The organism is Polaromonas sp. (genome assembly GCF_029945685.1).
GTDB lineage: Bacteria > Pseudomonadota > Gammaproteobacteria > Burkholderiales > Burkholderiaceae_C > Polaromonas.
Window position 1 is genome coordinate 1 of record NZ_JAQSDA010000005.1, and the last position, 52,457, is coordinate 52,457.

Annotated in this window: 52 protein-coding genes, 1 pseudogene and 1 riboswitch; of the genes and pseudogenes, 24 read left to right on the forward strand and 29 right to left on the reverse strand. The window is 65.8% G+C overall.

Going from position 1 to position 52,457, the window contains the following annotated elements; genetic code table 11:
• The first annotated feature begins 158 nt into the window (after window positions 1–158).
• Window positions 159–1,358: a benzoate/H(+) symporter BenE family transporter gene (locus PSV26_RS02200; protein ID WP_300567145.1), complete on the forward strand. Its 1,200-nt coding sequence runs from the start codon at window positions 159–161 to the stop codon at window positions 1,356–1,358.
• A gap of 34 nt (window positions 1,359–1,392) precedes the next feature.
• The gene (gshB, locus tag PSV26_RS02205; RefSeq protein WP_300567148.1) at window positions 1,393–2,334 is read left to right on the forward strand and encodes a glutathione synthase; all 942 of its coding nucleotides are present in this window, start codon (window positions 1,393–1,395) and stop codon (window positions 2,332–2,334) included.
• 62 nt (window positions 2,335–2,396) lie between these two features.
• Here the strand turns inward: gshB and PSV26_RS02210 are convergent, their stop codons facing one another.
• Genes PSV26_RS02210 through PSV26_RS02220 form a run of 3 tightly spaced genes read right to left on the reverse strand, consistent with a single transcriptional unit; the run spans window position 2,397 to window position 4,890 of the window.
• Window positions 2,397–3,191, reverse strand: a complete 795-nt coding sequence (locus tag PSV26_RS02210; protein ID WP_300567151.1) for a class II glutamine amidotransferase — start codon at window positions 3,189–3,191, stop codon at window positions 2,397–2,399.
• Between the two features lie 3 nt (window positions 3,192–3,194).
• Complete coding sequence (locus tag PSV26_RS02215; RefSeq protein ID WP_300567251.1) at window positions 3,195–4,688, reverse strand: MFS transporter; 1,494 nt, start codon at window positions 4,686–4,688, stop codon at window positions 3,195–3,197.
• 10 nt (window positions 4,689–4,698) lie between these two features.
• On the reverse strand, window positions 4,699–4,890 hold the full coding sequence (locus PSV26_RS02220; protein ID WP_366145814.1) for a 4-oxalocrotonate tautomerase: 192 nt from the start codon (window positions 4,888–4,890) through the stop codon (window positions 4,699–4,701).
• Window positions 4,891–5,108: 218 nt separating this feature from the next.
• On the opposite strand from PSV26_RS02220, the gene PSV26_RS02225 reads away from it, so the two are divergent.
• A complete protein-coding gene (locus PSV26_RS02225; RefSeq protein WP_300567154.1) occupies window positions 5,109–6,320 on the forward strand; it encodes a putative zinc-binding metallopeptidase in 1,212 nt (403 codons plus the stop codon).
• A gap of 77 nt (window positions 6,321–6,397) precedes the next feature.
• On the opposite strand, the gene PSV26_RS02230 is transcribed toward PSV26_RS02225, so the two are convergent.
• The 5 genes from PSV26_RS02230 to PSV26_RS02250 all read right to left on the reverse strand — a co-directional run bounded on the left by PSV26_RS02230 (window position 6,398) and on the right by PSV26_RS02250 (window position 12,117).
• Entirely contained in the window at window positions 6,398–6,676 is a 279-nt protein-coding gene (locus PSV26_RS02230; protein WP_300520014.1) for a hypothetical protein, read from the reverse strand.
• A gap of 111 nt (window positions 6,677–6,787) precedes the next feature.
• Window positions 6,788–7,558: a fused MFS/spermidine synthase gene (locus PSV26_RS02235; RefSeq protein WP_300567157.1), complete on the reverse strand. Its 771-nt coding sequence runs from the start codon at window positions 7,556–7,558 to the stop codon at window positions 6,788–6,790.
• Window positions 7,555–8,307, reverse strand: coding sequence for a YoaK family protein (locus PSV26_RS02240; protein WP_300520008.1), 753 nt, complete (start codon window positions 8,305–8,307; stop codon window positions 7,555–7,557). The genes PSV26_RS02235 and PSV26_RS02240 overlap by 4 nt, the downstream gene beginning before the upstream one ends.
• Before the next feature lie 126 nt (window positions 8,308–8,433).
• Window positions 8,434–11,034: a DUF1631 family protein gene (locus tag PSV26_RS02245; protein WP_300567160.1), complete on the reverse strand. Its 2,601-nt coding sequence runs from the start codon at window positions 11,032–11,034 to the stop codon at window positions 8,434–8,436.
• A gap of 513 nt (window positions 11,035–11,547) precedes the next feature.
• Window positions 11,548–12,117, reverse strand: coding sequence for a fasciclin domain-containing protein (locus tag PSV26_RS02250; RefSeq protein WP_300520004.1), 570 nt, complete (start codon window positions 12,115–12,117; stop codon window positions 11,548–11,550).
• 218 nt (window positions 12,118–12,335) lie between these two features.
• Here PSV26_RS02250 and PSV26_RS02255 point away from each other — a divergent pair, with 218 nt between their 5' ends.
• On the forward strand, window positions 12,336–12,701 hold the full coding sequence (locus PSV26_RS02255) for an SPW repeat protein (RefSeq protein ID WP_300567163.1): 366 nt from the start codon (window positions 12,336–12,338) through the stop codon (window positions 12,699–12,701).
• 689 nt (window positions 12,702–13,390) lie between these two features.
• Window positions 13,391–14,296 carry a c-type cytochrome gene (locus tag PSV26_RS02260; protein WP_300567166.1) on the forward strand — a complete coding sequence of 302 codons (906 nt, stop codon included), beginning with the start codon at window positions 13,391–13,393 and terminating at the stop codon, window positions 14,294–14,296.
• 11 nt (window positions 14,297–14,307) lie between these two features.
• Here PSV26_RS02260 and PSV26_RS02265 read toward each other — a convergent pair whose 3' ends face one another.
• The 4 genes from PSV26_RS02265 to PSV26_RS02280 all read right to left on the reverse strand — a co-directional run bounded on the left by PSV26_RS02265 (window position 14,308) and on the right by PSV26_RS02280 (window position 19,471).
• The gene (locus tag PSV26_RS02265; protein WP_300567169.1) at window positions 14,308–15,189 is read right to left on the reverse strand and encodes a helix-turn-helix transcriptional regulator; all 882 of its coding nucleotides are present in this window, start codon (window positions 15,187–15,189) and stop codon (window positions 14,308–14,310) included.
• Window positions 15,190–15,252: 63 nt separating this feature from the next.
• Window positions 15,253–16,161 carry an ester cyclase gene (locus PSV26_RS02270; protein WP_300567172.1) on the reverse strand — a complete coding sequence of 303 codons (909 nt, stop codon included), beginning with the start codon at window positions 16,159–16,161 and terminating at the stop codon, window positions 15,253–15,255.
• 312 nt (window positions 16,162–16,473) lie between these two features.
• Window positions 16,474–18,696 (reverse strand): malate synthase G, encoded by a 2,223-nt coding sequence (locus PSV26_RS02275; protein ID WP_300567175.1) that lies wholly within the window; start codon window positions 18,694–18,696, stop codon window positions 16,474–16,476.
• Window positions 18,697–18,763: 67 nt separating this feature from the next.
• Window positions 18,764–19,471: a haloacid dehalogenase type II gene (locus PSV26_RS02280; protein ID WP_300567178.1), complete on the reverse strand. Its 708-nt coding sequence runs from the start codon at window positions 19,469–19,471 to the stop codon at window positions 18,764–18,766.
• A 224-nt stretch (window positions 19,472–19,695) separates the two neighbouring features.
• Here PSV26_RS02280 and PSV26_RS02285 point away from each other — a divergent pair, with 224 nt between their 5' ends.
• The 3 genes from PSV26_RS02285 to PSV26_RS02295 all read left to right on the forward strand — a co-directional run bounded on the left by PSV26_RS02285 (window position 19,696) and on the right by PSV26_RS02295 (window position 22,388).
• On the forward strand, window positions 19,696–20,859 hold the full coding sequence (locus tag PSV26_RS02285) for a CaiB/BaiF CoA-transferase family protein (RefSeq protein WP_366945955.1): 1,164 nt from the start codon (window positions 19,696–19,698) through the stop codon (window positions 20,857–20,859).
• A 78-nt stretch (window positions 20,860–20,937) separates the two neighbouring features.
• Window positions 20,938–21,921, forward strand: a complete 984-nt coding sequence (locus PSV26_RS02290) for a LysR family transcriptional regulator (protein ID WP_300567184.1) — start codon at window positions 20,938–20,940, stop codon at window positions 21,919–21,921.
• Between the two features lie 17 nt (window positions 21,922–21,938).
• Window positions 21,939–22,388, forward strand: coding sequence for a DUF2214 family protein (locus PSV26_RS02295; RefSeq protein WP_300567187.1), 450 nt, complete (start codon window positions 21,939–21,941; stop codon window positions 22,386–22,388).
• A gap of 8 nt (window positions 22,389–22,396) precedes the next feature.
• Here PSV26_RS02295 and PSV26_RS02300 read toward each other — a convergent pair whose 3' ends face one another.
• A complete protein-coding gene (locus PSV26_RS02300) occupies window positions 22,397–23,704 on the reverse strand; it encodes a D-amino acid dehydrogenase (protein ID WP_300567190.1) in 1,308 nt (435 codons plus the stop codon).
• Window positions 23,705–23,920: 216 nt separating this feature from the next.
• Window positions 23,921–24,013, reverse strand: a riboswitch (glycine riboswitch).
• A 60-nt stretch (window positions 24,014–24,073) separates the two neighbouring features.
• Here PSV26_RS02300 and argS point away from each other — a divergent pair.
• The 8 genes from argS (at window position 24,074) to PSV26_RS02340 (ending at window position 32,330) form a co-directional block, all read left to right on the forward strand.
• Window positions 24,074–25,750, forward strand: coding sequence for an arginine--tRNA ligase (gene argS / locus PSV26_RS02305; RefSeq protein ID WP_300567192.1), 1,677 nt, complete (start codon window positions 24,074–24,076; stop codon window positions 25,748–25,750).
• A 16-nt stretch (window positions 25,751–25,766) separates the two neighbouring features.
• Window positions 25,767–26,429, forward strand: a complete 663-nt coding sequence (locus PSV26_RS02310; RefSeq protein WP_300567195.1) for an SPOR domain-containing protein — start codon at window positions 25,767–25,769, stop codon at window positions 26,427–26,429.
• Between the two features lie 63 nt (window positions 26,430–26,492).
• Complete coding sequence (locus tag PSV26_RS02315) at window positions 26,493–27,146, forward strand: thiol:disulfide interchange protein DsbA/DsbL (protein ID WP_300519982.1); 654 nt, start codon at window positions 26,493–26,495, stop codon at window positions 27,144–27,146.
• Between the two features lie 157 nt (window positions 27,147–27,303).
• Window positions 27,304–27,930 carry a lipopolysaccharide transport periplasmic protein LptA gene (gene lptA / locus PSV26_RS02320; RefSeq protein WP_300567197.1) on the forward strand — a complete coding sequence of 209 codons (627 nt, stop codon included), beginning with the start codon at window positions 27,304–27,306 and terminating at the stop codon, window positions 27,928–27,930.
• A 10-nt stretch (window positions 27,931–27,940) separates the two neighbouring features.
• Complete coding sequence (gene lptB / locus PSV26_RS02325) at window positions 27,941–28,708, forward strand: LPS export ABC transporter ATP-binding protein (RefSeq protein ID WP_300519976.1); 768 nt, start codon at window positions 27,941–27,943, stop codon at window positions 28,706–28,708.
• Between the two features lie 142 nt (window positions 28,709–28,850).
• Window positions 28,851–30,389 carry an RNA polymerase factor sigma-54 gene (locus tag PSV26_RS02330; protein WP_300567200.1) on the forward strand — a complete coding sequence of 513 codons (1,539 nt, stop codon included), beginning with the start codon at window positions 28,851–28,853 and terminating at the stop codon, window positions 30,387–30,389.
• Window positions 30,390–30,465: 76 nt separating this feature from the next.
• Window positions 30,466–31,878, forward strand: a complete 1,413-nt coding sequence (locus PSV26_RS02335) for a THUMP domain-containing protein (RefSeq protein WP_300567202.1) — start codon at window positions 30,466–30,468, stop codon at window positions 31,876–31,878.
• Between the two features lie 11 nt (window positions 31,879–31,889).
• Entirely contained in the window at window positions 31,890–32,330 is a 441-nt protein-coding gene (locus PSV26_RS02340; RefSeq protein ID WP_300519968.1) for a putative toxin-antitoxin system toxin component, PIN family, read from the forward strand.
• 37 nt (window positions 32,331–32,367) lie between these two features.
• Here the strand turns inward: PSV26_RS02340 and PSV26_RS02345 are convergent, their stop codons facing one another.
• A complete protein-coding gene (locus tag PSV26_RS02345) occupies window positions 32,368–33,597 on the reverse strand; it encodes a serine hydrolase (protein ID WP_300519965.1) in 1,230 nt (409 codons plus the stop codon).
• A gap of 175 nt (window positions 33,598–33,772) precedes the next feature.
• Here PSV26_RS02345 and PSV26_RS02350 point away from each other — a divergent pair, with 175 nt between their 5' ends.
• Window positions 33,773–34,600, forward strand: coding sequence for a UPF0149 family protein (locus PSV26_RS02350; protein WP_300567205.1), 828 nt, complete (start codon window positions 33,773–33,775; stop codon window positions 34,598–34,600).
• Window positions 34,601–34,738: 138 nt separating this feature from the next.
• Here PSV26_RS02350 and PSV26_RS02355 read toward each other — a convergent pair whose 3' ends face one another.
• The 7 genes and pseudogenes from PSV26_RS02355 to PSV26_RS02385 form a co-directional block, all read right to left on the reverse strand.
• On the reverse strand, window positions 34,739–35,314 hold the full coding sequence (locus PSV26_RS02355; protein WP_300567208.1) for a hypothetical protein: 576 nt from the start codon (window positions 35,312–35,314) through the stop codon (window positions 34,739–34,741).
• Window positions 35,315–35,401: 87 nt separating this feature from the next.
• Window positions 35,402–35,836: a hypothetical protein gene (locus PSV26_RS02360; protein WP_300567210.1), complete on the reverse strand. Its 435-nt coding sequence runs from the start codon at window positions 35,834–35,836 to the stop codon at window positions 35,402–35,404.
• 314 nt (window positions 35,837–36,150) lie between these two features.
• Window positions 36,151–36,636, reverse strand: a pseudogene (locus tag PSV26_RS02365) (GNAT family N-acetyltransferase).
• Complete coding sequence (locus PSV26_RS02370; protein ID WP_300567213.1) at window positions 36,633–37,607, reverse strand: alpha/beta fold hydrolase; 975 nt, start codon at window positions 37,605–37,607, stop codon at window positions 36,633–36,635. The pseudogene PSV26_RS02365 and the gene PSV26_RS02370 overlap by 4 nt, the downstream one beginning before the upstream one ends.
• 26 nt (window positions 37,608–37,633) lie before the next feature.
• The gene (locus PSV26_RS02375; protein WP_300519938.1) at window positions 37,634–38,110 is read right to left on the reverse strand and encodes an OsmC family protein; all 477 of its coding nucleotides are present in this window, start codon (window positions 38,108–38,110) and stop codon (window positions 37,634–37,636) included.
• Window positions 38,111–38,115: 5 nt separating this feature from the next.
• Window positions 38,116–39,027 (reverse strand): alpha/beta hydrolase, encoded by a 912-nt coding sequence (locus PSV26_RS02380; protein WP_300567215.1) that lies wholly within the window; start codon window positions 39,025–39,027, stop codon window positions 38,116–38,118.
• Between the two features lie 2 nt (window positions 39,028–39,029).
• Window positions 39,030–39,530 carry a nuclear transport factor 2 family protein gene (locus PSV26_RS02385; protein ID WP_300567217.1) on the reverse strand — a complete coding sequence of 167 codons (501 nt, stop codon included), beginning with the start codon at window positions 39,528–39,530 and terminating at the stop codon, window positions 39,030–39,032.
• 154 nt (window positions 39,531–39,684) lie between these two features.
• On the opposite strand from PSV26_RS02385, the gene PSV26_RS02390 reads away from it, so the two are divergent.
• Entirely contained in the window at window positions 39,685–40,668 is a 984-nt protein-coding gene (locus tag PSV26_RS02390; protein ID WP_300519930.1) for an LLM class flavin-dependent oxidoreductase, read from the forward strand.
• 201 nt (window positions 40,669–40,869) lie between these two features.
• Here PSV26_RS02390 and PSV26_RS02395 read toward each other — a convergent pair whose 3' ends face one another.
• Together PSV26_RS02395 and PSV26_RS02400 are read right to left on the reverse strand one after the other, a co-directional pair.
• Window positions 40,870–41,307, reverse strand: a complete 438-nt coding sequence (locus tag PSV26_RS02395; RefSeq protein ID WP_300567220.1) for an FKBP-type peptidyl-prolyl cis-trans isomerase — start codon at window positions 41,305–41,307, stop codon at window positions 40,870–40,872.
• Window positions 41,308–41,586: 279 nt separating this feature from the next.
• Window positions 41,587–42,315, reverse strand: coding sequence for a hypothetical protein (locus PSV26_RS02400; RefSeq protein WP_300567223.1), 729 nt, complete (start codon window positions 42,313–42,315; stop codon window positions 41,587–41,589).
• An 82-nt stretch (window positions 42,316–42,397) separates the two neighbouring features.
• Here PSV26_RS02400 and PSV26_RS02405 point away from each other — a divergent pair, with 82 nt between their 5' ends.
• A complete protein-coding gene (locus PSV26_RS02405) occupies window positions 42,398–42,601 on the forward strand; it encodes a hypothetical protein (protein ID WP_300519923.1) in 204 nt (67 codons plus the stop codon).
• The gene (arsA, locus tag PSV26_RS02410) at window positions 42,598–44,391 is read left to right on the forward strand and encodes an arsenical pump-driving ATPase (RefSeq protein ID WP_300567226.1); all 1,794 of its coding nucleotides are present in this window, start codon (window positions 42,598–42,600) and stop codon (window positions 44,389–44,391) included. The genes PSV26_RS02405 and arsA overlap by 4 nt, the downstream gene beginning before the upstream one ends.
• Here the strand turns inward: arsA and PSV26_RS02415 are convergent.
• Window positions 44,388–45,272: a LysR family transcriptional regulator gene (locus PSV26_RS02415; RefSeq protein ID WP_300567229.1), complete on the reverse strand. Its 885-nt coding sequence runs from the start codon at window positions 45,270–45,272 to the stop codon at window positions 44,388–44,390. The genes arsA and PSV26_RS02415 overlap by 4 nt on opposite strands.
• 96 nt (window positions 45,273–45,368) lie before the next feature.
• On the opposite strand from PSV26_RS02415, the gene PSV26_RS02420 reads away from it, so the two are divergent.
• The gene (locus PSV26_RS02420) at window positions 45,369–46,409 is read left to right on the forward strand and encodes an epimerase (RefSeq protein WP_300567232.1); all 1,041 of its coding nucleotides are present in this window, start codon (window positions 45,369–45,371) and stop codon (window positions 46,407–46,409) included.
• Entirely contained in the window at window positions 46,406–47,572 is a 1,167-nt protein-coding gene (locus PSV26_RS02425; protein ID WP_300567235.1) for a twin-arginine translocation pathway signal protein, read from the forward strand. Before PSV26_RS02420 ends, PSV26_RS02425 begins: the two co-directional genes overlap by 4 nt.
• Window positions 47,573–47,580: 8 nt before the next feature.
• Here the strand turns inward: PSV26_RS02425 and PSV26_RS02430 are convergent, their stop codons facing one another.
• The 4 genes from PSV26_RS02430 to PSV26_RS02445 all read right to left on the reverse strand — a co-directional run bounded on the left by PSV26_RS02430 (window position 47,581) and on the right by PSV26_RS02445 (window position 50,579).
• On the reverse strand, window positions 47,581–48,096 hold the full coding sequence (locus PSV26_RS02430; RefSeq protein ID WP_300567237.1) for a CinA family protein: 516 nt from the start codon (window positions 48,094–48,096) through the stop codon (window positions 47,581–47,583).
• Window positions 48,097–48,101: 5 nt separating this feature from the next.
• Window positions 48,102–48,650 (reverse strand): phosphatidylglycerophosphatase A, encoded by a 549-nt coding sequence (locus PSV26_RS02435; RefSeq protein WP_300567240.1) that lies wholly within the window; start codon window positions 48,648–48,650, stop codon window positions 48,102–48,104.
• Between the two features lie 110 nt (window positions 48,651–48,760).
• Window positions 48,761–49,648 carry an alpha/beta fold hydrolase gene (locus tag PSV26_RS02440; RefSeq protein ID WP_300567242.1) on the reverse strand — a complete coding sequence of 296 codons (888 nt, stop codon included), beginning with the start codon at window positions 49,646–49,648 and terminating at the stop codon, window positions 48,761–48,763.
• A gap of 7 nt (window positions 49,649–49,655) precedes the next feature.
• Window positions 49,656–50,579 carry a LysR family transcriptional regulator gene (locus tag PSV26_RS02445; RefSeq protein ID WP_300519908.1) on the reverse strand — a complete coding sequence of 308 codons (924 nt, stop codon included), beginning with the start codon at window positions 50,577–50,579 and terminating at the stop codon, window positions 49,656–49,658.
• A 143-nt stretch (window positions 50,580–50,722) separates the two neighbouring features.
• Between PSV26_RS02445 and PSV26_RS02450 the strand changes: the two genes are divergently transcribed.
• Window positions 50,723–50,902 carry a hypothetical protein gene (locus PSV26_RS02450; protein ID WP_300519905.1) on the forward strand — a complete coding sequence of 60 codons (180 nt, stop codon included), beginning with the start codon at window positions 50,723–50,725 and terminating at the stop codon, window positions 50,900–50,902.
• A 10-nt stretch (window positions 50,903–50,912) separates the two neighbouring features.
• Window positions 50,913–51,308 (forward strand): tautomerase family protein, encoded by a 396-nt coding sequence (locus PSV26_RS02455; protein ID WP_300567245.1) that lies wholly within the window; start codon window positions 50,913–50,915, stop codon window positions 51,306–51,308.
• Here PSV26_RS02455 and thiL read toward each other — a convergent pair.
• Entirely contained in the window at window positions 51,296–52,282 is a 987-nt protein-coding gene (gene thiL, locus PSV26_RS02460) for a thiamine-phosphate kinase (protein ID WP_300567248.1), read from the reverse strand. The genes PSV26_RS02455 and thiL overlap by 13 nt on opposite strands.
• Between the last annotated feature and the right edge of the window lie 175 nt (window positions 52,283–52,457).

The window sequence follows — 52,457 nt, forward strand, 5'->3', positions numbered from 1 at the left end:
TCCCCCTCCATCGCCCAGCGGGGCGAGGGAGGGGCTAGGGGTGGGAGTGGGGAGTTAGACCTACTGCCCAAGGCAGACCGCAGGCGCAGCGTGACGCCGGTGTCGCGGGCGGCTTGAGGGCCCGACGTCCCAGGCACAACCCTGCCAGAATCCCCCAGATGCAATTTTTCAGAGACCTCAACCTCTCCGCCTTCACCGCAGGCTTCGTCGCCGTCCTGGTCGGCTTCACGAGTTCTGTCGCCATCGTTTTCCAGGCGGCGCAGGCCTTCAACGCCACGCCGGAGCAGATCAGTTCCTGGATGTGGGCGCTGGGCCTGGGCATGGGCCTGTGTTCGGCGATTCCTTCGCTGTGGCTGAAAAAACCGGTCATGGTGGCGTGGTCCACACCGGGCGCGGCGGTGCTGGCGACGGCGGGGCTGGCCGGCGGGTTTTCGATGGGTGAGGCGGTGGCGGCTTTCATGGCGAGTGCAGCGCTGATCACGCTGTTCGGCGTGACCGGCTGGTTCGAGAAGCTCATGAACCGGATTCCCATGGCGATTGCCTCGGCCTTGCTGGCCGGCGTGCTCGCGCGGTTCGGCCTGCAGGCTTTTGCTGCGGCCCAGACCGCCTTGCCGCTGGTGCTGCTGATGCTCGCGGTCTATCTGCTGGGTAAACGTTTCATGCCGCGCTACGCGGTGGTGCTGACCTTGTTCGGCGCCATTGTGTTTGTCGCCGCGCGTGGCGAGATGCGCTGGGCCGCCATGAACTTCTCTTTGGCCCTGCCCGTGTTTGTCGCGCCGCAGTTCACGCTGGCGGCGATTGTCAGCCTGGCGCTGCCATTGTTCGTGGTGACCATGGCCTCGCAAAACCTGCCCGGCGTCGCGGCCATTCGCGCCGCGGGCTATGGGCCGGATGCACCGGACGGCGGCATTCCGGTGTCCAAGGTCATCACGCTCACCGGCCTGGCGACGCTGCTGCTCGCGCCTTTTGGCGCCTTTGCGCTGAACCTCAGCGCCATCACGGCCGCCATCTGCATGGGCCCCGAAGCGCACGAGGACCCGCGCAAGCGCTACACCGCGGCGGTGGCCTGCGGCGCGATTTATGTCGTGATCGGCATTTTCGGCGCTGCCGTGACCGGGTTGCTGACGGCTTTCCCCAAGGAGCTGGTGGTCGCGATTGCCGGGCTGGCCTTGCTGGGCACGATAGGAAGCGGCCTGGCGCTGGCTGTGCGTGAGGAATCGCACCGCGAGGCCGCGCTCATCACTTTTCTGGTCACGCTGTCGGGCGTGGCCATTGCCGGCATCGGCTCGGCCTTCTGGGGCGTGGTGGCCGGCGCGATCGCGCTATTTGTACAACAATACCGGCAGCGCGCTGCCTGAGCAGTCACCACCCCCTTTACAGATTGACCCGTTCATGAACATTCTTTTCATTGCCGACCCGCTGGCCTCTTTCAAGATCTACAAGGACACCACCTTCGCGATGATGCGCGAGGCGCAGCGGCGCGGCCACCAGATCAGCGCCTGCGAACAGCAGGACCTGATGTGGCAGCGCGGTGCCCCGGTGATGGCCCATGTGCGCGACATCACGCTGACCGGCGACGCCACGGACTGGTTCGCCGAGCGCGGCACGCGCCAGGTCGCACTGAAAGAGTTCGACGCCATCCTGATGCGCAAGGACCCGCCGTTTGACAGCGAGTACTTCTATGCCACCCACCTGCTCGAGCAGGCCGAGCGCGACGGTGCCCGGGTTTTCAACAAGCCGCGCGCGCTGCGCGACCATCCCGAGAAACTCGCGATCATGGAGTTCCCGCAGTTCATCGGCCCGACGCTGGTGACGCGCGACCCGGAGGACATCAAGCGTTTCCATGCCGAACATCAGGACATCATCCTCAAGCCGCTCGACGGCATGGGCGGCATGGGCATCTTCCGCGTCGGGCCCGACGGCCTGAACCTGGGCTCCATCACCGAAACGCTGAACCGCCATGGCGCGCAAAGCCTGATGGTGCAGAAGTTCCTGCCCGAGATCGTCAAGGGCGACAAGCGCGTGCTCATCATCGGCGGTCGCTATGTGCCTTTCAGTCTGGCGCGTATCCCGCAGGGCAGCGAGGTGCGCGGCAACCTGGCGGCCGGCGGCCTGGGTGTGGCGCTGCCCTTGTCGGCACGTGATTGCGAGATCGCCGAGGCGCTGGGCCCTGTCCTGCACAGCCGCGGCCTGCTGCTGGCCGGTGTGGACGTGATCGGTGACTGCGTGACCGAGATCAACGTCACCAGCCCAACCTGCTTCCAGGAAATTTTCGACCAGACCGGCTTCGACGTGGCGGCGATGTTTATCGATGCCCTTGAAGCCGCCGTCTGAACATAAAAACAGGCCCTGGCCCTTTTCTGTCATGCGCTGACAGCTCCTGTTTTTGTAGCGAATCAGGGGTACAGCGCACCGCCGACAAACACCTTGAGCTCGCCCGGCGCAAAGGCGACCCAGTGTTCGTTGGTGGTCAGCGGCGCCGTCACCACCACCGCAACGCGGTCGGTCGGCTGCGTGTGTTCGGCGAAGTTCACGCTCAGGTCTTCGTCGCTGAGCGTGGCGTGCGCAAACGGGTGTTGGCGCTCGACGTAATACAGGCTGGTCGAGGCATGGGCCCACAAGGCCTGGCCGTTGCCGAGTAAGAAGTTGAAGGTGCCGTGCGGGGCGATCTGCGCCGCCAGTTCGCGCAGGGTCAGGGTCAGCTCGCCCACGCTGGGCACACCGGCGTGCGATTTGGCCAGCTCCTGCATGATCCAGCAAAACGCGCGTTCGCTGTCGGTTGTGCCCACCGGCCGGAAGCTGCCGTGCAGGCGCGGCGAAAAATCCTTGAGATCGCCGTTGTGCGCGAAGACCCAGTAGCGCCCCCACAACTCGCGCACAAAGGGGTGGCAGTTTTCCAGCGCCACCCGGCCCTGCGTGGCCTTGCGGATGTGCGCAATGACGTTACGGCTCTTGATCGGGTAGCGCCGTATCAGCTCGGCCACCGGCGACGCGCACGCCGACTGGTGATCGACAAAATGGCGCAGTCCCTTGTCGCAGCCGTCCACGCCCGGGTCACCATGGCCTTCAAAAAAGGCGATGCCCCAGCCGTCGGTGTGTTCGCCGGTGTTGCCGCCGCGTTGCGCAAAACCGCTGAAGCTGAAAGTCACGTCGGTCGGCGTGTTGCAGTTCATTCCAAGAAGTTGGCACATGGTTCAGGCAGGGTGTTGAGGGGTGGGAACTTCACGCAGCCGCCATGCGGCCACCAGCGCCAGCGCGCACAGTGCCGCCAGCATCATGAAGGCCTCGTTGAAGGCGGCCAGCCGCGCGGGGCTGGTCGTGGCCTGCGCCAGCGAATCGCCATGCACCGCGAGCCGCCATTCCAGCACGATGCCGCACAGGCTCACCCCGATGGCGCCGCCCAGCATGCGCACGAAGTTGATGGCGCTCGAGCCTTGCGAAATCAGGCTGTGGTCCAGCGCCCGCAATGAGCCGAGGTTGAGCGAAGGAAGGATGAAGCCGAGCCCGATGCGGCCCAGGATGGCCCAGAGCACCAGCACCCAGATGGCGCTGGTCAGCGTCACCGTCAGCATCAGTGCAAACGACAGCGCCAGCAGTGCCAGCCCGATGCTCACCAGCAGATAGGTGGGATGGCGGTCGGCCAGCCGGCCCACCAGCGCAATCGTGACGGCCAGCACAAAACCGGCGGGCAGCAGGATGGTGCCGACATAAGAGGCCGACAGGCCCAGCCCGAGCTGCATGTAAACCGGCAGCAGGTAGGTGGAGCCGAACAGCGCGGTGCCGTAAATGAAGGCCACGATGCTGCCCATCGCGAAAGTCCGGTACCCGAACAGCGCCAGGTTCATCAGCGGCTCGCGCCCGGTGGCGGCCATGCGTCGCTGCCAGGCCAGAAAGACCACCAGCGCCAGCACCGCGCCGCCCAGCAGCAAGGCAGCTTCCAGCACCGAACCGCCATGCAGGGCCACCATGCCGTTGAGCAGGCACAGGGTACCGGCGCCGCCCAGCAGCAGGCCGCGCCAGTCCAGGGTGGCGCCCTTGCGGTTCGGCGCCACGCCGCCCGGCGAGGTGACTGGCACATAGCGGTAAGCCATCCACAGCGAGGCCAGGCAAAAAGGGATCACCATGAAAAAAATCGAGCGCCAGCCGAACAGGTCGACCAGCACGCCGCCCAGGCTGGGGCCGATGGCCGGCGCCAGCACCACACCCATGCCGAAGATGCCGCTGGCGCGTCCCTGTTCGTGCGGCGCAAACGCCCGCATGATGATGATGGCCGGAATCGGCTGCACCACCCCGGCCGCCAGGCCCTCGGCCACACGCGCGCCCAGCACCAGCGCAAAGCTGTTGGCAAGGCCGCCGACGATGCCGCCGGCCAGCAGCAACAGCATGGTGCCCACATAGGTGCGGCGGTAGCCGTAACGTGCCAGCAGCCAGGGCGTGGTCAGCATGGAGACCGTCATCGCCACCATGAACCCCGAGGTAACCCACTGCGCCCGTTCCTGGCCCAGGGTGAAATGCTGGCTCATGTCGGGAATCGCCACGTTGACGATGGTCGAGGACATGATGGAGGCCATCGTGCCCGTCATCACCGAGAGCAGCAGCAGCCAGCGGTAACGCGCGCCGTAACGCGCCTGCATCTCGTCCAGCGTGGAAGGGCTGCTCAAGGCCGGCTTTGTTCTGTTGCGGCGCAGCGAAAGGGCATCAGTCGCGCGGTTCGGACCAGAGCTTGCCGCCGGTGGACCAGTTCTCGCGCTTGATGTCGGTGATGATCACGTCCACCGAATCGGGTACGCCGCCCAGGATCTCGACACTGACACGGGTGATCTCGGCGACCAGCTTTTTCTTCTGCTCGAGGGTGCGGCCTTCCATCATTTCGACGTGGTAGGTGGGCATGGTTTTCCTTTGAATTGATTTGAACCGGTCCCCTGATGATAAAAGGCCGGCGCGCGCATGCGGTTTTTGTCGGTAAAGACTGACAGCAGGACAAGGCGGGCGGGCGCCCGGCCATCCGGCGAACGTGGGAAACTCCAGGGGAGATGGCCCCCGGCGTCCCAACCGGCCCGCCCGGCCTGTTGCCCTTGTCCACCGCGCCAGGCGCTTTGAGAAACCCCTTGTTGAACGACAGCCCTTCTTCTGCCCCCGCCCATTTGCCGCGTCTGGCCGGCCGAGCCTACCACTGCCAGTGCGGCAGCCCGGTTTTTTTCAGGAACAGCACCTGCCTGGCCTGCGGCACGGCGCTGGGTTACGACCCGGCCCAGGCCAGCCTGCTGCCCCTGATGCCGGGCGAGCAGCCCGACACCTGGGTCGCCTGGCAGGCTGAAGGCAGCGCCGGACAGCCAGACACGCCGGCGGCGGTTTACCTGCGCTGCGCCAACCTGCAAACCCCGGCGGCCTGCAACTGGCTGGTGCCGGTCAGCCCGAACGATACGCAGCTGCTGCTGTGCCAGGCCTGCCGCCTCAACCGCACGATTCCCGACCTGAACGACCCCGCGCATCCGGACAACGGCGAGTTGTGGGGCAACATCGAGCTGGCCAAGCGGCGCCTGGTGTCGGCCCTGCTGGTGCTGGGCCTGCCAGTGGCCTCGCGAACGAGTGAAGACCCCGAACACGGCCTGATGTTCGACTTTCTGCGTTCACCCGATTTCGGCCCGCACATCATGACCGGGCACGACACCGGCCTGATCACCCTCAACCTCAACGAAGCCGACGACGCCACGCGCGAGGCCGCACGCAAGGCCATGCACGAGCCTTACCGCACCTTGCTGGGCCACTTCCGCCACGAGGTCGGCCACTACTACTGGGACCGTCTGGTCGCCGGCACGCCCTGGCAGCCCGGTTTCCGGGCGTTGTTTGGCGATGAAAGCCAGGACTATCTGGCCAGCCTGCAGGTCAACTACGAGCAGGGGCCACGGCCGGACTGGCCGCTGCATTTTGTGAGCGCCTATGCCAGCGTGCACCCCTGGGAGGACTGGGCCGAGTGCTGGGCCCACTACCTGCACATGCGCGATACCGTAGACACGGCCATGAGTTTTGGCCTGTCGGCCGAAAGTGCCCAGCTCGAATTCACGCCATTCACGCTGGATGCGCTGGACCAGCCGGACCACCCGGAGGCACAGGTGTTCCTGGATTTCCTGAACCAGTGGACACGGCTGACCACGCTGCTCAACGAAATGTCGCGCGCCATGGGTCAGCCCGATTTTTACCCCTTTGTGCTGCCGCGCGAAGTGGTGGCCAAGCTGCATTTCATCCACCTGGTGGTGACTGCCGTCCGTGACGGGGCGGGTCAGGGGCCGGAGCAGCATCAGCCCCCAAGCCCGTCCTGATCAAAAAGCGGCCCCCGCCCAACAGGGACGGGCGCCAGCAGCTCCTGATTCAGTAGCGCTTCGCGAATCGCAGCCGCCTATTCGAGCGCCTGCACGGACAGGCCGTGTTGTTCGGAAAACGTCTTCAGGATGCCGGCAATCTCCATGTCCGGCAAGGTGGTCACCAGCTCGACGATCTTGTGGCCGCTGCCCTTGTGGCTGTCGCTGACGACCACCGTGGCCGCGCTGTCGCCAGCGGCAAACAGCGCCTGCAAGGCCGGGCCCAGCGAGGCCATCAGCTGCGTGCGTTGGGCCTGCGGCGCGCCGGCAAGCGCCGGGTACTGCAGCTCAAAGGAAAAATTGGTTTTCGGGCTCATGCTTGTCTCCCATGTTCGTCGGAAAGCGTCCAGTGTGGCCGGGCGGCCGGCGCGCTGGCGTCGGACAGGGACGCGCGATGCCGTGGGCGGCCTGGCAGCCCAAGACAAGTTCTAAGCGTCCCCGGCGAGGTCCTTCATTTCCCAGACAATGCGCGCGAGCTCGGCCTTGAGCTGCAGGCGCGCAGTGTCTTCCAGCCCGGCCAGGCTTCTGGCCAGCTTCAGCTTGCGCGGTGAAATCGCCGGGCCGCGGCAGGCAAACACAATCGCGTTGCTTTTTTCTGCGGCCATGACTTCGACCGCGTTGCCGCTGAAACTGCGGTGGATACGGCCGGCCAGCAGCGGGTAGTCGGGGTGGTCGTGGTGCAGGTTGACCACCAGCACGCCGTGCTCGCTCAGGGCGGCGAAGCAGTTGTCATAAAAACGCTGCGAACACAGCGCCGCAGGCTGGCCGTCCTGGTCAAAGCCGTCGACCAGCAACACATCGAAGACCGGCGTTGCGGCCTGCAGGTAGGCTGCGCCGTCGGCGGCGATCACCGCAAACCGCGCGTCGTCGTCGGGAATCCGGAACTCGCGCCGCAGGGCGATCACATGCGGGTTGATCTCGAGCACCGTCATGCGCGAGGCGGGCAACTGCCGGTAGCAGAACTTGGCCAGCGAGCCGCCGCCCAGGCCAATCATGCCGATGTGGGCCGGCGCGGGCTGGAACAGCAGAAAACCCATCATGGTCCGGGTGTAGTCCACGTCCAGCCGCCAGGGCTGGTGCAAAAGCATGCGGCTTTGCAGCTCGCCCAGCGTGAAATGCAGCGACCTGGATGCGCCGTCTTCCCGCACAAAGGGCACGGTGTACTGCAGCGACTGAAAATCGCCGGGTGCCGATGTCACGGCGACCTCGCGAGCTTGCGCAGGTCCAGCACCACGGCGGGCAAGGCCATGGCCACCAGCAGCAGGGCGATCGGCAGCGTGGCGCTGAAGCCCAGGGCCTTGAAGGCGACGGCGCCAAAAATACCGCCGGAAAAAAACAGCCCGAGCAGGGTGGCATGGATGAACAGCTTGTCGGTGTTGGCCTCGACAAACTGGATGCTGTTGGCCTTCTTCGACTGGTTCCAGTAGATCAACCGGCCCAGCTCGATGCCCAGGTCGGTGATGACCCCGGTCATGTGGGTGGTGCGGATCTCGGCGTGGGAGATCTTGGTGATGATGGCGTTTTGCAGGCCCATGATGAAACACAGCAGCAGCACCGCCGTCGGCACCAGCAGGGTGGCAAAAGACTTCAAGTTGGCGCCCACCAGACCGAACATCAGCAGCAGCAGGGCCTCCAGCAGCAGGGCCAGCGCGTACTTGCTGCGCAGCTCCTGGCGCCGGGCCCAGCTGATGAGCAAGGTGGTGGTGATGGCCCCGCCGATAAACGCGGCCAGGCTCACCAGGCCGGCCAGCGCCAGGCCGATGCTGCCCACCACCAGGTCATCGGCGATGGCCGAGACGATGCCCGTCATGTGCGAGGTGTAGCGCTGCACCGCCAGAAAGCCGCCGGCATTGATGGCGCCGGCCACAAAAGCCAGGATGCCGCCAAACTGCCGGTTGCTGCGGCGCGTGCGTTCCCTGGCGGTGAGTCGAAGCAGAAATTTGAACAAGCGGGTCCTCTGCCAGGCAAGAAGCATGACACAGGACATTATGGTGCCGGGAAACGGGCCTGCCGTTGCCGCTGCCAAAATTCGTGATGAAATCGGCTGCAGCCCGCCAGTGGTGGGCGCAAGGCGCTATTGAAGTTGTAGCGAACCGGTGGGGTGTCCGGATGGACCCTGCCGCCCGGGCTCGGTGGCGGCGTTGCCCTGCGGGTCCTGCGGCGCGGCCCGATTGACGAGGTGGTCCAGTGCGTGGGCCACCACGTCGTGCGTCTCGACCGGACGCAGCAGACCCTGTGTGATCAGGCGCACGCAGCTGCGTTTGGTCATGGAGTGCGGCTGGCCGCCGTGGCTGACGAACATGAAGAGTGTGCCGCGGGTGCTGGCCCAGATCAGCTGCGCGCGCAACCAGTGGCGCCGTGAATGGAGATCCACCCAGCTGCCTTCGCGCAGGCCCATCAGGATGTCTTCGGGTTGACGGACACCTTCCCCGGCGGCGTCTGGCGGCGTGTCATCGGCGACGCGGTCGGGCGCTTCGCCCACCGGTGTGGCCTCGTGCGGCGTGGCGTCCAGCGCCGCAGGTCCCGACGGCAGGGTGTCTTCAAAGCCGGCCCTGTCAAGCTCCTGCGGCGCCAGCCAGGGCTGGCCGGCGGCTTTGGCCTTGCGCTGTTCGGGGGTGGCAGGCAGGAGGTCGCTCAGGTCGGAGAGGTCGGTTTCGACCGTGGCCACTTCCAGCGGGGCGTTGTCTGATTCGACAGCGTCGCGCCGGCTGCGCACGCGGCGCAGTTTGAGCACCGGTCGGTGCAGCCTTTCCATGGCGTTGAAAAAAGCCTCGGTCTCGCCTGGCTCCAGCCCCAGCGATGTCAGGCCGGCCTGCAGCTTGGCCAGCAGGCCGGGAATCATGGTGATGAGTTTGCCCGGCCGCTTGAGCGTGGCCTGGCGCTTGACGCTCCACAGCAGGTCGGTGACCAGTGAACCGTAACCCTGGGGGTCGATCTGGTGCGCGGTGTCGGTGAGCCGGGCGTGCGCCATCACCAGCGCCCAGGGGCCGAACAGGAAGTCCAGCACCACGCCGGGCACATGGTCCAGGTCGGCACGCAGGCTCATGTCCAGGGCAATCTGGTCGGCCTGTGCCTGCCGCTCTTCGGCAAACTGCATGGTCTGGCGCATGTTGCCGCGCACATTTTTCTCGTGCCGGTCCTGCTCGTCCCACAGCGCCTGCAACTCGCCCAGGGCAGCGTCGAAAGGCCGGGCGTCCTCGATCTCCAGGGCGTTGAGCCCGTTGAAGGCCTCGGTCAGTGAATGGAAAAAAACATCGAACGCCGGGCTGCGCTCGTCGTTGTAATTGAAGCTGCGCTGCGCTACACGCTCCATCAGGCGGCGTGCGGGGTGGTTTTCCTCGCTGAAAAAGCGCGAGTCCACCATGGCCAGGCGCAGCAGCGAAGGCTCCAGCGCCACAATCGCCTCGCGCACCGGCACCAGCAGGCGCGGGTCCTGCGCGACCTGGTTGACCAGTTTCTTCACCACCTCCATGCCCAGCACCTGGCCGACGCGGGTGGCGTCTTTTTTCAGCTGCGTGCGCACCAGCGCCCGTTCGCGGGCGCGGCCGTAGACGCCCCAGACCTGCGAGCTGAGCTGGCTGAGCACGTCCACGATGCGCGACGGGTGGCCCGGCCCCTCTTCGGCGTCCTGCGCCGGCAGGGTCGGCCGCCGCGGGTCGCTGCGCGTGCCGTGGTAGCTGTGATCGTCAACGTCAACGTCAACGTCAGCGTCAGCGCCAGCGGGCGGCTCGGCGTGCAGTGCCGCCTGCGCCGAGTCGGGCGTGCCCTTGAGCGCGATCAGTTCTTCTTCAATGGTGGCGTAGTAAGCCGGCGCCAGGCCGTGGTCGGCGTTGCCGCTGCCGCGAAGCAGGAAGTCCTGAAACAGCGCGTCCTTGACTTCATGGTTGGACAGGTCGGCGTAGTGCGACGGCACCGGTGTGAAGGGTTCGTCCGAGGCGTAACCGATGCCGACCGGGCCGCCCTGGGCGCCCGGCTCGCCGCCTGCTGCGCCGCTGCCCGGCTTTTTGCCGGCGCTGGCGGGGCTCTGCAGCACCCGGTAGCTGGCGGCACGCACCTGGGCCAGTTCCATCACATTGATCAACCGCTCATAGATACGTTTGAGTTCGCGCCCCAGGGGCTCGCCGAGGTGTTTGATCCACAGCGCGCTGGTCGTGGGCGCGACCGGCGCGCCCAGCAGCAGGGTGCGCAAGGTCTGTGTGTAAACGTCCGGCCGCACCGGGTTGGCCTCGGCGCGCACGTTGACCAGGCCCTGCGCCGCACTCATCAGGCCGTCGAGCTCGGCCAGCGACTGCTCGACCATGGGCGCGACCTGCTGAAGCAGCCGTGAGGACTCGATGCCTTCCTCGACCTGGGTGTCGTCGACCAGCGAGAACATGTCGGCGCCCGCCAGCGCAGGCAGGGCTTTGCGCGCCGCGACCGGCTGCACGGCAGGTTTTGCGGGCTGGCTGAAGGCAGCCAGCAGCAGCCCCGGGTATTGCGCACTCCAGCCGTCGCGGTGGCGCTGCAGTTCGCGCCAGGCTCGTGCGAGGTCATCGCGCTCGGAGACTTTCAGGCTTTGCGTCTCTGCCACCTGCAGCGCCGCCACCGCGTGGTCGATGCAACGCTCAAGCGCAGGCCTGGCGGCCTGGGCGGCCTCCTGCAGACAGCGGGATAAAACGTCGGCTTGCGATGCCATGGTGAAGGGCGATGGGGCTAACAGCGAAATGCAGAGGAGTGGGCGGAGTGCGTGTCAAGTCAATCGTTTGGGAAAAAATACCAGTTCGACCCGACCCCGCAGTGTGGGCTGAACTGGCGGGCTGCTGACGGAAATGGCGAAGTATCTTGTAACGATTTCTAACCCGTTGCGCAGCAAAGAGACACTGCTTACATTCCACCCAGGCGGCCACCGCCGAAGGCAGTGCCCGGTGACTGCTTTCTGCGCGTCTGGCTTCCGCGACGGAACTGTTTGGCTAGCAGGGTGTAAACCCAACAGCAACCAGCGCCTGCAGCTATTGTTTGCATAGCAAGTGCGGAGAACTGCGGCGGGTGCTGCCGCGTGGCTGGAGGCGCGAGCGGTGTGCCCTTGGCGGTGCCCGAAGGGACAAAGCCACAACAAACCGTTGCAGTTTGTTGTGGCTTTGTTGTCGCTTTGCCGGGGGCGGCGCTGTCAGTCAGGCAGCGGCACCCCACGGGTCGGCTCAAGCGGAGATCAGTTGGGCACCAGCACCTTGTTGACCACGTGGATCACGCCGTTGGACTGGTAGACGTTGGCAACGCTGACCATTGCCGTGCCGCCTTTTTCGTCGGTGACCATCACATTGGAGCCGCTGGTGGTGACCACCAGGCTGTCGCCGCTGGCGGTGGTCAGGGTGGCGCGGCCATTGCCGGCCATCACGCGCTGGCTCAGGGCGGCAGCGTCGAGTTTGCCGGGCACCACGTGGGCCGTCAGGATTTTTGTCAGCAGGGCCTTGTTCTCGGGCTTGAGCAGCGTGGCCACGGTGCCGGCCGGCAGGGCGTCAAATGCGGCATTGGTCGGTGCAAACACGGTGAACGGGCCGGGGCTCTTGAGCGTGTCAACCAGACCCGCAGCCTTGACCGCGGCCACCAGGGTGGTGTGGTCCTTCGAGTTGACGGCGTTGTCAATGATGTCCTTGGTCGGGAACATGGCGGCGCCGCCGACCATGACCGACGGGCTGCCGGACATCGGGCTGCCGGACATGCCACCGGCACAAGCGCTGAGCAAAACGGCAACGCCGGCTGCAATGAGTAGTTTTTTCATAGTGAGACTCCTGGTAAGGGTTGTAGGTCTGTGCAATTCGCCACAGCGCGCCGGCGTGTTTGTCCGCCTGGAAGGAATACGCCCGGAATGCCCCACTGGATTCAAGGGTCAATCCTCAAAGGGCCCTGCGCCTGACCGCAGGGCACAAAGCCGGACCAGGCCGGGTCAAATTTCCTGCAGCGGGCCCCGTTTTTCCCCCGCTGTCAGGAGGTGTCACCATGGAGCAACTGAAACATTGGCAAGACCCGGTCAATGCCTTGTTGGGTCTCTGGGTCCTTCTTTCGCCCTGGGCGCTGGGCTTCCAGGATGACCGGGCGATCATGCTGAACGCGGTCATCGTGGGCGCGCCCCTGGTCGCCGCGGCGCTCTGGGCGATTTTTGTCCCGCGTGCCTGGGAGGAGTGGACCGAGGGGGCCCTGGGCCTCTGGCTGATCGCCTCGCCCTGGGGGTTGGGGTTCAGCACGCATGAGCAGGCCATGCTCAATGCGGTGGCGGCCGGTCTGGCGATTGCTGTCCTGGCCCTGTGGACGCTGCTGACCGACAAGGACTACAGCGGCTGGACGCGCGACTCGACGGTGCGCTGAGCGGTCGGCTGTGGCTGGCTGAAGCCCCCGACTGGGGAAAACAAAAATGGCACCCGAAGGTGCCGTGGAGGGCGGTCTTTTGCATCACATCCGCTACCGGACCTTATCTGGTGAGCACAAGTAGCTATCCAATTAATAGCGCAAGAGATGCAATCGTATGTAGATGTCTCCAACAGACAGAAGTAGGGGGTTCAGAGCTCCAGGTTTGCTCCGCGCATCGACCGACTTGGCGTCACTGGCTTGAACGCGCGCGAGCAATATGGCGAGTGGCAACGTCGAGGGATGGGACGTCTGCTCAACAAACGGATGATCAGGCAATTTCGACCCCTATGCATAGCTCTCGACTAGGCGTAGTTCCGCCCCGCTCAGCACGGTTTGCCATAAGCGCAGCGGTTGTGCTCGAGCCGTGCGATCGCCTTCTCCTTCATCTCCGGGTTGGCTTCGACATAGCGGTGCGTCGTGTGCGTGCGCTCATGGCCGGCCCACACCGGCCGCTGCTGGTCCGCCTCCCCAGGCCGCCTACATCTTCAACCGTCAGGCAGGTTGTCGGAAATTTCCAATACGGCGCGGCCTTGCATCCCTAGTATTCAGCCCTTGCCCAAGCCAGCCCATGGGGACTGGCCCGGGCCCAACTTCAAGGGAATGAACATGGCATCTCTGCACCCGCCGCATTGCAAAGGCGAATCAATATGAACAAATGGATCAAGCGCACCGGCACAGGGGTACTGGCATTGGCGGGCTGCGGTGCCGTGGCACTGCTGCTGGCGGCCCAGTATGGCGAACGCAAAATGGACCGCCGGATCACTGTCGGCGTGCCGGAAATCCCGTATCGCACCGACACCGCAAGTGTGGAGCGTGGACGCTACCTGTTCCTTTCGCGCGGCTGCACCGAGTGCCATGGCGTCAACGGGGCCGGCAAGGACGTGGCCAACGATGGCAAGGGCATGCTGATCCACGCGCCCAATATCACGCCTTCGCCGGGCAGCGTGGTGGCCGGCTACACCGCCAATGACTGGACCCGCACCATCCGCCACGGCATCAAGCCCAACGGCAGGCCGGCGATCGTGATGCCCAGCGAGGACTATGCGCGGTTCACCGATGTGGACCTGGCATCGCTGGTCGCGTTCCTGCGCCAGATGCCCCCGGCAGCCGGCGGCGGCGCTCAGATCGAGTTTCCGCTGGTGGTGCGTGCCCTGTACGGGGCAGGCCTGGTGAAGGACGCGGCCGAACGGATTGACCATGCGCTGCCCGCTGCGGCTCCCATCCCCGCTGCCGTAACGCCTGAACACGGTGCCTATGTGGCCAATAGCTGCCTGGGTTGCCATGGCGCCGTGCTGTCGGGCGGTGCCATACCCGGTGCCCCGCCCGACTGGCCAGCGGCGGCCAACCTGACCCCCGGCGCGGGCTCGGCGCTGGTGCGCTACCCGACGGCGGCCTCTTTCACGGCGATGTTTCGCAGCGGCAAGCGCCCGGACGGCACGGCTATCAGCCGAGTGATGCCCTTTGCTTCGCTGAAGGAGATGAGTGACACTGATGTGCAGGCGCTGTACGCGCATCTGAAGACCTTGCCGGCGCGTTCAACCGGGCAACCCTGAGCGGAGCGGCGCTAGCGGAAGATGGACGACGGCATGGCTATTTCGCGGGCCAGGTCTTGAAACCCGCGGGCGACCGGATTGGTCAGCGGAGCCAGCAAGGTCGAAGGCGTGATGCCAAACAGTTCACGGGTTTCACGGATCAGATGCGCCTGGTCGTAGAAGCCCGCGTCCAGCGCCAGCTCGGACCAACGCACGGGCTGCGCTTGCGCCTGAACGGCAAGAACAGACTGGAGCCGCATCACCCGGGAAAACATCTTGGGTGCAACACCGATGGCGCGCCTGAAACGCCGCTCCAGCGTGCGCTCGCTGGCGCCCAGATCGCGTGCGACCTGCTCAACGCGTGCGGTGTAGCCGCCCTCGCACAGCTGGTGCACGGCCTTTTCAATCAGCGGATCGGCACCTTGCGCGCGCAGCAGCGTCAGCAGGAAACGCTCCACGCGGCGCACCCGTGCGACCGAAGTGGGTAACTCGTAGAGTTCGGATTCCAAATCTTCAATGGCGCTGCGGGCAAACAGGTCGCGGCAATCAACGCGCCGCTCGGCGGCTTCTTGCAGCGAGGGCCGCACGAACAGCGGCAGGCTCCAGGGCCGAAACCGAACGGTGATGCCGGCGGCGCGGCCACAGCAGGTGACTTGCACCGGCCGCGCCTGAAAGCCGCACACGGCGCTGCGGGTGGTGAACGCCTGCCGGCCATCCGACGCGGTCAGCGGTGCGCCATAAATAAAACACATCGTGGGGTGGCCATCCGGCAGCAGCGTGAGTGACGCGGCATCGCCCTGCTGCGCCGCGGAGTCAATCTCCCACACCCAGATATCGGTAATGCAGTCCGCGAGCGCAGGCGTGGGCCGAAAGGCCTCCATCAGCGGGGTGGGTGGCAACGGGGAGGCAGGCATGGTGCCGGGGGTTGATTGATTCTGATTAATTCTATACGTCGCCTATTCGTCGGTCTATGTTGTTCATGCGTCGGTTGCGGCTAGCAGCGACGCCACACCCAGTTGGCGCTGCAAGCCCAGCATGTCTTCCTCGCGCCAGTACTCGGCCACCCTGCCATCTTCGAGACGGAAAATGGCAATACCTTCCATGCGGAAGTGCCGATCGGTAGCGGGTATACCGAACAGGTCACCCACATGGCGACCGGCGTAGGCATAGCGCAGCGCCACACGGTCACCATCGACCAGCCGGTCCAGTACCGTGGCACTCACTTCGCCAAATCCGGTCCTGAAAAATGGCACGATGGCGTGAACGCCCGCTGGACCCGCCGGCGCGCCAAGCGCGGCCCACGGGTGCGACACGAAATCCGGCGTGATCAGCCGCGCGGCGGCGTCCGCATCGAAACGGACGAAGACGGCGTCAATGAAGCGCTCGACGACGCTGGTGTCCGCACGCAGAGACGCCTCGGGCTGTGGGCCGAAGCGGGTGACCATGGTCACATGGATCCCGGCCAACTCGGCGTCGCTGTAGGCCGCCCACAGGCCAGCAGTGTCCTGCGACTCTTGGTTCTCCATGGTCTGAAAATGATCGGCAACGAACAGCGCCAATTGCCGGTACAGATGCGCGGCCGCCGGTTCACGCGCCGCGCCGCGGGTACAGGCCAGGCGCTCGGCACAGGCACGTAGGCGAGCGGTGGCGGGGGCGGGGGCGTCTTGCGCATGGCCGCCGCAGACGTCCAGCAGTTGGTCCAGTTGGTCGAGTGCGTACTTCAGCGCCTGGTCGTCATGGCAATCCATGCGACCGAGGCCCGTCAAAGTGGCACCCATGAAGGCACGCAGCTCTTTGTGGATGTGTGCGCACAGTTGCATGCGTGCGGATGAGGCCTTCGGTGGAGCGATGGCCGGGTGTGGATCGGCGAAAGTTGAGAGGATCATGGCTTGTCCTGGTGAGCGGGTTAGAAAGCCGCCCCCTCCGGGCTGGAGGGGTTTGTGCGGCTGTGTGAAGTCTAGAAACCGAACCGTGAATGGTCTTGGACATTTCCGACACCTCCCGGGAAGCCGCCCTGCACTGGGGTTGGCCGCCTAAACGGCAACGCGCCCGAACCGGTGAGGGTTCGGGCGCGTTGCGAGGGGGTTTCCTTGTGGAGAATGTTGTGTGCAAAAAAAACGTCACCGTCCCCCGTGGAATATACGCAAGAAGCTCCTAAATCAGGAGCAAACTGTGCATCTGCTTGGCCAAGCGATTGCTCAGCCAGCCGCCTTCACCTTCAGTCTCCACGCATGCAGCAGCGGCTCGGTGTAGCCGCTCGGCTGCTCCAGGCCCTTGAAGACCAGATCACACGCCGCCTTGTAGGCGGCCGACGTGTCGAAGTGACCGGCCATGGGCTGGTACAGCGGGTCGCCGGCGTTCTGTTTGTCCACCACGGCGGCCATGCGTTCAAAGGTTTCCTTGACCTGCGCTTTTGTCACCACGCCGTGCAGCAGCCAGTTGGCCATGTGCTGGCTGGAGATGCGCAGGGTGGCGCGGTCTTCCATCAGGCCGACGTTGTGGATGTCGGGCACCTTGGAGCAACCCACGCCCTGGTCGATCCAGCGCACCACATAACCGAGGATGCCCTGGGCGTTGTTGTCGAGCTCCTGCTGTTTCGCTTCGGCGCTCCAGTCGGGTGTGGCGGTGACGGGCACCTGCAGCAGGCCGTTCAGCAGGGTATTGCGCTCCTTGCTGGCGTCGATTTTCTCGAGGTCTTTCTGCACCTTGCTGACCTTGACCTGGTGGTAGTGCAGCGCATGCAGCGTCGCGCCGGTCGGGCTGGGCACCCAGGCGGTGTTGGCGCCGGCCTGGGGGTGGGCAATCTTCTGCGCCATCATGGCTTTCATGAGGTCCGGCATGGCCCACATGCCCTTGCCGATCTGCGCCTTGCCGCGCAGGCCGCAGGACAGGCCGACCAGCACGTTGTTCTTCTCGTAGGCTGCGATCCAGGCGCTGCTTTTCATGTCGCCCTTGCGGATCATGGGGCCGGCGTGCATGGCGGTGTGCATCTCGTCGCCGGTGCGGTCCAGGAAACCGGTGTTGATGAAGGCGACGCGGCTTTTGGCCGCGGCAATGCAGGCTTTCAGGTTGACGCTGGTGCGGCGCTCTTCGTCCATGATGCCGAGCTTGACGGTGCTGTCGGGCAGGCCCAGCATTTTTTCGACGCGGCTGAACAGCTCGGCGGCAAAGGCGACTTCGGCCGGGCCGTGCATCTTGGGCTTGACGATGTAGACCGAGCCCTTGCGCGAGTTCCTGATGCCTTGTTTGCCCTTGCGCTTCAAGTCGTGAATCGCGATCGTGGTGGTAATCACCGCGTCCAGAATGCCCTCGGGGATTTCTTTCGTCGAGCCATCGGCGGCGGTGTAGAGAATGGCCGGGTTGGTCATCAGGTGGCCGACATTGCGCACAAACATCAGCGAGCGGCCGTGCAGGGTGACAGGCTTGCCCTTGCTGCCTTTCGGTGAGGTGTACTCGCGGTCCGGGTTCAGGCCGCGGGTGAAGGTCTTGCCGTCCTTGGTGACGCTTTCGGTCAGCGTGCCCTGCAAAATGCCCAGCCAGTTGCTGTAGGCCAGCACCTTGTCGTCGGCATCGACCACGGCCACCGAATCTTCCAGGTCGAGGATGGTGGACAGCGCCGCTTCCACCACCAGGTCGCTGACGCCGGCCGCATCGCTTTTGCCGATGGGCGTGCTGCGGTCGATGCGGATGTCGATGTGCAGGCCGTTGTGCTGCAGCAGCACGGAGGACGGCGCCGAGGCCTTGCCCTGGTAACCGATGAGCTGGCTCGCATCGGCCAGCGTGGTGTTTTTGCCGCCCTGCAGGGACACGACCAGCTTGCCGCCCTTGACCGCATAGCCGGTCGAATCGATGTGCGAGCCCTTGACCAGCGGCGCGGTGCGGTCCAGCACAAAACGCGCGTACTCGATGACTTTGGCGCCACGCACCGGGTTGTAGCTCTTGCCTTTTTCAGCGCCATTTTCTTCGGAGAGCACGTCGGTGCCGTACAACGCGTCGTACAGCGAGCCCCAGCGCGCATTGGCCGCGTTCAGCGCATAACGCGCGTTCAGGATGGGCACCACCAGCTGCGGGCCGGCCTGCTTGGCGAGTTCGGCATCGACATTGCCCGTAGTGATGGTGACTTTTTTCGGCGAGGGCACGAGGTAGCCGGTTTTCTCGAGGAAGGCGCGGTAGGCCTTCATGTCGGCAATCGGGCCGGGGTGGGCTTTGTGCCAGCTGTCCATCTCGGTCTGCAGACGGTCGCGCTCGGCCAGCAGGGCGATGTTTTTCGGGGCCAGGTCCGCCACGATGGCATCAAAACCTTTCCAGAAGGCGGCGCGGTCCACGCCGGTGCCGGGCAGGACCTGGTCATCGACAAAGCGTTGCAGAACCGTGGCCACCTGCAGGCCGTGGAGTGTGGTGCGTGGGGTGGTTGTCGTCATGGGGGAACCTCAAAAAAGGGCAAAAGGAAGGAAAGTAAAAAAAGGAAGCTCGAAACCGTGAAACGGATTATCCCGCCGGGAAGAAGCCCAGCACGTCGCGCAGACTGCTGCCGGTGCGTGTCGGCTGGGTGCCCAGCGCCTCGAAGGGCAGGGCGTAACGGTTGACCCAGAGTGTCTGGTAACCGTACCAGGTCGCGGCCAGTGCGTCCCAGGCGTTGCTGCTGACAAAGGCGATCTGCGCCACCGGCAGTCCCGTGGCCTGCGGGCCGAGCGCATAGGCATCGGGGTGGGTCTTGTATTTGCGGATGCTGTCGACACTGAGCACATGGTCGAGCAGGTCGCCGAGCCCGGCGGACTTGACGGCCACGTCCAGCATCGAAGGGTCGCCGTTGGACAGAATGCCGGTGACGATGCCGCGGGCTTTCAGCGCCTGCAGCACCTCGCGGTTTTCCGGAAAGGCCGACAGGTGCCGGTACTGGTTCATCAGACGCTCCTCGCATTCGGCCGTCAGCTCCAGGCCCAGGCGTTCGCAGGCGTAACGCAGGCCGGCGCGTGTCAGTTCCCAGAACGGCCGGTAGAACGCACCGTCATTGCTGGTGGTGACCAGCCGGGTGTATTCAATCTGCTTGTCGCGCCAGAGCACGCCCAGCGCCTGACCCTGGCCGGGAAACAACTGCTCCGCCAGCAGGCCCACGCTGTACACGTCGAACAGCGTGCCGTAGGCATCAAAGAGAACAGCCCGAGGCGACACAGCCCCGGTTTTGGGTTTTTCCATGGCTAGACTGTATTTGATACTTTGACAAAGATTAATCGATTGAAAAGTGATTTATCCATGACATATTTGCATGTAATGCTCGCATCCAGCCCGCGCCGCATAATTTGCAGGTCATGAGCCGAGTGGTCGGCCAACCACCGTTTTCCAAGGATTCCACCGTGTCCGAGCCCTCCCCGCCGCCGCCAACGGTTTCCAGCCCCGCCGCGCCCGCCACGCCCCTTCCGTTGGCAGGCCTGCGCGTGATCGAGTTCACCCACATGGTGATGGGGCCCACCTGCGGCATGGTGCTGGCCGATCTGGGCGCGGAAGTCATCAAGGTCGAGCCGCTGGGCGGCGACAACACGCGCCGCCTGCTGGGCTCGGGCGCCGGGTTTTTTGCGCTGTTCAACCGCAACAAGAAAAGCATCGCCCTGGACCTGCAGACGTCGCAGGGCCGGGAGATTGCGCTCAAGCTGGTGGCGAGTGCCGACATCGTCAGCGAGAACTTCAAGCCCGGCACCATGAAGAAACTGGGGCTCGACTACGCCAGCCTGTCCAAACTGAACGACGGCCTGATTTACGTCAGCCACAAGGGTTTTCTGCCGGGCCCCTATGACCACCGCACCGCGCTTGACGAGGTGGTGCAGATGATGGGCGGCCTGGCCTACATGACGGGCCGGCCCGGCGACCCGCTGCGCGCAGGGACCAGCGTCAACGACATCATGGGCGGCATGTTTGGCGCCATCGGTGCCATGGCCGCGCTGGCCGCGCGCGCGAAAACCGGCAAGGGCCAGGAGGTGCAGGCGGCCCTGTTTGAAAACAATGTGTTCCTGGTGGCCCAGCACATGATGCAGTTTGCCGTGACCGGCCAGCCGGCCGCGCCCATGCCGGGCCGCATCTCGGCCTGGGGCATCTACGACGTGTTCACCGTGCAGGACGGCGCGCAGATTTTTCTGGCGGTGGTCAGCGACACCCAGTGGCAGTTGTTTTGCGACGCCTTCGGTTTTGCCGACCTGCGCGCCGACCACCGGCTGGACAGCAACAACGACCGTGTGCGTGCACGCGACTGGCTGCTGCCGCAGCTGCGCGAACGGCTGGCGCCGCGAACCGCGGCCGAGCTCAGCGCACTCTTCGAGCAGCACGGACTGCCGTTTGCGCCCATCACGCGGCCGGAAGACCTGTTTGAAGACCCGCATCTGCAGCAGACCGGCGGCCTGGCGCCCTTGCGGCTCCCCGACGGGCGCGAGACCCACGTGCCGCTGCTGCCCCTGACGCTGGGTGGCGAGCGCCCCGGTGTGCGCCTGAACCCGCCCCGGCTGGGTGAACATACATTGGAAGTGCTGCAGGAGCTCGGTTATGGCGAAGCGGCCATCCAGGCCCTTCAGGCCGGGAAGATTGTTGCCGGGTGACGGTTGCGGGCGCGACCGGCGGCGCAATAAAGACCTTTCGCACCCCATTTCCACCTTTTGTGCCCATAATCGCCGGCCATGAGCAAACTCAAACAGATGGAGTCTTTCGTCTCGGTGGCCACGCGCGGCAGCCTGACGGCGGCGGCCAACGCCGAGGGCGTGGCGCCGGCCATCATGGGGCGCCGGCTTGATGCGCTGGAAGAACGGCTGGGCGTCAAGCTGCTGGTGCGCACCACGCGGCGAATCTCGCTGACCCACGAGGGCAGCGCCTTTCTGGAAGATTGCCAGCGCCTGCTGATCGACGTGGCCAATGCCGAGGCCAGCGTGTCGGCCGGCGGGGTCAAGGCCAGCGGCCATCTGCGCATCACCGCGCCGGCAGGCTTCGGGCGCCGCCATGTGGCGCCGCTGGTGCCGCTGTTTCGCCAATCGCATGCCGACGTCACGATTTCGCTGAACCTCAGCGACCGCGTGGTCGATCTGGCGGGCGAAGGCTTTGACTGCGCGGTGCGTGTGGGTGACCTGCCCGACTCCTCGCTGGTCAGCGTGCGCATGGCCGACAACCGGCGCCTGTGTGTGGCCACGCCGGGCTATCTGCAGCGCCACGGCACACCGCAGCACCCCACCGAACTCGCAAAATTTGACTGCCTGACGCTGTCCAGCGACGCGTCCCAGACGCGGGGCTGGGCATTTCGCATTCCCCGCAACGCCCCGGGGCGGCCCCAGGAAGCCGCCCCGACGGACGCGGCAGGTGAGGGCGACTACGAGGTCATTCATCTCAAACCGGGTGGCCCGCTCGACTGCTCCGACGGCCAGGTGCTGCACGACTGGTGCATGGCCGGTTACGGCATTGCCTGGCGCAGCACGTGGGAAGTCGAGGCCGAAATTGCCGCCGGCAAACTGGTGGCGGTGCTGCAGGACTTTGACGCGCCGCCCAACGGGATTTACGCGGTGTTTCCGCAGCGCAAGCACCTGCCGCTGCGCGTGCGGCTGTGGATAGACTTCCTCAAGCACAATTACGGCGAGCCGGCGTTCTGGACCGCCCAGCGCACAGCGCCCCCCTGAAAGCACCGCGAGAACCCATGACCCTCGAAGCCCTGCTCGCCTACGCCCACATCCTGGCCATCCTGACCATGGTGGTCTTTCTTGCCAGCGAGGCCGCCCTTTGCCGCAACGAGTGGCTCAATGCCGCCGTGGTCGAGCGTCTGGGCAAGATCGACCTGATCTACGCCGTGTCGGCGGGTGCCGTCTTGCTGACAGGCCTGCTGCGCGTGTTCCTGGGCGTCAAGGGCGCGGGCTGGTACGGCAGCAATCCGCTGCTTTACGTCAAACTGGGCCTGTTCGTGGTTATTGCACTGCTGTCCATCCAGCCCACGCGGCTGTTTGCCCGCTGGCGCCGGGAGTTGCGCGCCACCGGCCGCCTGCCCGATGCCAGCCAGGTCACGCAGGCGCGCAAGCGGGTGATGGTGCAGGCCCATCTGCTGCCGCTGATCCCGCTGGCCGCGGTATTTCTGGCGCGCGGTTTCGGTTAAGCGCTCTCTCAGGTCCGCACGGCCGCTGGCCTGCCCAGCGACACCAGCCTGCGCGGCTGCGCCAGGCCGGTGAAGGCAAAGTCCACCTCGGGTACCCGTCCGCTGACGATGTCGGCAATCGCCGCTCCCGAGCCACAGGCATGGGTCCAGCCCAGGGTGCCGTGTCCGGTATTGAGGAACAGGTTGCGGGTGTTCGAGGCGCCGATGTAGGGCACGTTGGAAGGCGTGGCCGGCCGCAGCCCGGTCCAGTACCGCGCATTTTTTCCGTCCGTCATGTCCGGGAACAGCTGGCGCACACGCCGCACAATCGCTTCGCAGCGCACCAGGTTCAGGTCGGTGTTGTAGCCGCCCAGCTCGGCCGTGCCGGCGATCCGCAGCCGGTTGCCCAGGCGAGAAAACACCAGCTTGTACTCATCGTCGGTCAGTGAAACGTTGAACGACGCCGCTTCATTGATCACCGGCAAGGTGACCGAATAACCCTTGGCCGGATAGATGCGCAGCGTCTGCCCGAGCAGCCTCGCCCACTGCGTGCTGTACGCGCCCAGGCACATCACATAGGCGTCGGATGGGACCTCACTCACCATGCCGTCGGCATTGGCGATCTGGACACTGAGCAGGGCGTCGCCTTCCCTGCGCGCGCCGACGATGCGGGTGTTGTACAGAAACTCCACCCCGGCCGAGGCGCACAGGGCGGCCAGTCTGGCGGTGAACTGGTGGGCATCGCCCGACTCGTCGCTGGACGTCATGCTGCCGCCTACCAGCTGGCCGCGGCTGGCGGCCAGCGCGGGTTCGATGGCCACGCATTCGTCCGGCGTCTTCATGTCCAGCTCGCAGCCGTATTCGCGCATCAGCGCGGCGGGCGCCTGCGCATCGGCATACTCTTTCTCACTGGTGTAGAAGTGCAGGATGCCTTCGGTCTTCTGCAGGTAGTCGATGCCGGTGGCGGCCCGCAGCTGCTGCAGCGTGGCTCGGCTGTACAGGCCCAGGTTCACCATCTGTTTGATGTTGTGCCGGGTGCGGCCCGGTGTGCACTGGCGCAGGAAGTCCAGTCCCCATAACCATTGGTTCAGGTCAGGGCGCAGGCGAAACAGCAGCGGCGCGTCTTCACGCATCAGCCACTTCAACACCTTCAGCGGTGCGCCGGGGTTGGCCCAGGGTTCGGCATGGCTGACCGAGACCTGGCCGCCGTTGGCAAAACTGGTTTCCAGCCCGGCGCCGGGCTGGCGGTCGATGACGGTGACATCGTGGCCGGCCTGGCGCAGAAACCAGGCCGAAGCAATACCGGTGACGCCGGCACCCAAAACAGTGACTTTCATGAAAACTCCAGGGAGAAAAGGTCGGTAGCCCTTGCCGGGTGTGCGCGAGCAGCTATGAAATAGATAGCATTTCAAGGCGGCAGCAAACACCCGTCAAGGTGCCGCTCCCACTGTCCTTGGTACCTGAGAGATTCAACCTGCAGCGCATTCGGCGCTGGGCAGGTTTTGCTCCTTCGGTGGTCACCGCGTTGCGCGGCGACTCTCTCCAGATTCGGCATGTTTCATTCAATACGGGAGCCTGAGCGATCATGGGAGATTGCGCCTTCGGCGGTCTGCGCCGGGACGCAAACACTCTCTTGAATGAAAACGCATTTTGCCACGACTGGGGACGAATGCGGCATCGATGGCGCGCGCCCTTAAAATCAGCCCATGCTCCTAGTCAAACAAGAATTGCTCGCGGTCCTGGCCGCTGAGCTGGAAAAGCTGTCCCCCGGTGCCGGCCAGAAGGCCGCTTTCGAGTCGCCCAAGGTCGCCGCCCACGGCGACTTCGCCTCCACCGCCGCCATGCAGCTGGCCAAACCGCTCAAGCTCAACCCGCGCCAGCTCGCCGAGAACCTGCGTGAGTCCCTGCTGGCGGCGCCGGCTTACCAGCGCTGGGTCGATGCGGTGGAAATCGCCGGGCCGGGCTTCATCAACTTCCGTCTCAAGCCGGCGGCCAAGCAGGAAACCGTGCGCGAGGTGTTGACGGCGGCCGGCCAGTTCGGCGTCAAGCCAGTGGACAGGGCGCGCCGCGTGGTGGTCGAGTTTGTCTCGGCCAACCCGACCGGGCCGCTGCACGTGGGCCACGGGCGGCAGGCGGCGCTGGGCGACGCGATCTGCAACCTGTTTGCAACCCAGGGCTGGGACGTGTACCGCGAGTTCTATTACAACGACGCCGGTGTGCAGATCCATACGCTGGCCACCAGCACGCAGGCACGCGCCAAGGGCCTCAAGCCGGGTGATGCGCTCTGGCCCGAGCCGGCCTACAACGGCGACTACATCGACGACATCGCCCGTGACTTCATCGCTAAAAAGACGGTGCGCTCCGACGACCGCGAGTTCACCGCTTCGGGCGACATCGAGGACCTGGACGCGATCCGCCAGTTTGCCGTGGCCTACCTGCGCCACGAGCAGGACCTGGACCTCAAGGCCTTTGCCGTCGGCTTCGACAACTACTACCTCGAGTCCAGCCTGTACAGCTCGGGCCGGGTCGAGGCCACCGTGGCCAGGCTGAAACAAGCCGGAAAGACCTACGAGCAGGACGGCGCGCTCTGGCTGAAGTCCACCGACTACGGTGACGACAAAGACCGCGTGATGAAAAAGAGCGACGGCAGCTACACCTACTTCGTGCCCGACGTGGCCTACCACCTGGCCAAGTGGGAGCGCGGTTTCACGCGCGCCATCAACATCCAGGGCATGGACCACCACGGCACCATCGCCCGCGTGCGTGCCGGCCTGCAGGCCGCCGGCGCCGGCGTTCCCGAGGGTTATCCGGACTACGTGCTGCACACCATGGTGCGCGTGATGCGCCACGGCGAGGAAGTGAAGATTTCCAAACGTGCCGGCAGTTATGTCACCCTGCGCGACCTGGTCGAGTGGACCAGCAAGGACGCGGTGCGCTTTTTCCTGCTCAGCCGCAAGCCCGACACCGAGTATGTGTTTGACATCGATCTGGCCCTGGCCAAGAACAACGAAAACCCGGTGTATTACGTGCAATACGCGCACGCCCGCATCTGCTCCGTGCTGGCGGCCTGGGGCGGTGATGTCGCCACGCTCAAGGGCATGGACCTGTCCGCGCTCGACAGCCCGCAGGCGCAGGCCCTGATGCTGCTGATGGCCAGATACCCCGACATGCTGGCCAACGCCGCCACCGGCTTTGCGCCGCATGACGTGGCTTTTTACCTGCGCGAGCTCGCTGCCAGCTACCACAGCTACTACGATGCCGAGCGGATTCTGGTCGACGATGAAGTGGTCAAGCTGGCGCGCCTGGCACTTGTCGCCGCCACCGCTCAGGTGTTGCACAATGGCCTCAAGGTGCTGGGCGTTGACGCCCCGCAGAAGATGTAAACCAGAGCCTGACACCATGACCCGTAACCCTTTCATCAAGCCAACCGGCCAAGGCATGAACACACAACGAGGCGGGACCCTGCTGGGTCTCATTATTGGTGCGCTGATCGGCCTGGCCGCTGCCTTGGCGGTGGCGGTCTACATCACCAAGGTGCCTGTGCCCTTCATGAACAAGGGCCAGTCGCGCAGCCCCGACCATGACGCGGCCGAAGCCAAGAAGAACCGCGACTGGGATCCCAATGCTCCGCTGTACGGCAAAAACCCCGCCAAGCCGTCCGCGGCTTCGGGCGGGCCGGTGACCGACGTCACCCCGCAGAAGCCGGCGGCGTCGCCCGTCGCCCCCGCCGAGCCGGCCGCCAAGACTGCAAAACCCGCCGCCGACCCGATTGGTGACCTGGCCAAGGCCAAGCTGGCCGCGCCCGCCGCCACCCCGGGGGCCGACCCTTTCAATTATTTTGTGCAAGTCGGTGCTTTTCGCACCCCCGAAGACGCCGAACAGCAGCGCGCCAAGATTTCGCTGATGGGCCTGGAAGCCAGGGTGACCGAGCGTGAGCAGTCCGGCCGCACCGTCTACCGGGTGCGCCTCGGGCCTTTCGACAGGAAGGACGATGCCGACAAGGCCAAGGAACGGCTTGACGGGAGCGGCATCGAAACCGCCCTGGTTCGCGTCCAGCGCTGAACTTTCTGCCGCCAGGGTATCCAACCTTCTCGCACCTCGCCAGAACCAACGGAGAAAAAACTGATGCAACGACGTGAATTTTCGATAACCACCGCCTCGGTGGCGGCTGCCGCCTCGCTGGGCGCCCTGAGTACCCCTGCACTGGCCCAGGCGCTGGCGCCGCGCGCGGGCACCGACTTTCTGGTCCTGGACAAACCGGCCCCGGTCGAGGCGCCTGCCGGCAAGGTCGAAGTGGTGGAGTTTTTCTGGTACAGCTGCCCGCACTGCAACAGTTTTGAGCCGGCACTGGACGAGTGGATCAAGAAAGCGCCGAAAGACGTGGCCGTCCGCCGCGTGCCGATCGCTTTCCGTCCCGATTTCGAGCCGCAGCAGCGCCTTTATTACGTGCTCGAGGCCATGAACAAGGTCGACGAACTGCACAAGAAGGTGTTTTACGCCATCCATGTGGAAAAACAGATGCTCAACACGCCGGACCTGATTGCGGCCTGGGTTGAAAAGCAGGGCATCAACAAGGCGAAGTTTCTCGAGACCTACAACTCGTTTTCTGTGGCGACCAAGGCGCGCAAGGCGACCCAGCTGCAGGATGCCTACAAGATCGACGGCGTTCCCGCACTGGGCGTGGCCGGGCGTTATTTCACTTCCGGGTCGATGGCACAGACCATGTCGCGCGCGCTGCTGGTCACTGACTACCTGATTGCCCAGGTCCGCAAGGGCTGAAGTCATATCTGCCTGGCCGCGGCCAGAGGGCTTCGGACCCCTGGCAGCAAGCACCACCCGCCCCGAATGGGCGGGTTTTTTATGGGTGGGGCGGATTCCCCGGAGTTGCGTCGCTACAATGGGCCAACACCACCAAAGCAGCAAGATTCGTGCCTTTATGAACAAACCCGCCTGTGTACTGATGCTGGCCGCCGTCATCGCGGCTTTTCCGGTTGCGGCTGAAAAGGCCGACCGCGACAAGCCCATGAACGCCGAGGCCGACGCCCTGCGTTACGACGACCTCAAGCAGACCAGTGTTTTCACCGGCAATGTGGTCATCACCAAGGGGACCATCATTGTTCGTGGCGCCCGCGTCGATGTCCAGCAGGACCCCGAGGGTTACCAGAGCGCGATCGTGATTGCGGCGCCCGACAAGCTGGCCTACTACCGCAAGAAGCGCGAAGGTGTCGATGAATACATCGAGGGCGAGGGCGAAAGAATCGAATACGACAGCCGCGCCGACACCGTCAAGTTCATCAAGCGCGCCGTGCTGCGCCGTTACGTGGGTGCCACCCTGGCCGACGAAACCACCGGCGAGCTGATTATTTACGACAACCCGACCGACGTCTTCACCGTTGATGCCGGCGCCCAGACCAAGACCCCCAGCAACCCGACCGGGCGCGTCCGCGCCCTGCTGGCCCCGCGCAACACGGTCTCCGGCGCGGGTGCCCCGGCAGCGCCCGCACCCGCCGGGCCTTCTCCCTCCCTGCGACCCAGCACCACGCTGGGCAACGACAAGAAGTAACCAAACCCCCATGGATGTGTCCCCGGAAACCGCTCCCGCCAGTCGCCTGGTTGCCACCGGCCTGCAAAAATCGTACGGAAGCCGCCAGGTCGTCAGGGATGTCTCCCTCGCGGTAAAAAAAGGTGAAGTGGTTGGCCTGCTCGGTCCCAACGGGGCCGGCAAGACAACTTCGTTTTACATGATCGTCGGGCTGGTGCGCGCCGACGCCGGCGAGATCACCATCGACGGCGAGTCGATCGAGCACATGCCGATCCACAAGCGCTCGCGCCTGGGCCTGAGCTACCTGCCGCAGGAGGCTTCGATTTTCCGCAAACTCACGGTCGAGCAGAATGTACGCGCCGTGCTGGAGCTGCAGACCGACGACGCCGGCAAGCCGCTGGCTGCCGCGGTGCTCAACAAGCGCCTGGACGGCCTGCTGCAGGACCTGCGGGTCGACCACCTGCGCGACTCGCCGGCACCGGCGCTGTCCGGTGGCGAGCGTCGCCGCGTCGAGATTGCCCGCGCACTCGCCACGCAACCGCGCTTCATCCTGCTCGACGAGCCGTTTGCCGGCATCGACCCGATCGCGGTGATCGAGATCCAGCGCATCATCGGTTTCCTCAAGTCGCGCGGCATTGGCGTGCTGATCACCGACCACAACGTGCGCGAAACGCTGGGCATTTGTGACCACGCCTACATCATCAGCGACGGCCATGTGCTGGCCACGGGAACCCCTTCTGAAATTGTGAACAATGCTGACGTGCGGCGGGTCTACCTCGGCGAGCACTTCAAGATGTGATCACCTTGGCTCCCCCCCGTCGGAGGCTCACTTCGTGTAGCCCCTTCCCCCCTCAAGGGGGCTGCGCCTGCGGCCCGGCAAAGTCGGTTCCGCGGCCCATGCTTGAAAAATACATGCCACTTCCCGGGATGTTGGAGCTCTTGTGAAGCAGGGGTTGTCTCTTCGCGTTTCGCAGCATCTGGCGCTCACGCCCCAGCTGCAGCAGTCGATCCGCCTGCTGCAGCTGTCGACCCTGGAGCTGAGCCAGGAAGTCGAGCAGATGATCGACGAAAACCCGTTTCTGGAAGTGGCCGAGGAGGCCGCGCCGCGTGAGGATTTCGGCCTCGGCGCCGTCGACACCCCGGTCAGCCAGGAAACCCGCGAGTTTGAGTCCACGACGGATTCCATAGCAGTCGGCGCAGATGATTCGGGGGCTGCGGGCCAAAATGATTCAGAACCCAGCAGCGAGGCCAAACTCGAGGAAAGCTGGGAGGGCGACGGCAGTGTCGAGACCGCCCCCGACGACAACGAATGGGGCGGCGACGCCACGCCGCGCAAGAACAACAACAACGACGACAGCGATGTTGACGCCACCGAACTGGCGCGCAGCCAGGAGTCGCTGCAGGACCATCTGCACCGCCAGGCCCTGTCGCTGCGCCTGTCGCCGGAAGGCAAGGCCGCCCTGCATTTCCTGATCGAGTCGCTCAACGACGACGGCTACCTGGAAGACAGCCTGACTTCGCTGGCCGCCGGCCTGGCCGGCGACGACGTGGAGCAGCTTGAAGCGGTGGCGCATGAGTTCGCGGTCGCGCTCAAGCTGCTGCAACACATGGAGCCCGCCGGCGTCGGTGCGCGCAACCTCGCCGAGTGCCTCAGCCTGCAGTTGCTCGACTGCAAGAACAATGACGAGACCCGCGCCGCCATCGCGATCTGCCAGCAACCGATGGAGCTGCTGGCCAAGCGCGATGTCAAACGTCTGTCGCAGCTCTGCGGTTGTCCCGATGCGGTGATCAAGGGAGCGATCGGCCTGATCGGCCGGCTCGACCCGAAGCCGGGGCGGCGCTTTGTCAACGTCGAGCGCAACCTGATCGTGCCCGACGTGCTGGTGGTCAAGTCCGGCCGCGGCTTCAAGGTGTCGCTCAACAGCGAGGTGATGCCGCGCCTGCGCGTGCACGACATCTACGCCAACGCCCTCAAGCAGAACAAGGGCCAGGGCGGGCAGGCGCTGCAGCAGCGCCTGCAGGAGGCGCGCTGGTTCATCAAGAACATCCAGCAGCGCTTTGACACCATCCTGCGCGTGAGCAGCGCGATTGTCGAGCGGCAGAAGAATTTTTTCACCCACGGCGAGCTCGCCATGCGGCCGCTGGTGCTGCGCGAGATTGCCGACGAACTGGGCCTTCATGAATCGACGATTTCACGCGTGACCACCGCCAAGTACATGAGCACGCCCTTCGGTACCTTCGAGCTCAAGTATTTCTTCGGTTCGGCGCTCGGCACCGAAACCGGCGGCAATGCCTCCAGCACCGCGGTGCGCGCGCTGATCAAGCAGTTTGTCGCGTCCGAGAGCCTGAAAAAGCCGCTCAGTGACAACCAGATTTCCGAGATGCTCAAGGAGCAGGGCATCGAGTGCGCGCGCCGCACCGTCGCCAAGTACCGCGAAGCCCTGCGCATTGCGCCGGCCAATCTCCGAAAATCACTTTAATGATCCCCACTTTTTTCACTCCGTGTAATGCACTGCCCCCCGAGGGGGCGATGTCGCTTTGCGGCCCGGTGACGCCATGAACCAACTCCAATTGTTTTTGCCCTGCGCCGCCGGCGTTGAGGAATTTCTTGCCGCCGAGGTCAAACGCATCACCGGCAACACCGGCAAGGCCTGGCGCGCCGGCGTGCAGGTGACAGGCTCCTGGCGCGACGCGTTGCAGCTCAACCTGCACAGCCGGCTGGCCCAGCGCGTGCTGATCGAACTGCAGCACAACAGCTACCGCAGCGAGCAGGACCTGTACAACGCGGCCGCCGCCGTGGCCTGGGAGATCTGGTTCACGCCCAAGCAGACCTTCAAGGTCGAGATCACCGCGCAGCACAGCCCGCTGACCAGCCTGAACTTTGCCGCGCTGAAAATCAAGGACGCGATTGCCGACCGCTTTCGCGACAAATACGATGTGCGCCCCGACGTTGACACGCGCTGGCCCGATGTACGCGTCTACGTCCACCTGACCACTGACACCATCACGCTGTACATCGACACCTCGGGCGAGCCGCTGTTCAAGCGCGGCTGGCGCGAGGACAAGGGCGATGCGCCGCTCAAGGAAACTCTGGCCGCCGCCATGCTGGCCGCCAGCGGCTGGAGCGGGGAAAACGGCCTGTGCAGGCAGGGCGTGCCGCTGTACGACCCCTGCTGCGGCTCGGGCACCATCGTCATCGAGGCGGCGCAGATTGCCTGCAACATCGCCGCCGGCATGGGCCGGCATTTTGCGTTCGAGAAATTCGTGCCCTTCCAGCCCCACGTCTGGGAAGGCCTGCTGGACCAGGCCGAGCAGGCCATCACACCGCCTACCGCACCGGTCTTCGGCAGCGACGTCTCCTTCCGCATGGTGGACTTTGCCGAGCGCAATGCCGAACGCGCCGGTGTCGCGCACGCGGTGCAGGTGCGCGGCGGCGACGCCCTGCAGCGCATGCCGCCTGCGCCGGCGGGCGTGATGCTGGTGAACCCGCCCTACGGCGAGCGTATCGATGTGGCCGGCGTGGCCGGCATTCCCGCCCTGCAGGGCCGCGACCAGCGCCGCCAGCCAGGCGGCCAGGCGCCACACGACCACCGCCACCAGCCGATCGACGAGTTCGGCCAGCCCTTGAGCCGTGACGCTGGGGGCACCCGCGACAACCGCGACAACCGTGAAGAGCCCGCTTTCGAAACCTCGCGCGACCGCTCCGCCAACCCGGGCCGCGAGCAGGCCCTCAACGCCTGGGGCGAGGAAGCCTCCGACTTCTTTCCGCAGCTGGCCAGCCACTGGAAGAAAAACTACGCCGGCTGGACCGCCCATGTGCTGACGCCCGACATGAAGCTGCCGCAGAAGATGCGCCTCAAGGAGTCGCGCCGTGTGCCGATGTGGAACGGCCCCATCGAGTGCCGTCTCTTCCGTTTCGACATGGTGGCCGGCTCGGCGCGCGAGAAAAAGCCCGCCGCCACACCTTGAGCCCGACGGCCATGGACGCACAAGCGCAGGCCGGTGATTGCGTGGTGCTGGATACCAACATCGTGCTGGACCTGTTCGTTTTTGGCGACCTGGCGGCGCAGGCGCTCAAGAGCGCGGTCATCACTGGGCAGCTGCAATGGCTGGCCACCGAGGCCATGCGTGTCGAACTGGCGCGCGTGCTGGATTATCCGCAGGTCGCCAAGCGCATGACGCGCGACGGCCTGGCAGGCACGCAAGTGCTGCTGGCCTTCGACACCCATGCGCGCATCGTGGCCGCCGCCCCCAAGGCGCCGGTGACCTGCAGCGACGCCGACGACCAGATCTTCATCGACCTGGCCGTGGCGCACCAAGCCTGGTTGCTGAGCAAGGACCAGGCCGTGCTTTGCATGCGAAAAAGACTGCTGGCCCTTGATGTGCGTGCGCAATCAGCTATTGATTTGATAGCTATCTGAGGGCCGCCACGGGAGCGCACACGCAGGGAGAACGGTTTCAGCCCAGCGCCTCCACGACCGCACCGAAGAAGCTCGCAGGCTGAATCGGCAGGGTTCCTTTGGGTTTGGGCATGGCGCTCCACTGGGCGATGACCACCTGCCTTGTGGGGTGGATGTACAGGTACTGGCCAAAGATGCCGATGGCGAGATAAGCGCCCTGGTGCACCGCGCCGGCCGAGGCGGCCAGGGGCCACCACATATAGCCGTAGGGCGTCTCACTGTCCTGGATGCTGTTGCTGCAGGCCTCCTCGATCCAGTCCTGGGGCAGGATCTGCGTACCACCGGCCACGCCGCCGCCCAGCATGAACAGGCCAAAACGCGCGAAGTCGCGCAGACGTGCGCTCAGGCCGCTGCCCGCCACTTCCATTCCGCCGGGCGACTCCAGCCACCAGCTGGCATCGGCCTCCATGCCGAAGCGGGCCCAGATGCGTTCGGACAAATAACCGGACAGTGGCTGCCCGACCGCCGCGCGCAGCACGGCGCCGGCCACCTGGGTTTCGCCGGTGCTGTAATTCCATACCGAGCCCGGCGGGCCGGCGCGCGGCAACGCGGCCATGCAGTCCATGAGGGCGCCTGGGCGCTGGCTCAGTTGCGCTTCCAGCAGGCGGCGCCGGTCGGACTGGGGGTCGGTGTAGGTTTCATTCCAGCGCACGCCGGAGGTCATCTGCAGCACCTGCCGGATCGTCACGCCCTCATAGGCCGAGCCTGCCAGCGCCGGCACATAGGCACAGACCTGCTCGTCCAGGCTGCCGATGTGGCCGTCGTGGATGGCCGCACCGACCAGGGTGGCGGTGATGGACTTGGCCATGGACATGGAGGCCCAGCGTGTCTGCGCGGTATTGCCCAGCGCGTAATGCTCGAAGGCGACTTCACCATTCTGCAGGACCAGCAGGCCGCTGACGCGGTTCAGGGACAGGTAGTCGAACAGATCCCAGCGGTGGCCGCCGTCGTCGAAGCGGATCGCGGGCCAGGGTCGGGAACTCGTTGGCAAGGCATGGACCTTGGCACCGCGCGCCACGATGCGGGTGGGGAACAGACGGTCCACATGGCGAAGCGTGCTGACCTGCAGGTCGGGCAGCAAGGTGCCATCGTAAAGATCGCGGATGGAGCCGATGGCCTCCACGCCGGAAGCTGCGCCGACCACGGCTGCCTGGTCAGGCTTCGGGTGTTGCATCGAAGCCGCTGGCAGGTCGGAACGGACGGTGGCCGCAGCAGCAGGAGGCGTCATGCCGCGATGGCCGCCAGACTCGGCGCGAGGGCGGTGTGGCGGAGGGGGTACACCGCGTTGAAACGATCAAGCATGCAAGCCTTTGCAGTGGGGGTGGTCGGTGGCGGGGCCCGCCCGCCAGAGGGGGCTGCGGCTACACTGCCCATCATACGAGTTAAACCACCACGGACACCCCATGACAGACGCCGCCCCTCCTGCCGATTCGGCCTTCCCCGGCGCCCTGAGCCCCGAGGATTTCGAAACCCTGGACACCATCCTGGACGACCTGCGCCAGCGCGAGGAAGAAACGCCGCAGTGGGAGTTCTGCGAGGGTTTCATGGCTGCGCTGGCCTGCACGCGGCGCGAGATCGCGTCCGATGAATACATGGCCGTTCTGCTCGACTTCGAGGGTGCCGAAGACGAGGCGGCGGCCCGGCAGCTGTTTGCCAATGACGCGCAGCGCGACCAGTTCATGGACCTGTGGGAGCGCCGCTACCAGGACATCTGCCGCGCGCTGGACGCCGACGTGGAAAACCTGCAGGACGAGCGCGCGTTTTACCCGCAGGTCGGCGACATGCGCGGCATGCTGGCCCGGTTGCCCGAGGAAGAGCGCAAGGACATCGACATGGACAGCGTGCCCTCGTTCGCCCAGGTCTGGGCGCTGGGCTTCATGTACGCGGTCGAGTCCTGGCCCGACGAGTGGGCGCTCTCGCGCCAGGAAGCCAAGGACAAGCAGGCCGTCGAGGACCTCGACGCCGCGCTGGGCGCCATCATCGAGCTGACCGACGACGACCCGGGCCCGATGCAGGTGCCCATGCTCGGGGAAGACGCCGCGCCCAGTGCCAGCGAAGTGCGGCTCGAACAATTCGGCGAAGCCTTGTGGGCGGTGTACGACCTGCGCGGCTTCTGGCGCAGCTTTGGTGCCAAGGTGGCGACCATCCACAAAGAGGCCACGCCCGGCCGCAATGATTTGTGCCCCTGCGGTAGCGGCAAGAAATACAAGAAGTGCCACGGGGCGGGGTAACGTTTGGAGCCCGGGGCTTAGTTGCAGTGGGACGAAGAGCCCTTAGAGCAGGTTAATCAGGGCATCGTCCCGGCTCGCCCTCGCTAACAAAGAGATACATTCATCCGAGCTGAAATGGTTCGCGGGTTAATGTTCAAGTTAGGCTGAAATGCGCGGAAGAGCCTTGTGCTCCCATGTGTTCATCGCCTCAGTGAGCACCGCAAGCGCATCTCGTTCCGCGCCAGAACTGGTGCGGACCTTCGCGTGGATACGAACTTTCTGCGGATCTCGCACGTGGAGAGCGACTTCGGGGCCAGCAACCGTAATTTTTTCGATGGTTTCCTGCGGGGTGTCGAATCCCACACCCACAAGCTCTGCAAACTCACCAGAACGACTGGGCTCCAAAATGCCGTGCTTTGCTCGATTGGCAATATCTGCAACGTAAGCCAACGAACGACAGCTATTCGCAATGTCCTCCACCTCCTTCCCATCCAAGCCCTTCGCGGCAAAGCAAGCCTTCAGGTAGTCCTTGAGGCTCCAGGTCCAGATGAAGAGGTTGAGGAAGTCATCTTCTAGCTGCTCAGGTGCCTTGACGCCGATAGCACGAAAGCGAGTCGTGAAATCTGTGCCCTCAGCCTGATAGGAGGTCTCGTAGCCGCTTCCCGATGCATCCTGGACGGCGCAGAAGGCACGTTGGATGCGGCTTCGAATTGCATCGAGGTCGGCAGATGTCACTGTTTTGCGGCCTAATGTTTGACACGAGAGGCAGCGCCCGGCAAGCCGGGCGATGTCTTCCCGAGGGAAGGGTTGGACTTCATGCGGTTAGGACCACCGATGGTCTAGGTATTTGCGAACTTGCTCTGATTCAAGAAGGCTCAGGAATCGCAGGTTTTCAATTGCTCGATCAAGAACCGGATGCGCGCATTCTGCGGTGACAGTGATGTCTGACCCCTGGCGATAGTGCTTCAGTTCGTTCCGATAGTAGGCAAACACTTCGTGAAATTCACCGGACTTCCATTCCTCGTTGTGAATGACCCGTCCGGTTGCGACGCACTCATCAATGAGTGCTTGATGTGCGCTGACGCCGCCATGAAGCTTCACCATTTCGCCAAGAATCTCTTCTGACGCTCCTCCAAGGGTTATGGCGGAAATGGCGTCTCCTTCATCTAGAAGAAGCTGAATGGCTCGATCTAGCTGATGAAGCGCCAGCTCTTGCTTTGTGTAGCTCGGGAGTGAATCTAGGTCGATGTATTTCATAGCGTCCAACGAAACGTATGCCGCAAAACCGTGGCATCACTTGGCGGTTGCGGTTTGACCTAGGCATCAAAACCTCCTGCAAGTGGCGTAGTGGTTGGGTTTTACCGCAATACGCTGCAAATTAATACAGGGATAAAAAATTTGCGAAACACCGCAAATTTCCTTTTTACGCTTCCTGACGTGCCCGTCAGGCGAGTTCTATAGTCTTTTTGGCCTCCAGCCCAATGGAGACAGGCGCCAACAGCTATCTATTTTGTAGCGAATCAGAGCGGACCGCTGGAGGTCGCCGCCGCCATGTCGCGCAGCACCGGCGGTCAAACCTCACGCGAATAAACGATGAAGCCCAGGTGTTGGGCCACCTTGTCATAAAGCAGCCGGCCGGCGGCGTTGGTGGTGTGGGTTTGCCAGTACACCCGTTTGATGCCGGCGGCCTTCGCGCGCTCGTACACGCCTTCGATCAACGCGCGACCGACGCCCTGGCCGCGAGCGGCCGGATCGGTGAACAGGTCCTGCAGGTATCAGGTGAGTTCGATGCGGGTGGTGCTGCGGTGGTACAGGTAGTGGGTCAGCCCCAGCAACCGGCCTTCACTTTCGGCCACCAGCGCGAAGACGGGTTCGGCCGGATCAAAAAAGCGCTGCCAGGTGGTGTGCGTGATCTCCGGCGCGAGCGCGGTTTTGCCCTCGCGGCCGTAGAAGGCGTTGTAGCCGTCCCAGAGCGGCGTCCAGGCCGAGAGGTCGGTTTCCTGGAGCGGGCGAATGAGAACGCCAGGGGCCCTGTTGTCCCGGGTTGGGGGGGTCATTGGGCGGCTTTGCCTTCGTAAACGCGGGCAAGCAGCGATCCGAAAGCGGGCAGGCTGGCTGCCGGCGTTGGGCGAAGTACGCCCTGCTGTTGCAGAAGGGCGATCAGTTTTTTGGGTGCCACGCGTTTGTCGCCGACGATCTCGACATGGCCGGCAAGAACCACCACCCGCGTGGTGCGCGCGTCGGTTTCAATCTGTTCCTGACGCTGTTCGTCCAGGGAGAAAATATCGTCGTCCTCGACGCAGCGACCACCTTCCTCGCGCCGGCAGCTGCCGCGCTCGTCGGTGTCAATCTTGAGGTAGTGGGCGACCTGCCGGTCCAGGGCGCCAGGCTCGCGGATGAAGCGCGAGGAAAAAGTGATGTCGGCCCACTTGGGCCCGGTCGCGAGGTAGCAGCTCAGGGGCACAAAACCGAGCGTCAGCGGGTACAGCCAGCGCTTGCCGCAGGTCCGGGCCGCGGCGATACCGGCAAACGGGCCGGAGATGGTCACCAGACGCATATCGACAGCCCGGCCCGGCAGCGGCGCGAGCGAGGGAGATTCCGTCATCGCCCTGCGCGCAATCAGCGCGCCCTGGCTGTGGCCAATCACCGTGATCTGCGGCACCCGGGACAAGGTGGCAAGCTGCTGGAGGGATTGCTTGAGGTCCTCGGCAACTTCAGCGAGCCTGGCGCGGTCATCGTAGGTAAAACAGGCCGTCTGCTGGCCGTGAAAGGCCAGCACCTGGGCCAGGCCCCGAAACTGGCCCGAAGAGCCGAAGCAGCCATGCACCAGGATGTGGACCGGCTGGCTGGAATCGAGGCGCAGGCTGCGGTCCGGGCTGTCGGTGCAGGGGCCGAGGCCGGCAATGTTCAGGCTGACGTCCGGCGGCGGCAGGCGGCCCGGTTCGAGATCAGCGGGGTTGAGCGCTTCGCGCGAAGCGCAGCCGGCCAGCGCCCCGAGAAGGGTGATGAGAATGGCGATGTGTTTCATGGGGTCCCTTCCAGCATGGCGCCGGCTCATGCGAACGAACCGTACACCGGCTCGCAGCGCACCTCGGTCCTGACCGAGTTGGCGATGAAGCACGCATCGTGCGCCTCATGGTGCAGACTGTCCAGTTCTTCGCGCGTTGGCTGGCGCGCGCCGGAAAACTCCACGTCGGGCCGCAGCGTCACCAGGGTCATGGCCATTTTTCCGTCGGCATTTTTCTCCATGATGCCTTCCGCGGCGTCGAAATAACGGTCCACGCAGAATTTGCGTTTCGCCGCGATCGACAGAAACCACAACATGTGGCAGCTCGACAGCGAGGACACAAAGGCTTCCTCCGGATCCAGCGCCGAGGCGTCGGACATCGGCAGCGGCACCACATGCGGTGACGACGAGCCGGGGACCTCCAGGCCGCCGTCAAAACGCAGCAGGTGGCGGCGGCTGTAGCGGTTGCCCGCAAAGTCGCCTTCGTTGCGTAGCCATAAAACTTCAGCGGTGTAGTGCGCCATGATGTTTACCTGAAGAAAGTGTGCAGGGCGTGCGCCGTTTCCAGCGGCAGCTCTTCGGGAATGAAATGCCCGGCCGGCAGGGCCTGGCCGCTGACGATGCCGGCGCATTGCGCCTGCCAGAGGTCCAGCGGCTGGAACAGCTGCTGCACCACACCGCGCTCACCCCAGAGCACCTGGGTGTCGCAGGCGATCTTCTCGCCGCGCGCCCGGCTCTCGCGGTCATGCATCAGGTCGATGCCGGCGCTGGCGCGGTAGTTCTCGCAGGCGGCGTGAATGGCTTCGGGTGTGCAGAAGCAGCGTTCGTACTCGATCAGCGCCTCGGGTTCGATGTAACTCAGGCCGCGGCTGCCCCAGCCGCCCAGCTTGGCATGCAGGTAGGCCAGGGCGCAGCCGCCAATCATGGTTTCGGGCAGCGGGTTGGGCTGGATCAGGTGGAACCAGTGGTAATACGCGGTGGCAAAACGCATGTCGGTGGCGTTGTACATGTCCAGCGTGGGCGCAATGTCGATCAGGCACAGCTTGTCCACGCGCCCGGGGTGGTCCACGGCCAGGCGGTGCGCCACGCGGCCGCCGCGGTCGTGGCCGCACAGGTAGAAGTTGCTGCGGCCCAGCGCGTCCATCACGGCCACGGCGTCCTGGGCCATGTTGCGTTTGCTGTAGTTGCTGTGGTCGGGCAGGCCGGCCACCTTGGACGAGTCGCCGTAGCCGCGCAGGTCGGGCAGGACCAGGAAAAAATGCGCCTGCAGCGCCAGCACCACGCGGTGCCACATCACATGGCTTTGCGGAAAGCCGTGCAGCAGCAGCAGGGTCGGGCCGGCGGCATTGCCGCCGTAGCGGGCGAAGAGGGAGGTGCCGTTGACTTCGAAGTCGCGCGCTTCAAAACCCTCGAACCACAGATCGGGCAGGGTCGAGGCCATGTTCAGTGCCCGCCCTGTTTGCGGCGCGCCAGGTAGGTGTGCAGGTTGGCCGCCGCCGTGCGACGTACCTTGCTGCGCAGAAAGGGCGTCCAGCCCAGCAGCAGGCCTGGCGTGCCCAGCGCCTGGCGAGCCCAGGCCCAGAAGTCGAAGCGGTCACGATGGGTGGCAATCAGCCCCTGCGGCGTGAAGGTAAAGCGCCCGTCGATGATGTTGTGCACCATGCGCCCGGTGGCGCTGAAGCGGTAGTGCGCCTCCCAGTGCGCCTGGCCGGCGGCCGCGTCGGCTTGGATGCCGCTGTAGTCGAGTTTCCACACATCGCGCCCCTTGGCCCGGGTGGCGTCGCACAACATGTGCCACATGCCCGTGACCTGCTCGTGCCCGTGCAGCGAAAACGCCTCATCGTCAAAGGAAGCATCGGGTGCATAACACTGCGCCATGGTGTCCGGGTCCAGGCGCGCGAAGGCGCTGTAGAACTTCTCCAGGGTTTGCTCGTTGGGGTGCATAAACGCTTTCGGAAGAGAAGGAGCACAGACGGGATCAACCCGGGAAATCGTACACCGTCCGGGTGCGCCTGCGCAGCGACCTGTAACAGGCAACAGGCACCCCGGCGACAGGCCGGGCATTGATAATGCGCCAACGCGACCCATCTGCTCGACCATGATCCCTTTTTCCGTTCTGGACCTCTCCCCCATCGTGGAGGGCAGCGACGCCGCCCAGTCCCTGCGCAACACCCTGGACCTGGCGCAACACGCCGAACGCTGGGGTTTCCAGCGTTACTGGCTGGCCGAGCACCACGGCATGGCCGGCATTGCCAGTGCGGCCACGGCGGTCGTCATGGCGCATGTCGCCGGCGGGACGTCGCGCATCCGCGTCGGTGCCGGCGGCATCATGCTGCCCAACCATTCACCGCTGGTGATTGCCGAGCAGTTCGGCACCCTGGAATCGCTGTTTCCCGGCCGCATCGACCTCGGGCTGGGCCGGGCGCCGGGCTCCGACCAGGCAACGGCACGCGCGCTGCGGCGCGACCTGAATGCCGACCCCAACGAGTTTCCGCAGGACGTGGTCGAACTCATGCACTACTTCGAGCCGGTGTCCGAGGGCCAGCGCGTGCGCGCCGTGCCCGGTGCCGGCCTGAAGGTGCCGCTCTGGATTCTGGGCTCCAGCCTGTTCGGCGCGCAGCTGGCGGCCCAGCTCGGCCTGCCCTTTGCCTTTGCCTCGCACTTTGCGCCGGCGCAGATGATGCAGGCCATCGAGGTCTACCGCAGCCGCTTTCGCCCTTCCGAACAACTGGCGCGCCCTTATGTGATGCTGGGTTTCAACGTGTTTGCGGCCGACAGCGACGAGCAGGCGCAACTGCTGTCGTCGTCGATGCAGCAGGCCTTTGTCAACCTGCGCAGCGGCCGGCCGTCGCGCCTGCAGCCGCCGGTGGCCGGTTACGAAGAGCGTCTCACGCCGCCCGAGCGCGCCATTCTGGAGCAGACGCTGTCATGCTCGGCCATCGGCGCCCCGACGACAGTACGCCATGCGCTGGAGGCCTTCGTGGCCCGCACCGGCGCCGACGAACTGATGATCACCTCCCAGATCTTCGACCACAAGGCGCGCCTGCGCTCCTACGAGATCACGTCCGGCCTGCAGGACTAAGCGCACTTTCAAGAGTTGAAATGCAAGCCAGGGCCGCGGGTCCGGCTTTGCCGGTCCGCAGGCGCAGCGGCCCCCGAGGGGCTGGAGCCTACGGCTCCAAAGCTGCTTGAGCAGCTTTGGACAGGCGACAGAGGCGAAGCGTCTCGCGAGCCGCGGCCTGCAAGGCCTCGGGAGCTACACGAAGTGAGCGACCGTGGGGGCCTATTTCTTGACCGACAGGAGCTCGATCTCGAACTGCAAGGTGGCGTTAGGCGGAATCACGCCGCCGGCGCCGCGCGAGCCATAGGCAATCGCCGCCGGGCAGGTGAGTTTGGCCTTGCCTCCCACCTTCATTTTCTGCACGCCTTCGGTCCAGCAGGGGATCACGCGGTTCAGCGGAAATTCGGTCGGTTCGTTGCGTTTGTAAGAGCTGTCGAACTCCTTGCCGTCCGGAAAACTGCCGCGGTAGTGCACCTTGACCGTGTCGGTGGCGGCCGGGCTGGCGCCGCTACCGTCTTTCAGCGAGCGGTAGACCAGCCCGCTGGCCGTGACGGACGCGCCGGCTTCCTTGGCAGCCGCCGCCGCGGCCGCATCGGCTTGCGCCCAGGCGGCAGGCAGCACCCACAATGACAAAACGCTGGCACAGAGAATGGATCGCATGAGAATTCCTTGGGTGATGGTCAGAAAGGTCGTTACGGCATGTTAGCGCGCTGCAAGCAGTGACACGAAACGGGCAAGTGTGTGGGGTCTTCATACCAGCCAGGGCCGCGGGTCCGGCTCTGCCGACCCGCAGGCGCAGCGCCCCCCCCGGGGGGCAGGGCGCTACACGCAGTGAGCAACCATGGGGGCCCTGTTTTTCCGCAGGGCCGCCTCAGGGAAAAATGCGCCCCCTCGGGGGGACAGCGCAGTACGCGAAGAGACAAGCGTGGGGGCCAGGTTCTACCGCGGCGCATCCCGCAGCAAGTCCCGGTTGTCGTTCCACCACGGGTCGTTGACGCCCTCCAGCAGCTTGTCAAAAGCAAAAGCCTTCTGGCTGATCACCAGCCGGGCCGCGCAGCGCCGCACCGCGTGAAAGGACTCGTCCGTGCTGTCCAGCGGCGGGCAGCGGGCGCTGAGCTTCTGGTAGTAGTAGGGAGGCCAGGTGCCGGTGGTGTTGACCTCCTGCCCGGACAGCCAGAACACCCCTTGGCTGCGGCTGGCCATCCAGCGCTGGTACACCGATGCGGGCAGGCCCTGTTTGAGAAGGTAGTTGCGCAGGTCGGTGGGCGTCTTGTCCGGCGCGGAAGCCGGCGCTTGTTGCAGGCCGATCCGTCCGGCGGGCAACAGCCGCCAGGCGCCGGCCAGCCAGACGAGGGCGCAGGCGCCCGCGCAGTCGGTGGTGGCGACCGTGTGCGGGTACAGGGTCGCCAGGGTGTCGGCCAGCAGCAGGGCTTCCGTGGTGTCGCCGCCCGAAATGGCCAGCTCGACCCGCCCCAGGGCGTGCCAGGCGTCGGCCGGTTTGCGCCGCATCAGTTCGGTCAGGCGGGCAGTGTCGCCCGGCACCAGCTCGCCGCTGATGCGCAGGCTGCGGGCCACGCCGGCCAGGGGTCCGTCCGGGAAGGGGTTGCCGTAGCTGAATTCCAGCGCGTGGGCGCAAGGCAGGGCCCCCAGCAGGAGCAGCAGCAACATCTTTGCGGGGCCTTGCCCGCGGCCTGCCGCGCGGGGGCGGTGCCCGGGCGTCTGGAGCCAGCGTGGTATCAGCATTCAATCCTTGTCAAACCCGTCAGCCGCGCTGCGGGTGCTTCTGGCCAAAAAACAAAACGACTTTACACGTCCCGCCTCTGCGGTGCTGCAGGGCAAGGCCTACTTTACACAGCCCGCAAAAACCCTTCGCCGCGAAACCCTGGACGTCGCCGGCCTGGCGTTGATCTGCGGCAAGCCAGCCTGGCGCCCGTGTGTCATCCTGTCGCCATGAACAAAGTCACCGCATCTGCCCCGGGTTTTCTTTCTGCCGCCACGCGTTTTCTTTTTTTCACCGGCAAGGGCGGGGTGGGCAAGACCTCCTTGTCGGCCGCGTCGGCCATTGCACTGGCTGATGCAGGCCGGCGCGTGCTGCTGGTCAGCACCGATGCCGCTTCCAATCTCGACGAGATGCTGGGCGTGCCGCTACGCAACCAGCCGGTGGATGTGCCCGGCGTGCCGGGTCTTGCCGTGCTCAATATCGACCCCGACGCGGCCGCCGAGGCTTACCGCCTGCGCGTGCTCGCGCAGCTCGATGCCGGTGCCAGCGAGGACGAACGTGCCACCGTGCGTGAGCAGCTGTCCGGCGCCTGCACCACCGAGATTGCCGCGTTCGACGAATTTGCCGCCTTGCTGGCCCAGGAGGGCGATGGTTGGGACCACGTCATCTTCGACACCGCGCCCACCGGCCACACCTTGCGCCTGCTCAGTCTGCCCAAGGCCTGGAGCGGTTTTCTGGCCGGCAACGACCGCGGAGCCTCCTGCCTGGGCCCGCACTCGGGTCTGAAGATGCAGGAAACCCGCTTCAACGCCGCCCTGGCCGCGCTCGGCAACGCGGCCATCACCACCGTGGTGCTGGTGACGCGGCCCGACCCGCGCCCCATGCAGGAGGCCGCGCGCACCGCCGATGAGCTGCGCACCCTGGGGCTGTCCAATCAGCGCCTGGTGGTCAACGGCGTGTTTCACGCCACCGTGCATGCGGACGGCCAGGCCGACCCCACCGCCCGCGCCATGGAGGCGCTGGGCCTGCAAGCCATTACCCAAATGCCCGACGCGCTGGCGCGCCTGCCGCGCGACGAGGTGCCGCTGCGCGCCTTCGATACCGTGGGCCTGTCGGCGCTGCGTGCCTTGTTGGGGGTCGGTCCGATGCCGGCGACGGTACCCGATGCCGCAGCGGGCGTGGCCCCCTTGCCGGCCGAGCCGCTGTCGCGCCTGGCCGATGAACTGGCGGCCATGGGCCACGGCCTGATCATGGTGATGGGCAAGGGCGGCGTCGGCAAAACCACCATTGCCGCCGCACTGGCCGTGGGCCTGGTGCAACGCGGCCACAGCGTGCATCTGACCACCACCGACCCGGCCGCCCATGTGGCCCAGACGCTGAACGGCAGCCTGCCCAACTTGAAGGTCGGCCGCATCGACCCCAAAGCCGAGACCCAGGCCTACATCGCCAAAATCATGGCCACACGCGGCAAGGCACTCGACGAGCAGGGCCAGGCGCTGTTGCTGGAAGACCTGCAGTCGCCCTGCACCGAAGAGGTGGCGGTGTTTCATGCCTTCAGCCGCGTCGTCAACGAGGCGCGCAGCGCCTTTGTGGTGCTGGACACCGCGCCCACCGGCCACTCGCTTCTGCTGATGGACGCCACCGGCGCCTACCACCGGCAGATGATGCAGCAGTACGAGGGCAGCAACAACGCGGCGCACATCATCACGCCGCTCATGCGGCTGCAGGACGCGTCCATGACCCACGTCATCCTGGTGACCCTGCCCGAGGTCACGCCGGTGAGCCAGGCCGCGGCGCTGCAGGACGATTTGCGCCGCGCAAAAATCGAGCCCTGGGCCTGGGTCATCAACAAAAGTGTGGCCGCCACCGGCACCACCGACCCGTTGCTGCAGGCCCGCCTGGCCGGCGAGCACCGTCAGACCGCGCGTATTGCCGGCGGCCTGGCGCGCCGCACGTTTGTGTTGCCCTGGCTGGCCGAGCCGCCGGTGGGGGTGTCGGCCCTGGGTGCGCTGGCGGCGCCCTAAAGCGCCTTCGGCACCGCCTGGCTCAGGAAGTCATACACCGCACGAATGCGGCGGCTGGTGCGGATCTCGCGATGCACGGTGAGCCAGATCGGAATGGGCGGTACCTTGATCGTGGGCAGTACGGCGACGACGTCCCTGTCGGTGGCGGCGAGGTAGTCGGCGATGAAACCTATGCCGAGGCCGGCGCGCACAGCCTCCCAGTAGGCGATCAGGTCGTCGCAGCGAAATGCGAACGACTCGCGCGTCACCGGCAGGCCAAAACCCGTCATGCCCTTGAGGATGGCCTCGTCTCGGTCATTGCCCACCAGCTCGTGGTTCAGCAGCTCCTGCGGTTGCCGGGGCGTGCCGCGCCGGCGCAGGTAGTCGCGGTGTGCGTAGCAGCCCAGCGTGACCTTGGCAATGCGCTTGACCACCAGGCTCGCCTGCGCGGGCTGCACCATGCGCAGCGCGATGTCGGCCTCGCGCCGCAACAGGTTGCTGACCGCGTTGCTGGCCACCAGCTCGACCTGGATGTCGGGCAGGGCCAGGCGCATCTGCGCCAGGATGGGTGGCAGCACATAACAGGCGACCGGCTGGCTGGCGGTGATGCGCACCGTGCCCGAGATGCCGGGCTCCAGGCCCGACACGTTGCGTGCGAGCTCGTTGGCCGCACTGTCCATGGCGCGGGCCGATGCTGCCAGCTGCAGCGCTGTGGGCGTGGGCAACAGGCCGCGGCCGGTGCGTTCGAACAGCAACACGCCGAGCTGCGCCTCCAGCTCGGCGACGTGGCGGCCAATGGTGGGCTGGGTGGTGGACAGGACACGTGCCGCGCCCAGCAGGCTGCCCTGGTCCAGTGCCGCCAGGAAGGAGCGCACCAGGCGCCAGTCGAAGTTGTTATTCATGGGTGAATACCTGATGTGAAGCGTTAGGGGATTGTCGAACAGCTGGCAGGTTTCCACAATCACGCCCATGCCCACCGCTTTCTTCAGGAGATTTCCATGACCGAGCCTGCCACCGTTCTCATCCTCGGCGCCCGCGGGCGTTTTGGCCTGACGGCCACGCGCGCCTTTGCCCAGGCGGGCTGGCGGGTGCTCGCCCAGCTGCGCCCGGGCACCAGCGGGCCGGCGATTCCCGGTGTGGTGTGGCTGAACGCACAGCCCGGTGACACGGCTTGGCTTGCCGCCGCTGCACACGGCGCCGCGGTGGTGGTGCAGGGGCTCAGTCCGGTCTACACACACGCCGCCTGGCGCCGCGATCTGCCCGGCCTGACGCAGGCCGCCATCGACGTGGCGCGCGAACTCGGCGCCTTGCTGATGCTGCCGGCCAGCGTCTACAACTTTGGCGCGACCATGCCGCCGCTGCTGCGCGAGGACACGGCGCAGGCGGCCAGCACCTTCAAGGGCCGCATGCGCATGACCAGCGAAGCGCAGGTACGCGCGGCCACGCAGGACGGCCGCATGCAGGCGGTGGTGATTCGCGGCGGTGACTTTTTCGGCAGCGGCACCGGCGCATGGCTGGACGAGGTGATGGTCAAGGACATCCAGCGCGGCAGGTTCACCCACCCCGGTCCCCTGAATGTGCCGACGGCCTGGGCCTGGCTGCCCGACATGGCGCGCAGTTTTGTGGCGGTGGCCGGTCAGCGGCACCGGCTGCCGGCCTTCGAGACCCTGCACTTTGCCGGCTACAGCCTCACCGGGCAGGACTGGGCGGATGCGCTGGCTGACATCGCCTGGGAGTGCGGCTGGCTGCCGCCCGGCGGCCAGCTGCACACCGGCTCGCTCTCCTGGCCCATGATGCGGGCGCTGGGGCTGGTGTTGCCGAAAATCGCGGCGCTGTGTGAAATGCGCTACCAGTGGCACACGCCGCACTCCTTGGTGAACACCCGCATGGCGGCCCTCACCGGCGCCGAGCCCCACACACCGTTTCCCGAGGCGCTGCGCGCGGCGCTGGCAGAGCTGGGCCTGTTGACTTCGCGCAAGGAGACGACGGTGAAAGAAGCTAGGCTGAGGGCACCAGTCTTTGAACGGAGCGCCTCGTGAACCTGAACCGCAGAAACTTTGTGCGCCTGGCCGGTGGCGGCGTGGTGCTGGGCGCCACGGCCGGACTCGCCGGCTGCTCGTCCGAGCTGCCGCCCGAGGCGATTGCCGCCTGGAACGGGCCCGCGGCCGACACCGCCGATGTACGGCGCTGGATCCTCAGCTACGCCATCCTGGCGCCGCACTCGCACAACCTGCAGTCCTGGCTGGTGGACCTGCGCCAGCCCGGCGAGATCATGCTGTACTGCGACCTGACGCGCCTGTTGCCCGAGACCGATCCGCAGTCGCGCCAGATCATGATGAGCCACGGCACTTTTCTGGAGTTGCTCGACCTCGCTGCAAAACAGAAAGGCCTGCGCGCCGACATCAGGCTGTTCCCGCAAGGCGAATTCGGCCCGGCCGCGCTGGACCAGCGGCCGGTCGCGCGCATCCGCATGGCCCCGGACGCCGCCGTCAAACCGGACCCGCTGTTCGCCCAGATCCTCAAGCGGCACACCAACCGCGAAGCCTACGAGATGCGCGAACCCGCAGCTGGTGCCCCGCAGGCCATCGCCGCCAGCGTCGCGCCGTTTTCCATCCGCACCGGTTTCGTGGGAACCGGCCAGCCTGACTTGATGCAGCAGCATCGCGCCATCGCCATGGAGGCCTGGCGCATCGAGCTGGTGACGCCCCGCACCGTGCTGGAATCGTTCAAGGTGCTGCGAGTCGGTCCGCGCGAGATTGCCGAGCACCGCGACGGCCTCACCATCAACACGCCCATGGTGCGTGCGCTGACGTCACTCGGCCTGTTTGACCGCAGCAAGGCGCCGGCGCCCAACGACTCGGCCACCACCGGCCAGATCAAGGACTTCAATGCCAAGATCGCCGCGACACCGGCGTTTGTCTGGATGGTCACCGAAGGCAATACGCGCAGCACCCAGGTCAACGCCGGCCGGGCCTATGTGCGTGCGCAGCTGGCGGCGACGGCGCTGGGCCTGTCCATGCAGCCGCTGTCGCAGGCGCTGCAGGAGTACCCCGAACAGGCCAAACCCTATGCCGACATCCACGCCCTGCTGCAGGCACCGCCGCCGCAGTACACGGTGCAGATGTGGGCCAGGCTGGGGTTTGCGCCGCAGGTGGGTCCCTCGCCGCGACGCGGGCTGGAGGCCCACCTCATCAAGACATGAGGGCAGGTTTATGGCGCCTCGGCCAGCGGCTGCATCAGTTGCAGCAGCCGCTGCAGCGCATGCTGCACCGTGGCGGCCCGCACGGCTGCGCGGTTGCCGTCAAAACGCTGCATCTCGCTGCTGAGCCGGCCGTCCACCACGAAGCCGAACCACACGGTGCCTACCGGTTTGGCGCGGCTGCCGCCGGCGGGGCCGGCCACACCGGTCACCGCCACAGCGACCTGCGCTTTTGAATGCCCAATGGCGCCCTGCACCATGGCGCGCGCGACTTCTTCGCTGACCGCGCCGTGGGCGTTGATCAGTGCCGCGTCCACGCCCAGCATGTCGGTCTTGGCCGCGTTGGAGTAGGTGACAAAACCGCGCTCGAACCAGTTGCTGGAACCCGCCAGGTCGGTGCAGGCGGCGCTGATCAAACCGCCGGTGCAGCTTTCGGCGCTGGCCAGCAACCAGCCTTTGCTGAGAAGAAAATCTGCCAGCAGCCCAACCAGGGCGGGCGCAGGCAGCTCCTGTTTTGATAGTGACACGGGGTTCACCAGAACCTCCACGCGGCCATCACCAGCAGCGTACAGAACGCCGCGGCGAAGTCGTCGACCATGATGCCGAAGCCGCCGCGCCAGCCAAACCCCTTGAAGGTCCGGTCGGCCCAGGCCATGGGGCCGAACTTCACCGCGTCAAAAAAGCGGAACAACACAAAGGCCGCGAGCTGGCCCCACAGGCCCGCCGGCATCACCAGCCAGAGGACGAGCCAGAAGGCCACCACTTCGTCCCAGACGATGCTGCCGGGGTCGGCCACGCCCATGTTTCTGGCCGTCACCGTGCTGGCCCACCAGCCCAGCAGCGTGGCCACGGCAATCAGCAGCCCCATCTGCGGCGCCGTGAGCCAGGGCGCTATCGCCAGCCAGGCCAGCCAGGCCCACAAGGTGCCGGCCGTGCCGGGCGCCACCGGGCTCAGGCCCGAGCCGAAGCCCAGCGCCAGCAGGTGCGCCGGGTGCGCCAGCATGAAGCGGGCCGTGGGCCGGCGCGGCGGCGCCGGGTTCGGCACGCCCGGAAAGGCAGGGGTTTCGTTCAGTGGGGGCATGGTGTATGGGAAGAGGGCGCGCCGGGGGGCGCAGCGATTTTATTTCATGAGTAAAAATGGCACGCGGCCCAATGAGGGTGAGCGCAAGCAGCTATGTTTTTCATAGCATTTCAAGGAGCGGGGCTTTCTTCCAGCACTGCCCGCAGCACGGCATCAAAGGCCTGCGCCTGCTCGAACTGTACCCAGTGCCCCGCGTTGTCTATCCAGTGCAGGCCGCGAAAGTGGGGTGCCGACTGCAGGGCCAGCGCCAGCGCTTCCTGACGTTCGCGGTACAGCGCGTCTTCGCGGCCGTAAATGGCGTCCACCGAACAGCGCACCCCGGCCAGTGTCCGGGCCAGCACGTCGGTGTAGGCCAGGCGGCGGCCCTTCATGCGGTCGCGCAGCGTGTTGTCGCTGTGCACCCGCAGCGCCAGTGCGGTGATGGATTCGGGGCGGTAGAGCATCAGCGCGGCGAGGTTCTTGCGGTGCACGGCCTCGCGTTCAGCCGGGTCGGGCAGGTGGCGCCAGGCGGTGAGCGTGACGGTGTTGCGCGACGCCACCCCCAGGCCGGGGGAGCCGACCAGCACCAGCCGCCCCACGCGGGCCGGCCACTGCGCCGCCAGAAAGCCGGCGACCATGCCGCCGAAGGAAAACGCCACCAGGTCGCAGGCGGCCTCGCCCAGCAGAAGCTGCAGACCCGCCTGCACCGGCGCGGCCAGGACGTCGGCGTCGTTGCCGCTGGCGGGCAGCGCCGAGTCGCCAAAACCCGGCAGGTCGGCGGCCAGCACCTCGCGGCCGCTGCTCACCAGCGCGTCGATGTTGCGCAGCCAGTGGGTCCAGCTGCCGCTGCCGCCGTGCAGCAGCACCACGGGCCGGTGCGGCGAACCGGCCAGCGCCGGCGCAGGCTGCCACCGGTGCCAGACCATGCTGCCGCTGCCGCAGGGGGTTTCGAGGCGGGTGGCGCGGGCCAGCAGACGCTGGACTTCGGGGGGCGGGGCGGTGGACGTGTCGGCTTGCATCAGGGGGTTATACCTGCACCGCGGGCTGAACGCCCTCGGCCTGGGCAAACCAGCCGGCCCAGTGGTCGAGGCAGGCCCTGATCTTGGGCAGGCGGTGCCGGCTCGTCAGCGTGACGGCGTAAATCGGGCTGGGCTGCTCATCGACAAATTCGGGCAGCACCGGCACCAGCAGGCCGCGCCGCACCAGGGGCTCTGCCACCACGGTGGCAAAACGCGAGATGCCCAGACCGTGCAGCGCCAGCTGCGCGGTGATGCCGGTGCTGCCCGAGCGCCACTGCCCCTCCGCCACCACCACGCTCGGCTCACCCTTGACGATGAAAGGCCAGCGGTTGAGCATGGTCACCGCACTGTTGGTGATCAGGCGGTGCTGGTGCAGGTCATCCGGATGGCGCGGTGTGCCGTGGGCCTGCAGGTAGCCGGGTGTGGCGTACAGCTTGCGGCCCAGCGTGCCGAGTTGCCGCGCCACCACCGTGTCGGTTGCCGGTGTGCCGGTGCGGATGGCGATGTCGATGCCGTCGTGCGCCATGTCGACCAGCCGGTCCTCGACCTGCAGTTCCACACACAGCCTGGGGTGGCGCGCGTGCAGGCTCTCGAAGCTGGGGATCAGCAGGTACTCGGCGACCACCGTGCTGGCCGCCACGCGCACCCAGCCGCCAGCCTGGCGCGACTGGCTGGCAAACTCGCCCTCCAGCTCGTCCAGCGTACCGGTCAGGCGCCGGCAGTATTGCAAAAAGGTCTGGCCTTCGGCGGTCGGGGTCAGGCCGTGGGTGGAGCGGTGGATCAGCCGCGCGCCGCAGGCTTTTTCGATGCGCGCCAGCGTCCGCGAGACCTGGCTCACCGGGACATCGCGCTCGCGCGCCACGGCCGAGAGTGTGCCGAGCTCGGCCACGCGGGCAAACAGGTGCATGTCGTCGAAGCTGAGGTCGCGCATGGCGCCATGGTAACCAGCCGCGCCTGCCCCTGCCTTTGCAGCGCATGCAAAACCCAATTGCGTGTCACGCTGTTTCCCGCGGGCGAGGCCTTGCCTACAGTTGCCATCACCAGCACCAGCTACACGCAACGAAAGGACCCGCCATGTACAGCGATCTCCACCACGACAGCTATCAGCGTCTGCACGACGCGGCGAAGCTTCAGGCTGACGCCCTGCGTCACCAGGCCATCGAGGCTTTCCGGCGCCGGCTGGGCCATGCCGTCCGCGCCGGACTGCAGGCCCTGCGCCACCCGGCAAGGCGGCAACTTACCCGGGGGGCCTGAGATGCCCACCTTGACACTGAAAGTGGCGCCGCCGCAAACCCCGGCCCGTTACCGGCAACTGGCCCAGGCGCTGACCACGCTGACCGCGCAGCTGCTCGGCAAGCGGCGCGAGGTGACCGCGGTCATCGTCGATGGCCTGCCTGCCGCACAGTGGTATGTCGGTGGCGACGAACTGCAGCGGCCCACCGCGCTGCTGGAGATCAGCGTCACCGCCGGCACCAACACGGCGGAGGAGAAAGCCGCTTTCGTCAGCGCGGCGTTTGCCGAGCTGCAGCACCAGCTCGCGGAGGGCGGCGCGCTGGAAGAAGCCAGCTACGTGGTGGTGCGGGAGCTTCCGGCCTCCGATTGGGGGTATGGCGGAAGCACGCAGCAGGCCCGCAAGCGTACACCGGTTCAGGCGAAGTGATCGAAGGACGCGTACCGGCCCGGCACGGCATGGCCCGAGGCGTCGACCAGGCGCAGGCCGGGCGGGTGTTCGATGACACCGATACGCGTCACCGCGGTCCGTGCCTGCAGCGCCGCTGCCTGCACCGCCGCCCGCGCCGACACCGGGGCGGTGAAGGCGAGCTCGTAGTCGTCGCCGCCGGCCAGCACGCAGCGCAGCCGGGTTTCATGGGGAATATAGCCCTCAGCCCTTGCTGAATCTACGCCATCAGCTAGCAATTTTATAGCAACCGAGGTGTCGATGCGGGCGCCGGTGCCGGACGCCTGCAGGATGTGACCGAGGTCGCCGAGCAGCCCGTCGCTCACGTCGATGGCCGCTGTTGCGATGCCGCGCAGCGCCAGGCCCAGTGCCACACGCGGCGTCGGCTGCTCCAGCCGTGCGCGCGCGGCGGCCAGCCGTTCATGCGGCAGGGCGATGCTGCCGCGCAGCGCTTCCAGCGCCAGCCGCGCCTCGCCCAGTGTGCCGCTGACGTACACGTCGTCGCCGTCGCGCGCGCCCGAACGCAGCAGCGCCTGCCCGCGCGGCACCTCGCCGAACACGGTGATGCAGATGTTCAGCGGCCCCTGCGTCGTGTCGCCGCCCACCAGTTCGCAACTATGGGCCTCAGCCAATGCGAACAGGCCGCGCGAAAACGCCGCGAGCCAGGCTTCGTCGGCCCGTGGCAGCGCCAGCGCCAGCGTGAAGGCCACTGGCTGCGCAGCGCAGGCGGCGAGGTCGCTGAGGTTGACGGCCAGCGCCTTGTGTCCCAGCGTGAACGGGTCCACGTCGGGAAAGAAATGCCGGCCCTCGACCAGCATGTCGCAGGAAATGGCCATCTGCATGCCGGCGGCCGGCTGCAGCAGGGCGCAGTCGTCGCCGACGCCCAGCACGGCGCGCGTCGTGGGACGTGTGAAGTAACGTGCAATCAGGTCGAATTCACCCATGGGGGTGAGCATAACGGGTGGCAGAGGGATCGGGTCGCGGATTGATTCACTTTGTAGCTTGCCAGCAAGCCGGGACTCGCCCCGGCTGGCGACTTACTTTTCTTTGCTTCGCCAAAGAAACCTAAGGAAAAGAAAGGCGACCCGATGGTCTGGGTCCCTCCGCTTCGCTACGGGCAACCTGCGGTGC

Coding starts and splice junctions, on each gene's coding strand:
- PSV26_RS02210 (WP_300567151.1), bottom strand. CDS start 3,191: ATGTGCCAACTTCTTGGAATGAACTGCAACACGCCGACCGACGTGACT.
- PSV26_RS02450 (WP_300519905.1), top strand. CDS start 50,723: ATGTACAGCGATCTCCACCACGACAGCTATCAGCGTCTGCACGACGCG.
- PSV26_RS02260 (WP_300567166.1), top strand. CDS start 13,391: ATGAACAAATGGATCAAGCGCACCGGCACAGGGGTACTGGCATTGGCG.
- PSV26_RS02265 (WP_300567169.1), bottom strand. CDS start 15,189: ATGCCTGCCTCCCCGTTGCCACCCACCCCGCTGATGGAGGCCTTTCGG.
- PSV26_RS02245 (WP_300567160.1), bottom strand. CDS start 11,034: ATGGCATCGCAAGCCGACGTTTTATCCCGCTGTCTGCAGGAGGCCGCC.
- thiL (WP_300567248.1), bottom strand. CDS start 52,282: ATGCTCACCCCCATGGGTGAATTCGACCTGATTGCACGTTACTTCACA.
- PSV26_RS02445 (WP_300519908.1), bottom strand. CDS start 50,579: ATGCGCGACCTCAGCTTCGACGACATGCACCTGTTTGCCCGCGTGGCC.
- PSV26_RS02420 (WP_300567232.1), top strand. CDS start 45,369: ATGACCGAGCCTGCCACCGTTCTCATCCTCGGCGCCCGCGGGCGTTTT.
- PSV26_RS02395 (WP_300567220.1), bottom strand. CDS start 41,307: ATGCGATCCATTCTCTGTGCCAGCGTTTTGTCATTGTGGGTGCTGCCT.
- PSV26_RS02250 (WP_300520004.1), bottom strand. CDS start 12,117: ATGAAAAAACTACTCATTGCAGCCGGCGTTGCCGTTTTGCTCAGCGCT.
- PSV26_RS02400 (WP_300567223.1), bottom strand. CDS start 42,315: ATGTTGCTGCTGCTCCTGCTGGGGGCCCTGCCTTGCGCCCACGCGCTG.
- PSV26_RS02440 (WP_300567242.1), bottom strand. CDS start 49,648: ATGCAAGCCGACACGTCCACCGCCCCGCCCCCCGAAGTCCAGCGTCTG.
- PSV26_RS02255 (WP_300567163.1), top strand. CDS start 12,336: ATGGAGCAACTGAAACATTGGCAAGACCCGGTCAATGCCTTGTTGGGT.
- PSV26_RS02380 (WP_300567215.1), bottom strand. CDS start 39,027: ATGGCCTCGACCCTGCCCGATCTGTGGTTCGAGGGTTTTGAAGCGCGC.
- arsA (WP_300567226.1), top strand. CDS start 42,598: ATGAACAAAGTCACCGCATCTGCCCCGGGTTTTCTTTCTGCCGCCACG.
- PSV26_RS02350 (WP_300567205.1), top strand. CDS start 33,773: ATGACAGACGCCGCCCCTCCTGCCGATTCGGCCTTCCCCGGCGCCCTG.
- PSV26_RS02415 (WP_300567229.1), bottom strand. CDS start 45,272: ATGAATAACAACTTCGACTGGCGCCTGGTGCGCTCCTTCCTGGCGGCA.
- PSV26_RS02385 (WP_300567217.1), bottom strand. CDS start 39,530: ATGCACCCCAACGAGCAAACCCTGGAGAAGTTCTACAGCGCCTTCGCG.
- PSV26_RS02340 (WP_300519968.1), top strand. CDS start 31,890: ATGGACGCACAAGCGCAGGCCGGTGATTGCGTGGTGCTGGATACCAAC.
- PSV26_RS02290 (WP_300567184.1), top strand. CDS start 20,938: ATGAGCAAACTCAAACAGATGGAGTCTTTCGTCTCGGTGGCCACGCGC.
- PSV26_RS02345 (WP_300519965.1), bottom strand. CDS start 33,597: ATGACGCCTCCTGCTGCTGCGGCCACCGTCCGTTCCGACCTGCCAGCG.
- PSV26_RS02360 (WP_300567210.1), bottom strand. CDS start 35,836: ATGAAATACATCGACCTAGATTCACTCCCGAGCTACACAAAGCAAGAG.
- PSV26_RS02375 (WP_300519938.1), bottom strand. CDS start 38,110: ATGGCGCACTACACCGCTGAAGTTTTATGGCTACGCAACGAAGGCGAC.
- PSV26_RS02310 (WP_300567195.1), top strand. CDS start 25,767: ATGACCCGTAACCCTTTCATCAAGCCAACCGGCCAAGGCATGAACACA.
- PSV26_RS02295 (WP_300567187.1), top strand. CDS start 21,939: ATGACCCTCGAAGCCCTGCTCGCCTACGCCCACATCCTGGCCATCCTG.
- lptB (WP_300519976.1), top strand. CDS start 27,941: ATGGATGTGTCCCCGGAAACCGCTCCCGCCAGTCGCCTGGTTGCCACC.
- lptA (WP_300567197.1), top strand. CDS start 27,304: ATGAACAAACCCGCCTGTGTACTGATGCTGGCCGCCGTCATCGCGGCT.
- PSV26_RS02335 (WP_300567202.1), top strand. CDS start 30,466: ATGAACCAACTCCAATTGTTTTTGCCCTGCGCCGCCGGCGTTGAGGAA.
- PSV26_RS02230 (WP_300520014.1), bottom strand. CDS start 6,676: ATGAGCCCGAAAACCAATTTTTCCTTTGAGCTGCAGTACCCGGCGCTT.
- PSV26_RS02270 (WP_300567172.1), bottom strand. CDS start 16,161: ATGATCCTCTCAACTTTCGCCGATCCACACCCGGCCATCGCTCCACCG.
- gshB (WP_300567148.1), top strand. CDS start 1,393: ATGAACATTCTTTTCATTGCCGACCCGCTGGCCTCTTTCAAGATCTAC.
- argS (WP_300567192.1), top strand. CDS start 24,074: ATGCTCCTAGTCAAACAAGAATTGCTCGCGGTCCTGGCCGCTGAGCTG.
- PSV26_RS02275 (WP_300567175.1), bottom strand. CDS start 18,696: ATGACGACAACCACCCCACGCACCACACTCCACGGCCTGCAGGTGGCC.
- PSV26_RS02200 (WP_300567145.1), top strand. CDS start 159: ATGCAATTTTTCAGAGACCTCAACCTCTCCGCCTTCACCGCAGGCTTC.
- PSV26_RS02280 (WP_300567178.1), bottom strand. CDS start 19,471: ATGGAAAAACCCAAAACCGGGGCTGTGTCGCCTCGGGCTGTTCTCTTT.
- PSV26_RS02315 (WP_300519982.1), top strand. CDS start 26,493: ATGCAACGACGTGAATTTTCGATAACCACCGCCTCGGTGGCGGCTGCC.
- PSV26_RS02300 (WP_300567190.1), bottom strand. CDS start 23,704: ATGAAAGTCACTGTTTTGGGTGCCGGCGTCACCGGTATTGCTTCGGCC.
- PSV26_RS02390 (WP_300519930.1), top strand. CDS start 39,685: ATGATCCCTTTTTCCGTTCTGGACCTCTCCCCCATCGTGGAGGGCAGC.
- PSV26_RS02370 (WP_300567213.1), bottom strand. CDS start 37,607: ATGAAACACATCGCCATTCTCATCACCCTTCTCGGGGCGCTGGCCGGC.
- PSV26_RS02435 (WP_300567240.1), bottom strand. CDS start 48,650: ATGCCCCCACTGAACGAAACCCCTGCCTTTCCGGGCGTGCCGAACCCG.
- PSV26_RS02220 (WP_366145814.1), bottom strand. CDS start 4,890: ATGCCCACCTACCACGTCGAAATGATGGAAGGCCGCACCCTCGAGCAG.